Here is a 44,820-nt window from a genome sequence, read left to right on the forward strand (position 1 = left end):
TCAGCAAGCAGTTCCCCGCAACAACTATACTGACAGCGGTGGTTTACTTAGCCAGCAGAATTTCCATAGGTAAAGACGAATGGTTGTGGATATATCCACGTGAACACCACGCTGGAAAGGCGAGTTTTCCAGCCCCCGGATTGCCTTATGTAGCTTAGAGTGCCAAAAGATGGCGCGCCTGTTACATAAGGCAGAGAGCTAAGAGAGCGTCGGCGACATTGACGCGCTGGCGGCCGTTCTCGCAGCCGCGGAGACGCTTGACTGGTGAGAACGTTACGGTAATAGCCAACGCTCACGACCTCTCAGAGAGGCTGTGAGTAGCGTCGACGCCAGATCCACATTGAAAACCGACGTGCTCCCCGCTCTCGCAGCTGCACGCCGAGCTCTCGATGACGGCGGCAATCTCAGCGCAACTACCGTGCCCAACTGTCTCGGTGGCAATCTTTCGACGATGATTGAGAGCGCCGTCGAAGCATTCTGCGAGAGCTATGACAGCGCTTGCGGACTGCCCCCCGTGCGTGATAGCGCTCGCGAATGTTGTGCGTCCTCCAGGGCGTACGAATCTTCAGCTCGTTCAGACTAGTCCGCATACCAAGACTCACTCCGGGGACGCGAGCAGCACGAATCTCGACAGCGACGGATGGCTAAATCTGCTTCTATTAGTTGCAGTAGAGAGAAATAAGTATGTCCATTAAGCGATGAACGTATTGAGAGCATGGAGTGTATGGAGCGCATGGAACGCAAGGAAAGCAAAGAATTATTGAGAGCAGACATTCCTCAGCTATCGATTGTCATCGAGAAATGCGGCCTTTGCTTACGCTGGATGCTGTAGTGTGTTTTTGGCATTTGCCATTGTACTGTTCGAACTATCGCATTTTTGAATATTGTCTGACATAGGTTTTTGACGCATGGAACGCATGGAATGCATGTAACGCAATGACTTCCACGATCGGTATCACGAACCAGAAAGGTGGTGTAGCTAAATCAACAAACACGATCAACATTGCTGGAGCGTTAGCGGATAAGGGGTATAATGTTCTAGCTGTCGATACGGATCCGCAGGGATATCTGACAAACAAACTTGGATTAGAGAATAAGTACAAAGCCGATCCACCATCGCTCTTCGATGCGTTGAAAGAGCCTACCGAGTACCAGATCGCAGATCTCGTTGACAACCATCCAGAGTTTGATGTCTTGTCCTCAAATGTAGATATGTTTAGGATAGAGCAAGAACTCATCGCAAGCGGATGGCGGCCGCGAGAACGGCTTCAGATGTTGTTCAAGACGCTGGAGGGCTACGACTACGTACTTGTGGATGCCCCGCCCAGCCTCGGGCCGATCAACGACAATGTGCTGCTAGCCTGCCAAAATATCATTGTACCGGTTGAAGCTGACGAGACCTCGATTTTGGCATTAGAGCACTTATTGAATCAGATTGAGACGCTAGAAAAGCGCTACGAGGTAAACATCTCTGAACGCGCGGTCGTTATCTCGAACGTAAACTATCCTGTGGACAACGAACAGAGTGACATGATTGCATGGTTTAACGATACGTTTGAGGGACGCTGTCCTGTGTTTGAGGTTCGACATAGAGCGGCTATCAAACGTTCACTAGGTGCTGGTGGTTCGATCTTCGGAGAGAACGCAGAAGACAATGACATGGTGGATGTCTATAACCAAATTGCGAGCGAATTGGAGGTGACCGCCGATGGCCGATGAAGATACTACCAATGAGGTACAGAACCGCGTTGCACAGCGATTCGATTCCGATACATCATCGGAGCAGTCCTCATCAACTGAACGAGGTGAGGCAGTATCTGGAGACAGTGAATCAGCATCATCGAGAGACATACAGAAAGCACAGAAAGCAAAGAACGTAAAGAAAGCATGGAACGCAACGAGCATCTATCTGCCGGACGATCTTGATACCAAATTGTCAACTGCATATAAGCGAGCGGATCTCCAATTATCTGAGGACGCCGATATATCGTTTAAGAAGACTCGTCACTACTATCCAGTTGTTATCGCACTTGGGTTGGAGCGTATGGAGAACATGGAAAGCAAAGAAATCATGGAAGTGATGGAAGAACTGTCGGTATAGTCTCTCCAGCCAATTTGGAAAGCATGGAAAGAATGGGGAGCATGGAATGCATGGAACGTATTGAAGCAGAAACCAATAGCAGTCAGACGTCTCTGTACGACAAGTAAGTGACGAATCCAGTAGCGAGTTTGGCTGAGTGATAGATTTTACCCGATATCGATATATTTTACTGGTGGAATAACCACCTTTGGGATATGTACGATCTGACTGGCTTCCAGCGCGACCTGCTATACGTGACGGCCGGACACGACGAACCACACGGACTTGCGATCAAAGACGAACTCGACGATTATTACGAGACCGAAATTCATCATGGACGCCTCTACCCGAACCTCGACACACTCGTCGAAAAAGGACTGCTTGAGAAGGGCCAGATCGACAAGCGAACGAACTCCTACGAAGTCACCCAGCGAGGCCACCGCGAGATCGACGCGCGCCGTGAATGGGAAGACCAGTACGTGACGGTTGAAGCCGAGGCCTGAAAGTCCATGCATAGAGAATCTCTTTACGATGCTCACTCTTCGAGAGGTTGCTCAATGAGAGCGAGACTGAACACTGCCGGTACGGAGAGTCTCTAATGGTCGAGATCCCTGACCGGCTAGAGTGCCTGTTCACTGGTTCGGTCGAAGAAACTGAAGGCTCCTACAGTATCGAGATCCCACAAGAAGAACTCGATATGGGAGAGGTTTCGGCGGGTGAGACCTATCGTGTGGTGATTCTCGAGAAGACAGAGTCTACGGAAAGTGGCGAGCAGAATCGGGACAAGTCATCGAACACGCGGGCTTCGATGCCCGAACCACCAGTCTCACAGGGAGAAACCCGGGAGGTGACTGTTGATTCGCTGGGTGACCAAGGCGACGGGATAGCGAAAGTCGAGCGCGGCTACGTACTGATTGTGCCCGACGCACGCCCTGAGGACGAAGTAACTGTCGAGATTACCGATGTTCGCGAAAATTTCGCGTTCACGGACGTGCGGGACGCTGCGGACAGTTCTGTAGATGAATAATCAGTATTTGGCTGGGGAGAGTAGCTATTTATCGAGAGAAACCACCTGACGGGAGTACATTTATCACATAGCCATGCTATGTTCGCGTGAGAGAATCATGGCAAGCGACAAGCGAAACTTCACACTGCGCGAGGAAACCGGCGAGGAGACGAGCGTGTTCACCGGGAGCACGCCACGCCAAGCAGCGCTGAAGGCTGCTCGGCAGTTCGACCCGGCAGAGAGCGAAGATCAGGCACCACGCAGTCAGTTCCGTCTCCGAGAGAAAGGAACGCAGAAACTCCACATCTACGAAGGATGGGCGTGGCGCGGCGACGCACCCGAAGACAAACCCGACTGGATGCCCGAGAGGATCACCGAAGCGAACGTCTCGAAAGAGGGCATCGAGCATCTTGAGGAGTTGTAATCCCACTTGATGAACATAGATTGATATACAGGCGGTTCGAAGAGTAAGTATGAACGAAGGGCGGCGGATACCGCCGTTCGCCGAAGACACGCTCGCACTGATCACCGAAGCGGCCGGCGGGGTTGGTGAGGAGCTTTCGAAAGAGGAGGCCCTTGAGATAATTTCTGCCGACGAGCGCTTTGATGCAGCTGACGCCAACGCAGCGCTTGAGATACTCCAGAAGCGTGGCTATATCTATTACATTGAAGAGTCCGTCCGGATCACGCCAACTGACAAGTGAGAACTTCACCAAACCCGGCTGAAGATTCTTCTAAGTGCTTGATTGCAGAGAATTTAGAAAACCTCTATGATAATGTGGAAGGTACTCCGGAGATGAGGTCTGAACAGGTCCGGACCTCGGAGGAAGTGTCACACGTTCCTCCCTTTCAGTTATGATACAGACACTCAAACGGCTGGTCCTGCGTTCGGTACCCACGTTGATCAGTGAGTGTCGAAATTGCGGCACGAGTGTCGGGCCTGAGAGCGAGTTTTGCCCAGAGTGTGGGTCGAGCGAGATCGCCTCCTACGAAATCGAGAACTAATTCGAAAGCCGACTCCATCTCATGGTATCCCTTTCCATATCGAGGTGTAGTGCGAGGCAGAACAATTGCAAGAGCCGGGGATTTCACTCGAAATCCGGTGTGCCGCCCACGGCTATTTAGATGTCGGCTCTCTAAGTCAAGATATGGCGATTCCGTTCGCTGCGACGTGGGGGACGCTGATCGAACGCTGCGAGGACCTGCCCGACGAGGCGACGCTGATCACGCCGTTGGCTTCGACGCGATTCCGCATTACCGACGTCCAGGACCAGCGCATCATCATCGAGGACGTCGACTCGGGTGACTCACAACCCCTGCAACGCGAGCAGTTCGAAGCGCTCGCCGAGCACACACGCGAGTCCCTCGATAGCTTCGAGCTCTCCCGGCTGCCGCCGAAAGCCGAACCCTATGCAGCAGTGCTTGCACTCCACCCCCGCTACGTGCTCGACGAACGCGAGAGCACGCTAACGGAACTCGACGAAGCCGACGAAAGCGCCGTGCTGGATGATGCACCGCACCTCTCGATGACTGCGAGTGCCGAAGACGAACAGGATAGCCAGCGCGAGGAGCCCGAGATCGACGTCTACTCGGACATGCTACTGTTGATTGATGCGCTCGAACGCGAAGACATGACCGCTCTCGATGACGTCGAGACGCCCGTGTTGGTGAACCTCTATACGCTGCTGTCGGACGTCCAGCGCAATGCCAACGGCCTGCGAAAGGACGTGACTGATGTCCTCTTGGAGCGCGTCGGGCACGACCGACCGTTGCACGGTCAGTATGGCTCTGTCCAGCGAACGACGCGGCGGAACCGCTCGCTCAAGGACGACGAGGAAGTACTCGACGCGTTCGCGGAGACTGGTATCGACCGCGAGCAATTGCTCGGCGTCGACCACTCGAAAGTCGAAGAGGCGTTAGATGTTGTCCCAGTCTCCGAGGGAGACGTGTACGACGTGAGCGAGAGCGAGTACGTGCGCAAAGCCGAGGTGGACGAAGAGCGTAAGGAGACGCGCTTGCAGGGATTGAAAGACCGGCTGGCGGTCAGCGACGATCCCGAGGCAGATGTCCTGCGTCAGGAAGTCGAACGCTTGGAGCAGGAGATCGAAGAACTAACCGAATTCTCGCCGGCGAGTTCGTTCGAGACGTCGGCAGAAAGCGGCTGAGATGGATGATTGCGGAGACTAGGTGATTGTTGCATCCCAGTAGTGAATTCTCACTTGGGGATGACGACCAGACTTATGTATAGTTGGCGCCGTGAGCTGTCACAAGATTACATAAGGCGAAAGAATGAGACAGAGCCTCTGTCCTATCTGGGGGGGGGGGGGTTTGGAGAGATATGTTTGGTACTTCGAGACCGGTCGCGTGTGCGTCTCTGCCACATTCCTTCTCTTCAGAAGACACTAATATAATGCGGAAGGGGGATATGGTAACAGCACTTATTGGATACCATGACGATCAGTGAAGATCGGGTGGGGCCATCGGCTACCGAGAACCTTCGAACGATCCTTGCTGAGGTGAGTGGAGAGGTGATTGTAGTGGGTTTCAGCGAGGAGTTAACACGGGATCTCGTCGAGATACTTGCCAAGAGCGAAGAGCCGCCAAGCGTGCGCTTGCTCGTCGAAGAAGACGTGTTGAAGTGGCTACGCGATGATTTCGTGCTGGCGGGGACGGCGGCACAATTGCTCAAAGAAGGGAGGCTGGAACTGCGCGCTGCTGCTGAGGAGTTGGAGGGAACATTGGTAGTGACAGAGGAAGCGGTCGTCTCACTACTCACGCCGGATGAGTATAGCGCGGGGCTGGTGACCAATGACGAGAAGTTCGTCGAAGCAGTGCGCGAGCGCTGGACCACCGTATGGGATGAGAGCGAGGAGTTCGATCTGCGGACGCCGGCGTACTCGCGCATGCTGGAATCGCTTGACGAGGAGTTCGGCTCTGACGTAGAAACGGACTTTCGGACGGTACTGGAGTCGGCCGAGGAGACAGATGACGAACTGGACGAGGTCGACCTGAGCCTGCTCGTCGCAGCGAAACACGAACAGCTGCTGTACGATATTTCGACGTGGGCTGAGGATGCGGGTATCGCAAGCAGGGCAACGTTCTCCCGGAAGAAGACTCACCTCGAAGAGCAGGGACTGCTCGAGACGGAGAAAGTGCCAATCGACGTCGGACGACCACGTTTGCGCTTACTGCTGGGTGACGAACGCTTGCGTGAGGCGGATGCCGAGGAATTACCGAGTGTAGTTCGGGAGTTGCTCTCGGCGGCTCCGGCCTGATTGACGGGCACGATTGGGTGTCGAAGCTTTTCGGGGGTGAGAGCAACTGCGGTTCCATAGAGATGTGTCGCAATCATCGAGGAGAAGGGGACGGTGGAAGGGGGGGGGGGGAGGGGATGGTAGGCCATCGGGATGTTCGATAAAGCACTCTGACGCCTATGACTAAGGCTCGCAGCACGTCAAGCAGCGAACTCTCTGATCACGGTAATTGCCTTCGGTCTCATTGGAAGTACAGCGGCTCTCCCCATACCTTGAACTGCCTAACATGAGATAATTGAAATTATAGATAGTGTTATATACTATGGAGACCTATAGTACTCTGTGGGACGAACGACTGTCGAGCATGATGAGAAAGTCCGCAATGAGCTGCGCTCGTTCAAAGCAGATCGCGGGCTAACATATGATGAAGCGGTCATCTGGTTACTGAAAGCGTCAGGCCACGATTTTCGACACCTTCGACCCGAAGAGATCGAGGAAAAAACCAATGGCTAGCACTACAAAAGACATTAGTATAGAAGCAAAAGGGGCAGCAGTTGCAGAGAACAACTCAGGGTTGGACAGCAATGTCGCGGGAACGCTGTCGTATCTCTTCGGGTTCGTCTCGGGACTGATCTTCTATCTCATTGAGAAGGAAGACCGGTTCGTGCGGTGGCACGCCGCCCAGAGCATGGCGTTTACCGGTCTCCTTGCGGTGACCTATATCGCCTTGACGTTCCTTGGAACGGTGGTCTCGATGATGACGTTCAGCGGAAGCAGTGGTGGCTTCCTCGTAGGGAGCCTCTTCGGGTTGATCTTGGGACTGGTTTGGCTCATCGTCGCTGTCGGCGGATTCGTCGCCTGGGCGTACATGATGATCAAAGCCTACCAGGGTGAGACTGTTCGTCTGCCCGTCGCTGCGTCAATCGCCGACCGCCTCGCGTAACCGGATTTGACCGCTAATAGAGAGACGATTCGTATTTTTCAGACCAAGGACTCTTCCGATGAGTATCGTCGTCTTATCGAGCTGGCAGGAATGAAATCGATCGATACGCTGCCGACTACGATTCGATTCGCTTTGACTTGCTGGAGCTATGCTCGAAAGTCCGCGACCTCAGCCAAGATTGGCTGTCCTACGTCGCAATGATTGTTCTGAATGTGGTCATCGCTGCTGGCTTGTTGATTGACCTGCCGGCAATTGTCGTTGGGGCGCTGGTGATCACCCTAGTCATGAACTAGTTTTCGCCGCGACCCCAAGTCGCGGCAGGTGATTGGATGATGCCCGTCGACAGCATCCTCATTCAGACGCTCGGGCTCGTTGCTGCGCTGCTTGCAGGTTCAGCCTTGCTGCCTATTGAGGTGGCCCCCGAGGTGGATACTGGAGGAAAGAAAGATGACTACTGATGCAGCTGAGAAGCTTCTCGTAGAAGGTGTCCAAGAACTGTACTACGCCGAACAGCAGCTCGTGGACGCGACGGAGACGCTTGCTGAGCAAACAAGCGACGAAAGCGCAAGCCAAGCGTTCTCCGAGCACCATGAGGAGACCCAGACTCACGTCAACCGGCTCGAAGAGGTCTTCGAAGAGCTCGGCGAGGAGCCACAGACCAAAGAAGAGCAGGTCGTCGATGCACTGATCGACGAGCACGAGCAATTCGCCCAGGAAAACGACGGCGAGACGCTCGATCGATACAACATCGCAGCGGGCCAGAAAACCGAACACTACGAAATCGCCGCCTACGGCAATGTCACCTCGCTGGCCGACAAGCTCGGCCATCAGGAAGCTGCCGATCTCTTGGAAGAGAACCTCCGGGAGGAGCAAAGCGCGCGTGACGAACTCTCGCAGGTTGGCGAACAGTTTGACGAGCAGTACGTTGCCGGCGACTGAGGACTACGCCTTCATCGCGCTCGTCCAGAGGTCCATCAAACCGGTTTTCGGTGCAAGACAGGACTACGCCTTCATCGCGCTCGTCCAGAGGTCCATCAAACCGGTTTTCGGTGCAAGACAGGACTACGCCTTCATCGCGCTCGTCCAGAGGTCCATCAAACCGGTTTTCGGTGCAAGACAGGACTACGCCTTCATCGCGCTCGTCCAGAGGTCCATCAAACCGGTTTTCGGTGCAAGACAGGACTACGCCTCGAGAAGAATGCAATCCTGTTTTGCAGATCGAATAGCCGGAACACCCCGACTTCGATCTGAAAAACAGCATAGCACCCGCTGATTTCGTATGCCTGACCCAATAGCAGTCAGACGCTCGTACGCCACTCGCACGAAACTTGGGCAGCCAGCAACTCGAGCAGAACGCCTTGACGAACCGATGTACAACATTGAGGTGCTCGGTTGAGACTATCCCCTATGGCCGACCAACTCACGGATATCCAGCAGGCAATTGCAGCCTCTCCAACGCCTGCAACAACCTTTACAGAGCTTCCCCAGAACCGCAAGCGAGAGGTGTTCTTCCGCCTGTCGGAGGTGGTGCAGGAGTCACTGGTTGCGGACATGAATCGCGAGCAGTTGCGGGTATTCATTCGCGGTCTCGACCCTGACGAAGCCACCGACGTGCTCGGAATGGCTGATGAACAAATGCGCGAGGCTGTCCTCCAAAAACTCGGTGACACTCGTCGAGAGAAGCTTGGATTCTTGCTGAAGTTCGACCCGGAGACCGCCGCCGGGGTGATGGACCTCAACTACATCACTGTCACCTCGGACGCGAGCTTTGATCATGTGGCTGAGCGCGTCCGTCGCTTCGAGGATCAAGCGGGCCGGTTTCCGACCGTGTTCATCACTGATGGCACGGAGCTGCTAGGCGAACTGCCGGGACCGACATTAGCGATGACCGCCCGGGAGTCTGAGATGATTACCGAGTACGTCCAGGATGTTCCATACGTCCGCTATGATTGGCCTGAAGAAGAGGTCGTTGAGGTGTTTCAGGCGAATCGTGAGCGTACTGTTGCGGTTCTCGATGAGGAGAACACGATTTTCGGGGTCATTCGTGCTGACGACGTGCTCTCGCTTATCGAAGAGGAAGCAGGAGAAACCCTCTACGAGTTCACTGGCGTCGCCGAGGAGGAGAGCGTGCTCGATGGGCCAATCAGGAAAATCCGGAGTCGGTACAAATGGCTCATCATCAACCTTGGAACGGCGTTCATAGCCGCGGCGGTCGTCGGGTTGTTCGAGAACACTATCGCGGCGCTCGCAGTGTTGGCAGCGTATATGCCGGTCGTCGCGGGGATGGGAGGGAACGCAGGCACTCAGACAATGGCGGTGACCGTTCGCGGTATATCGCTCGACCAAGTATCACTCGCGACCGGTGCGCGGGTGATCATCAACGAGGTCATCGCAGGTGCGGCGAACGGTGTCATTACCGGTGCACTCGTTGCAGTCATCGCGGCGGTATTCAATCAGAGTCCGCTGTTAGGGCTGGTTATCGGCGTCTCGATGATACTGAACCTCGTTATCGCGGGATTCTTCGGTGCTCTCATTCCGCTGATTCTTGATCGTCTCGGACAAGATCCGGCAACGTCAGCGACTATCTTCATCACTACGGCGACAGATGTGCTGGGCTTTTTTGCCTTTCTCGGGCTGGCACAAGTCGTGTTGCTGTAAAGTGTCGTCCATGAACTGATTCTTCTTGACCCGGTAGCAGTGATCGACCTTCAGCGAGTCGCTGAAGCCCTCAACTCGCTCGGAGCGAAGGTCGGTAGTTCCCAATCGAGTTGAGCGGCGGAGCTAAAGCGTCGATCTGATTGGAGAAGATGTCTGGTTGAGTGAATGTGCTGAAACTACCCCAACCAGACGGCTTCCTTTCGGCGTGGGATGTCAAAGGTGTAGCGGCGGATGTGATCGGAGAGCTTCCCCTGCCAGGGATCGAGGGCTCGCCCCTCGATCCTGGCGACATCTGGTCCGCTGTTATCCTCGCCAGCGTCAATCAGACCTCTGTTCGGGAGGTCTGCGCCGAGAACCACGAGGCTCCCTGCGACGATACCGTCTTCGACTGGCTCCACACCCTCGACCGAGGCTGGCTTGAGTTCGCCGCTAACCTCCTGTTCATGCAGTTGGCCATGACGATCCTCGACCCCGAGCGGTCGAGGACCGTCTCCATCGATTTTGTCGATAACCCCTATCATGGCGTCCATCTCGACGAGGAAGGCGAGCTCTGCCGGATGAGCCCCAAAGACGGCACCACTACCTGTCACCGTTACTGCACCGCCTACCTCGTTTCGAACGGCAAACCGATCACGCTCTCGATGACCTATGTCCGCAGTGACGAGAAGCAAGCCGACGCGGTCGAGCGCGTCCTCGACCGCGTCGAGGCCTATCCCTTCGAGATCGAGCTGTTGTTGGCTGATTCCGGCTTCTACAACGAGCGCGTCATTCGCCGCTCGCAAGAGATCGCCGCGACTGTCGTGCCGGTCGCCGAGAAAGGCGACCGGCTCGAAGAGAAGCTTGAGACGCACAAATCGTACATGACCACCTACCGGATGTACAAGGACAGCGAGCGGGAACTTCGCTTCCCGCTCGCGGTTTCAGTCTCGTATCAGAACGGTGATCGTGGCAAGCACGGCGAAGTGGTCCGAGGGTACGCGGCGTGCGATCTGAGCGATCGCACGCCTGCACAGGTCGAACACTGCTACCGCAAGCGGTCAGCAATCGAATCCAGCTATCGGCTGTTTCGGAGCGCACGAGCGGTAACGTCGACGCAAGATCCGATCGTGAGGTTTGCGTTCGTGGTGGTGAGCTTCTTGTTAGAGAACCTCTGGTTGGTGCTCCGGTGGGCGGTCGTCGCCCGCCCGCGTCGGGGCGGGCGCGACCTGCCCGAAGAGTTCACGTTCTCGGTGTTTTGTGACTGGATCCGACACGCGCTGGAGCAGGAGTTGGAGCGTCGGTGGAGGATCGAGATGAACGGGGTTGGCGTGCCGGATGCGTACACGGCGGCCGCGGGCTGAGGCCAGCCCGCGGCCTTGGGGGTGCCCTTCGTGAGCACCAGCTGTCGGCTGGGTTCGTGAGAAGTCGATACTGGCGACCGTTGAGTACGCAGCAGCGTTTCTGAGCTCCAGTGAACCGGTCTACTGCGACGTTTACCTCGGTAGCCCACCGATTCAGATGAGATGGTGAGACTTCAGTTGGGAACTACCGAAGGTGGGTTTTCACTCCAATGCCCCTAGTCAGGTTCTTCGACGAGAGGTGCTGATTCTGTAAGAATCCCTGCTCAAGACTCTAAAGCGTGAAACACGAGAAGGAGTGCAAAGGTCGCAATTAGAGGATCAGTCTCGGTAGCCAGGGTTCTGGACAGGGAGGTCAGAAAGGAGTAGCTTTTGGACACTTTCGATTGAACCACCATCACACCGCCGTCTAGCGATTTAATGGACCCGGATTTGGGTTGGTTACTTGCACAACACCTATTGTGAGTATGCTCTATCTATCAGTAATGCCTCGTGGATATAGCAAGGAACGGACCTCGGTCCACAACTTGCATTACCACTTCATTTGGTGTCCGAAGTACCGGAAGGCAGTGCTCACCGATGATGTGGCCGAACGGATGGACGAACTCGTACGTACAAAAGCCGACGAACTTGGTCTAGAGGTTATAGAGTTGGCAGTTCAGCCCGACTACATACACCTGTTCATCACAGGCAATCCGAAGCTCGCTCCGAACAAAATAATCCAGCAACTCAAAGGCTACACGTCGCACGAACTCCGCAACGAGTTCGGAAATATGGGACTTCCGTCACTGTGGACACGCTCATACTTCGTTTCGTCAGTGAAAGAGATACCGAATCAGATTGTTGAAGAATATATTGAGGACCAAATAGGAGAATGAAAATAAATCCCTACCACCGTTCGGTCAAATCCTACTTCGCTGACGGGCATCAAACGTTGGTTGCTCCAGCGCAAATACGATACCTTCAGAACGCAGCGATTGGCGACGACCGCTACTCCATGACGAAACCGCCAACGACGAAGGTTCGCAAGCGTTGGTGATCACTTCTCTCGAGACCAAGTCATGAGACAACTACGTCGGAAACTTTGTATCTCCGGGCAGATATTGACGAGTTGATGAGTGTCACCGTCGATCAGATCCATGCCAATATCGACGTAGATGAAATCAAATCTCTCGCTGATGAATTCACCTCTTTATCTGGTCACGAGCGCGATCAAATGAATGAAGCTACTGTTCGACAACAATACATCAACCCACTGCTTCGGGCCCTCGGGTGGGATACGACATCGAATCAGGTACTTCCGGAACAGCGTACTTTCGCTGGAGACGCAGACTACGCGCTTTCATTGAACGGACGAGAGCAGTTTTTCATTGAAGCAAAACGCCCGGCGCGAGACTTAGACGACACACGTCGTGTGCGCGGAGAAGACCAGTCGTTCGCTGTGCAAGCAATCGACTACGCATGGCACCAAAGGTGCGATTGGGCTGTTCTCACGAATTTCGACACGACGCGGCTATACTTCAGTCACGTCCCGAAAGACCACGTCGAAGACGGGCTTGTGTTTGAACTCTCCGTTGACGAGTATGCGACCGATGATGGGTTAGAGATGCTCGCTCAGTTGTCGAAACTCGCAGTCAGGGATGGGTCTCTAGACGCACTTGAACAGAGTCGTGAGCGGGAAACTGTTACGGACGAGATACTGAATGTGTTGTCGGAAGCGCGCGTGAAATTCACACAGGACGTTTACTCGTCGCATCCGAATCTCGAAATGGACGAGCTCAGGGACGGCGTGCAGCGTATTCTTGACCGGCTTGTTGTGATGCGGGTCGCGGAAGACAGATCGATTATCCCACGTGATACTCTTCTCAAAATGTCCGAATCGTGGGATGAGACGACGATCAATCGTGATGTCAGGATGCTCTCCCGCGATCTGAAGAACGCGTTCAGGGATTTTGACTCGGTATACAACAGTGAGTTATTCGCTGAACACCCGTGTGAGGACTACGAAATTAGCAACGACGTTCTCATGAGCGCTATTGAGGATTTGTACGACTACAACTTCGCGTACCTGGACGCGGACGTTCTCGGATCGATTTACGAGGATTACCTCGGTCACGCAATCCAAGACAAGCAGGGCAAGGAAGACTTAGAATTAGTTGCGCAAGCCGATGAGCGGCGTGAAGGCGGGATTTACTACACGCCCGTCCCGGTCGTTGAGTACATCGTCGAAACCACGCTCGGCGATCGGTTGGACAGCATCATGAGCGACGTCGAAGCAGAGTTAGAGGGCGATGATCCTGACTTTGAAGCAGCTCGGGAGGAATTCGACCGGATTGAGACCATCAAATTCCTTGACGTCACCTGTGGGTCCGGGTCGTTCTTGATCAAGGCCTACGACCTCATTGTTGATTGTTACGACAAATTCAAAGGATTAGTTCAGGATGCGAACGGTAGCGGAGAATTAACGTCGTATTCGGCCGCACAGACGCTTCCGAGCGATTATCAACAACGTATCTTGGAGAATAACTTGTTCGGTGTGGACCTGGATTACCAGGCGACGGAAATTGCTACGGTGAACTTGTTGCTGAAGGCCCTACGGAAAGGCGAGAAACTCCCGACAATTCTTGAAGACAATGTGAAGCGAGGCAACAGTTTGTTGAATGGATCACCGAGCCAAGTCGCGGACGTTCTTGGCATTAGTGAGAGGGAAGCCCGCGATATTGGAGCGTTCAACTGGGACGAGAAGTTTGAACAGGTGTTCGATGTAAACAATGGATTCGACGTGATTGCGGGGAATCCGCCGTGGGGAGCGAACATTGATGATATTCGACAGTGGATTGAGCACGATGAGTACGGGTACAAATTAGCTGACGGGCAGTACGACTCGTACGAGTTACTTCTAGAGCTCGGAGAAGACATCTTAACGGACGGGGGGACGCTCGGATTTATCATCCCAGACTCAATTTTCCGTGAAGAACATGAGCCGCTTCGAAAGTGGTTAGCAACGGAGCACACTTTGGATCAGGCGCATAAGCTTGGTGAAGGCGTTTTCGAAGATGTATGGTCGGGGACATCGATTGTGCAGTACACGATGGAGGAATCAGACGGGTCGAATACGGTAGAGTGCTCGGTGCTTCGGAAGGAAGACCGTAACCGGATGCAAGGAACTGGCGGGGCTGCCTTGTCAACCTTAGTTGAGGAACGGCTGAACGTGAAACCGCAGCAGAGAATCCTTGATGATCCGGATTACAATTTCCGACCGTTCGCTAACGAGGAAGACTACGAGATCATGGAGATCATGCAGTCTGAGACGGTGAACACGTCAGAAGTCCTATTCGATTCTCGCGGTGATGAAATCGGAAAATCTGGTGATGTGATGCGGTGCCCGAACTGTATGGAGTGGGACACGTATCCGCGGTCACGAGCTGCCTCGAAAGGTGGCGGGTACTACGAGAAGACATGCACGCACTGCAAGCACGAGTACGAGTTCGAAGACGCGATTGAGACGCGAGAAATCATCAAGAACCACCAACCGAGTGATGAGTGGAAGAAGTTATATTTCGGTGAGCACGTTACGAGGTACCGGGAGACTGGGCGCGCGTTCATCGATGATTCAATCACCGGTATCGACTTTGAAGATGAATCGCTGTATGAGCCGGCAAAAATCTTGCTGCGCAAGACCGGGTTCGGATTCAACGCACTTATCGATTACACGGATGCACGGTGCTTGCAAGTTGTGTTCGTGTTCAGACTGCAGGACGATCGTGAACACCCGTTTGACCAGTACGACTTAGAATACTTTCTCGGGCTGCTTAACAGCCGTGTGATGCTGTACTACTACACGAAGGAACGCTCAGAGATTGAGTGGCAGTCGTACCCATACAAGACACAAGGACTGGTGATGGGACTGCCGTACCCGGAGATTGACTTCGACGACGAAGAAGAAGTCGAGAAATACGAGCGTTTCGTCGGATTAGTGCGTGATGCATGCGAAGGGACGGGGAAAATCGATCCACAGAATGATTGGGAGATTGAGCGCTTAGCGTACGACTTCTACGGGATTCCAGAGGAAAAGCGGAATCGGATCACGAATGAGCTGAAGGAACTGCAGCGGTTGCAGGTTGTTCGAGAGTTATTTCCGAGCGACGGCGATTAACGCTACCCTCATTGACAGCACTGCGATTTCATCCACCACAACAATTAATGTCGGATACGATGTCATTCGATGCATGTTCGTAACTGGGGGTCCAGGCAAACCCATCGAACTTGGAGAGAAGATTCACGAAGCGGTCGAAGATACTGCTTCACTGAGAAAAGTCCGCGCCGGGTTTGCTTACGCCACTGAGGGCGGAATCTCCAGTCTCTGTGAAAACGATTCTGGAATAGATTGGCGTGATGAAGTACGGTCAAAGTGGATTATTGGAATAGATCAGGGGATCACTGAGCCTGACGCGCTGCGTAATTTAGCTGATCGCGGCGACGCTGATGTACGTGTTCTTGTTCCAAGCGGTGAGCTGAACAGAAGAGCATTGTACCGACGTCCTCGATTCCATGCGAAAGTCGTGTTCCTGCAGTCTGAGGCGACTGGTGATGCGTTTCTTGTGGCGTCATCCGCTAATATGACCGCTTCCGCACTCGAAGATATCCCCACAAATTACGAGGTCGGAACCGTTCAGTCCACGGATACTGGTCTGACGGATTCTGATATTGATACGTTCGATGAGTGGTGGGAGTACGCCTGGAATCAGAGTCGGGAATTAACCGACGAGTTCCTGAGAGAATATACGAATCTGCGAGAGGAGTGGCTCAACGACAACCCAGAAATACACGAATTCGAATCATCCGAGTCGGTGAACCATGCGAGCGAGGCAGACTGTTTCTACATCGAGACACGTGCCATGACCGGCGGGTCAAGAAATCAGATAGAACTAAGCGAGGAAACGAGCCCGTTCATTGAGGGAGAGCGTGGGGAAATCACAATCATATTCGGAGGAACCACTCACACCGGTTGCTCGGTCTCACCTCGTGTCACTGACCCGCCTTTCGGCATGAACATTACGCCGGTGTATCTACCAACTGGCCATGACTATACTGACAGCTATATCCACTTAGAGAAATTGTCGTTTGATTCCGGCCAAGAACCGAAGTACGAACTCACTGTCGCTGATCCAGGCGATGAGATAGTGGCTGAGTGGAGCGAAAAGGCAGCTACAGACGGGGTTAGAGATCATACTGGCGGTGGTCGTGAGTACGGTTACTATTGATTCAACCAACTGACCAATCCGTCTCAGTTACAACCGTTATTCGCATCTCGTAGAGACACTTGGATAGCGGGATGGGATAGCCTGACATTTCGGCAGGTTGATGGGGCGGATGTTGAATCTTCGTTCGGTATCGATGTCGGCGGACGTTCCCGTCCGCAACATCATCTCACTGCAGCGGGAAGGTTTACAATTGCTCTACTGATAGGTCTCGTATGGCTGGACTCATACAGCGGACCGCGACAGCAATTGACGACATGTGGCAGTCGATCTGGGGCGATGCCAGTCGTGGTGAGAAGATTATCATCGCGACCATTCTCCTTGCCACTGGACTAGCAATCCCGGTGATTCCCATTGTCTGGGTCGCACGTCTGATTGCGAACTGATCGGTAGTAGTTGGCTGTGTCGACTGTCTCGACAGCACTCTTTTTGGACTGTCGAAAACTCTGTTTGGGAGCGGGAGCTAGGGATTTCGGAAAATCTACTCGGGGTTAGAGAGCTAAGGACGAGTAACAATCAGCGAGCTACAGGACCCCTAGTCGAGATCACCGGAGTGAACTCACCGGTTCGAAGCGCCGACGTGACCGACGACGATACGTATACTCGCGTGCTTGGGTCGGGATATCACGAACTACTGAGCATCGACGTTCACTTCCCACTCCCTCCTTTGTGGTTCATCAGAAGTTGTCTTCGGGTTTTAATCACCCTCTCTTTACTACTACGGCTACGGCTGACGATTGTCTCGACCGGATCGAAGATACCGATCGCAGCCGAATTCACCGAGAGCAAACAAGCGCCGGAAGAGACGGCGATGCGCGTCACGGAGTGGTCTGCGAAAGAGTTGATCAGATTTCCAATAGAGACGAAACGCTGTGTTATTCTGGGTCTGCAAACTCGTCAGGGTCTCGTCCCGGTTTCGTTTCGATACTGCTTCCAGAAATCGCGACACTAACGATTTGCTGGCGGGCCTTATCTTTGAGCCCCTTCTCGAAGTCATCGTTCCCGCTCATGAACGAGGATTAACTGCCCGTGTATTTATACTCTTCTGGTTATATCACCCTCCATTTGTACTGATGAACGCCCAGAGAATCCATGAGACTCCATGTAGCAGAATTGGAACCACACAGAGAATCCGATACCGCTCGGCCCACTCAGTTCGAAGCGCGTATATTACACCAATCGTGATTGAGACAATTCCCGCAGAGACAGAGCGGCCAATTGTCTGCGGGGTGAAACTCGCTACCGTCAACGTCCCAGACTCCACGAATCCAGGGTAGAGCGCTGCCTGGGATACGAATAGTCCTATAGCAGACACCATGGCAGCACCCCAGTACCCTGCTAATAATAGTAGGAGTCCTGTGTTATTTGGGATGAGATCGTAGGTCAGTTTCCAGGTATATTCATTATCCTGCGCCGGCGGAAGATGTGTAGACAAAACTCGTGTATCGTCGCCATATCCGTTTTCATAGAACTTGTCACGGTCTGTGTGATTGGTCGACTTCTCTGCGACAGTCACGTACTCAGATGGTCCCTTGACGACGAATAGCTCTGAATGTGGACGACCGGGATATCGAGTTGCTCTAGCGATGAACGACGGAATTCTGAAGAATTTTCGTTTCCACTCTGTTATCCAGCCTTTGACTTGGGGACGCTCCCAGAGACGGTGATACTGTGGCTGTTCGGACTGTCCAAATGTGATTTGGATACTCCGAAGTACGCCAGGACCTATCGGCCTTTCAGGTGGTAGTTGAATGAAGAGTGTGTATTTGATTTCACCAAATCGCTCTTCTATCCGTGAATATTCCTCTTCTTCATCTTCCCTTACATCTTCGAGAAGAGCTTCAACTTCGTCGTTTGGGTAGTAATTGAGCTTTGTGCCATCTTCATCAAAGACCTCAAGGTTGAGTCGAAAGTTTTCTAGCGGGAGAAAGATATAATTCTTCGGCTCGTTAGTATTGTTTCGAACAACAAATTCCTTTTCCCGATTGTAATCAGTTGGGGAGACGAAGTCAGTGCGATCAATGACACGAATAAGTTCTAAGGCTGCTTCTCCTGTTCTTCGCGCGTCCTGTTCTTCGTCACTCGTAGCCATCAATGTAGTATGGTATCCAACTAGGCTAATACTATCTTCGATACCTAGGTGTATCGTTTCAAATTTGTTCTTACGGCACCGTCTATGCATACTGAACGAGAGCGCCACGCTGACACCGGTATCTGGGTTCACAACTATCGACAAGCGTTGAACCGGTCCCGCCGATCTGTAGAGATCACTTGAATCACTACCAAGAGTCATGAACGTCTACAAAGACCCGCAATGACGGCGGTGGTACCTCAAAACCGAGGCTGATGACGAGAGCGTCGACGCAGCTCTCGAAGGAGTCCAGCGAAACCCTGAATAGCGGGTAGTGGATTTGCACCACCGGTCTGCGGGATATGAACCTGCCGGAATGTCTGGCTATCCCGTCCCGTTAGTCGATTTCCGCTTCGAAGATAACCGGCCCCATCACAAACATTAATACTTCTCTGTCGAGGGAGGAGACCAAGAACCGCTACGCGATACGTTTCGTCAGCTGACAACGCTTCATAATCGACTTCACTCGAGGGGACTTTAACAGTGTATGTCTCATCGTGCTCTTCGATTGAGGTGCTAAACAAGGAGCGAAGGAACTCATGATTTCAACCATTGAGTTTCTAGTGCTCAGAACGGACGAGACAAGTAGTTTAAACACTATAGGTTAGCACTAGCTCTCGAAGGGCCGCTTTATCGAGATAGTCGATATTATGACGGGTACCATCATCGGTGTAGAAAACCGACGCAGTGACTGACCGATCTGGATATTGGTCGGCGACGACGTGATAGTAAATACTGAGCTGTTTCTGGTATTCATCTTCTGCGTGAGTTGTGAGATCGGTTTTGTAGTCGATGATCTCGACACGGTCAGACGTCACGTGGAGCAAGTCGATGATGCCGCCGATCGTTACCTCCTCACCGTCGACGGTAAGTGGGAGGAACGCATCGATCTCGGCACTCGTCTCACCATCGAGTGAGTCGATTAACGCCTTTACGTGCTCCTTGTCAGGATTATTGGGCTCGACTGCCTCACCGAGAACATACCGTTCCGCAAACTCGTGGACGTCTGATCCGAACTCTATTCCTCGACCGCCAGTGTCCCCCTCAAAAACGGCGTCGTCGATGAATGTATGTGGCGAGTAGCTTGTTGGCCCATTAGGCTCTGGAATATCAACCGAATACGCTGAACCTCCTACGTCTGCCGAGTCGAATGTCGACAGATCGGGATCAACGTCTTCAACATCAACGGGGAGCCCGTCGAGGAACGAATTTGGATCAGCACCACCGGTCAAGACGAGGTGGCTCTCAGCCCGTGTGATAGCCACGTAGAGCAACCGACGTTCTTCGTCATAGTTTTGAGGGAGACAACGATTCAGAATGTCTGTCTTCCAGTTGTCGTAGACGTGCGGGACGCCGTGTGCCTCCGCCGAGTACACCTTCCGCTGCCGGAGACCGATCGGATCGGAATACGCGATATCGCTCCCGTTTCCACCGGAAGACGGGAACTTGTTGGCGTTCATGTTCGCGAGGATTACGATCGGGTATTCGAGTCCCTTCGTTGAGTGAATCGTCTGGACAGTCACTGCGTTCGTTCCTGCTCTGGCGTGAACATCGTGGGTACTACCATCAGCAATCGCTTCCTCGATGAATCGGATCAACTCTCCACGGGTGAACATCGTTGTCTCGTGGACCGACTGGATAGTATCGAGAACGACATCTGCGGTCGGGCCCGAACGGTCGTACTGGTCGAACACGCGCCGGGCGACGCCGCCGAACGTCTCCAGATCTCGGAGGTTCTCTCGGAAAGCGACCATCTCTTCGGGGTACGCCTGACGCTCGATGATTGCCTTCACCTCGTCAATCGTGTAGCCGGCTTCTTCGAGGATGAGCGCCCACCCGCGTTCAGCGTCGCGTTCGAGGATACGTAACCACGCTAACAGCAGTTTCGCGGCGTCAGTCCGGAAGACCTCAATCCCACCCTCGTAGGCCATTGGCAGACCAACTGTGCTCGCCGTATCGAGCAAATCACGACCAAAATCGCGGGTTCGCGTCAACACGGCGATGTCGCTGTATTTCGGGGCGCGATATATGCCGTCGTCCCCATCGACGGCATAAGCGTCATTGTTGACGATCGCGTCGATCTTCGCAAGGATCGCTTCGTGTTCGTTCTCACTCATGAGTGCCTCGATGTAGCTGTCGTCTCGATCCGTATCGGCGGTTAGTGGTGTAACCTTCTCGGAGATAGCCTCCACATCCAGCGATTCTTTCTTTGCCGCACGGGCAGTCAGCGCGTGTGTAGAGAAGTCCAAGATGGACTGCGTCGACCGGTAATTCCGGGTCAGTTGCTTGTTGTCGACCGGCGTTGTCGGGAAGGTAACTCGATCAGCGTCCCGATTCAGCTCCGCGGCAAATCGTTCGAGACGATCGTCGAACTTACGGATGTTGTCGACGTCCGCGTACTGGAAGCTGTAGATACTCTGTTTCCAGTCGCCGACCACACAGATGTTGTTCGTGCCGGCGAGAAGCAGCGTGAGTTTGAACTGAATCTCACTGGAGTCTTGAAACTCATCAACCATCACGTATTCGTATCCCAGACGCTCTCTGAGGGCGTGATCTTCACACAGGAGGACGAACGCGAACAGCTGGAGGAATCCGAAGTTCAGGTAGTTCCGCCGAAGCGCGAACTCGAGATAGGCGTGATACACGTCGTGGACGAACTGCTTGAGTGTCGTTCGGTCTTCCTCGAAGACGTGCTCAGCGAGGTCTACCGGGACTTGTTTGCCATCCCCGCGGATTTCCCACTTTGCGGGCGCTTCCGGGAGGTACGTCTTGTCTTCACCATACTGATAGAGCTTCTTTCGAAGCTTCGATTGCTTGCTCCCGCCGTTCCGTGGTTCGTTCCGGTCGGTGAACAGCGTCTCGAACGCCTCGAAGTCCCCGTCGAGGTGTGACTCGCCGTCCCGGTACCAGCCATCCGCGGTGGGGAACACACCCTTTGCGGACAGTTCCTTGATTAGATCAAGCAGCTCCGTCGTCTCCGACAATGCCGTGAAGAACTCGTCGTACCTCGGGTGATTGTCGATGAACTGGCCGATGAACTCACGGAACAGCGCCTGTTCGATGATTTCGTCTTCGATAACCTGTGTCGAGCCAGTGATCGTCTCATCGATTCCGAGATATGTCGGTGCGTCGTGTCCGTACTCGTCGAGCAGGTCGTGTGATAGCGAGTGGAACGTCTGGATCGGCGCGTTCGCGAGTTCCCGCATCCCGTACTCACTGTGACGCACAATCCGTTCTCGCATCTCCTCGGCCGCGTTGTTCGTAAAGGTCACCAACAGCACATCTTCGGGATCGACCCCATCCTGGTCGACGATGTTTGCGTACCGCCGGGTAACAGTGAACGTCTTCCCGGTGCCAGCACCCGCATCGACGAGGTATAGGCCGTCGATCGTCTCGATGAGGTCGCGTTGCTCCGGGTTCGGGTCGACGCTGCTCATTGTTCACCTTCCAAGAGGAGGTCCCGGTTGTCTACCCGTCGGTAGTTTGGCTCGCCGGCGAGTCCCTCGATGGGGAACTTCTCGTCGCCAGCGCGGCGTCGATTGAGTTCTGTCAGTCGCTCGTCGACGAATGATTCGAACACATCAAGGTCACTTTTGAAGAATGCACCCTTCTGCCGGTCGGCGATTTTTCGCATTAGCTGCTTGCTCCCCGTTGCTACGTACTTGTACTCGCCAATCTTCGCTTCGAGCCGGTCGATCATCGTGTGCCCGAATTCCGACTCAATGAGTTCGTCGCTGTCCGTCGTCTCGACGAGCGGCGCAGCATCGAAGAGCGCGGCGTACGTCTGATAGTCAATCTTCGAAAGGATCTTCTGGCACTTTTGCGCCCCTTCCTCACGGAGATACTCGAAGAACTCCTCACGTTGCACGTGCTCTGTGAGTGATTCCGGGTAGTATGTTACTGTCGTCAGCGCGTCGTCGACGTCGACGTCGCCGGCAATTACGTCGTCGACGAGTTCGGTGACGTAGAAGAGCGTGAATGAGAGTTGCTCACTCGGAAGTTGTGATCGCCAATAGGTGAGATAGAGCAATGTCTGAAAGTCAGGCTCGTCCGTCGGCTCTAAGATCGCGGCATGTTTGACGATCGAGGTTGCGCTGTTCTCGCTGCCGCTCTTGTAATCGAGCAGTTCTCGCTGTGACTGAACGAGGTCGATCATTCCGTTGATACCCAGTTCTTCGTCAGTAAACTGGTGTTCAGTCACGGGCGCACCGACGTCCCGATCGAAGTGAGCGGCGACGGCATTGTCACCACCGCTGGACGGCGCCAGAAACGCGCCGTCAGTCGGCGGGTTCGCGTCGAGATACGAGACGATCGCTTCGAGGCTTGCACGGTATTCGGTGCGACAGGTCCGTTCGTCGACGGAACGAATCAGGGGACGAACTTCTTCAAGCATGAGATCGACGACCTCCGATAGTGTTTCTTCGTCGACCGCGTCCGGATGGTTGACGTAGAACTCCGCGAAGTCATGGAGCAGGCTGCCCTCAGTGAGATACGCCTTCTCCGGGTCGTCGACGATCCGGCTGAAGTAGTAGTCCCGCGGTGAGTTCACGTAGGTGTTGAGACTCGACTTGCTAATCGTCTCGACCGGCTCAGAGGACACGTCAACAGGTTCTTTCTCGAATGCATCACCGGCTTGTGCTGCAGTTTGGATTTGATGGCTTGTTGAGGGCAGATCAGAGAAACGATTGTACTCCACCTCGAGTAGCTCTTCAAAGTACAGGCACGGCGTGACGGGCGATCCGCCGGTCGCGTCTTGGACGAGATAGTGTTGCTGGTTGCCACTCTGTAACAGCAGCTGGAAGCTCTTGAGGTTCCGCGTGAACTGGGCGTCCTGATCGACCCACGGGCGACGTGGTGCCGAGTGTGTCCACCGATCGTCGAGTCCTAGGTAGAAGACGACCTCACGACCCACATACGACGCCGACTTCGCGTCGGCAAGCAGGACGCCCTCGTTTTCCCGATCGATCGGCACCTCGTAGGTCTGGAGGTAAAACGACAACTCGTCGACTCGTGCTTCCGTCACATACTCATCGGCAATGGTGAGTGTCTCTAGCTCCTCGCGGAAGACATCAAGCGTGTTGTCGGCACGGCGTTCAAATTCCGAAAGGGCGTCTGAGAACGTATATTCTTGGATATCATGACAGAAGTCGACCAGCCACGCGAGATCTCCATCGTCTAGCTCATGCAGTCGCTTATCTGTGTCACAGTCATCGACGTCGCAATCGAAGACCGTCAACAGCGACCGGATCTCGCTTACACGGATATCACTCCCGCGGTGGGCGGTTCGGAGGAGATGGAGGAATAACCGGTGTTCGCTGCGGTCGGTGAAACCCGGCCCGCCGAAAAACGGAATGTCGGCCGCTTCAAGCGCGGATTCGATAAGCGGCGAGTACTCGCTTTTCTGGTCGAGAACAATCCCGACGTTATCGGCGTTCGCGTCGGTGATTGAATCGAGGATAGTCTCCACGATCGCCGTCGACGAATCATGAATGCGAAACGGTGGGAGCTCGAACTCTGTGTCAGTAAAGAGGTCGACCGTGTCGTACTTGGAGGGGAGATACGCTCGTTCGAGTTGAGTAAGCATTTCCGGTTCAACAACGATCACGTCGAGATCCGGATCGATGGTTTCGTTTGCGAGCTTCATCGAAGCTGTTTCGAGTTTTCCGATTCGCTCTACGGTGCGTTCAGTGGCATCGTCAACGTAGCCGTCGTACTCGAAGATAGCGTCGTGTGACCGCTGATGTTCCCAACACTGGAGGATGTTCCCAACCGCGTATGCACAGCGCTTCCACGAGATGTCCTCATGATCAAGCATTTCGAGGAAAGCGAGACGGTCTTCGGACTCCTGACGTCGACCGATTGCGAGGCGACGTGGTGGGATCGCGAACGGACCGAGATGTGAGCGGTCGAGGTGACGGTTGAGGGCACTCGCAAGCGGTCCATCCGGGGTGATCACCCGGTCGTACGATTTGACTTCGGCGTAGAGTTGGCGTGGCGATTTGATGCGGGGAAACGGCACGCACAGACAAGGTCGGCGATGTCGGTTAAAGCTTTGTCAGTGTCTTTCCACGCTAGGGTGGTGCAGAAGTATTTACAGATGTTCTATTGAAAATGCGGTACGGAAGCAGGATTCGCGGGTTTTGAATTGGCAATTCAGGATGTATGATGACTTCTGCACCGTCGCCTATTACAGTAGTGTCTGTGAGGGGTGAGATTTATTATCCTAGTACCCTGATAGAGGCAAGAAACTATCGGTAGTTCCCATCGAGTCAGACATCAGCCACAACTGATGAGGTTAGATTCTCAGGAAGCGTCTGGATGAGTGTATGCAATTCCTGTATCATCCAGACACGGTTCTTACGGCCGCGGACCTCGAAACCTTAGCGGTTAGTCTCCTCGCGTGGTTACCCCTTCCAGGGGTCGAAGGCGACACCTTCGACCCCGAGGTCATCTGGCGAACCGTTACGCGCGCCTCCGTTGGGCAGAAATCGACCAAGGCCGTCACCGACAGTTCCCTCAAGACCTACTCCGACGACTACACTCTCACACAGCTCCACACCATCCCTGCCACGATCCTCGAAGAGATCGTCAACGACCTCCTCGCACAGCAGGCCGCGATGATCCTCGGCCGTCGTGGGCCGAGGATCATCTGTCTCGACTTCGTCGACAACCGCTACCACGGCCATCCTTACAAGGAACTTGCCGAACTCTGCTCGACGACACCTCGCGATGGCACGACCAAGTGCCATCGCTACTGTGCAGCGTTCGTGTTGGCTCACTCCAAGCCGCTCATCGTCGCGCTTACCGCGGTTCGCGGCGATGAATCGCGAGCTGACGCGGCCGAGCGCGTCCTCGGCCGCGTCGTTGCTCTTCCCTTCGATATCGCCTGTATCCTCGCCGATCGCGGCTTCTACCTCGAAGCCGCGATCCGGCGTTTCCAAGAGACGGCTCCGACGATCGTTCCGGTCGTTCGACGCGGGAAGCGTCTCGCTAAGGCGCTGAAGACGAGTATTTCCTACTGGAGCGAGTACACGATGTACAAGGGCAGCGAGCGGGAACTCCGTTTCCCGCTCGCGGTCTGTGTCTCCTACCAGCAGGGCAAGCGCGGGAAGAACGGACTGCTCGTGCGCGCGTACGCGGCGTGCGATCAGGCCGATCGCACGCCTAAACAGGTCGAAGCGCTCTACCGTAAGCGCTCGGCGATCGAGACGAGCTTCCGGACCTTCCGCGAAGCACGAGCGAAAACCACAACGCGGGACCCGACGGTGCGGTTGTTGTTCGTGTTGGTCGGGTTCCTGCTGCGGAACCTCTGGCTGGTGGTGCGTTGGGGTGTTCTCGCCCAGCCGCGACGCGGCGGGCGAGAACTGCCCACGTGGTTCCGTTTCGAGGTCTTCCGCGAATGGATCGCGCATGACCTTGACGAGGATCTCGAACGTCGCTGGGAAGCTCCAACCAACGGCGTCGGCATTCCGGACGCCTACCGCCTGCTGGACGCGGGCTGAGCGTGCCCGCGTCCAGCGTTCACCACCGCGATGAGCGGCTGCTCCGGTCTGTGGACAGTCTCTCAGCGACTTCCGGAGCACTCACCGGCGTGAGTGCTCCTCAAACGGCCGTCTCCAGTCCAGTTATGACTACCACTCGGCATATCTCGCGTCCAAATCATCCTGCTATGCCGACGCGATGGGAACCACCGACTATGGCTACCGAAGAAGTTCCTCACGTTACGATTACAGATAATCAGGTTCGTATTAGCGATTTCGAAGTAACAGATTCAACGGTCGTAGAACATCTACGACAGTTTGACGATGATCAAGCGCGGGAGGATGCCGTTGAGCGAGCGCTTCGCGTCGGCATGACGACGATGGAACTTGCAGAAACCTCCCAACAAGAGGAATTCGTTGAGCGAAAATTCTCTGAGATGCAGAGAGATATGGAGGAGGAAATAGACCGAATCGAAGCGGAAATAGAGAGAAAATTCGGCGACGATGGTGATGTCCCACAGATATTCGACGACCATCTTGGGCAGGATGGTTACCTTGAACAGCACATCGAAGAAGCATTCAGTGAGGACGGTCCGTTCACAGAGCGTCTTGACGAAGAGCTGGGTGAGGATGGTAAACGCATCAAGCAAGCACTGGATCCTGACAAAGAAGGGACGCCAACATACCGGCTCAAGCAGACGCTGCAAGACCAGATTCGATCACTCCGAGACAAAATCGAGGAACAGGAGACTGCTGAGAAAACTGAGGACGAGCTGCGTCAAAAGACGAGCCTGAAAGGTGAAGATTTCGAGGATCGTATCGAAGATATCCTCTCAAATCTTGTATACAACACGAGTGATGAGGTGGAATATACCGGGGATACAATCGGTGAAATCACCGGGCGAAAAGTCGGTGATTTTGTCATCACACTCAACGACACTGGCCGGCGAATTGTCATTGAAGCCAAGAGCGACAAGGGATATTCTCAACGTGATATTAAAGAAGAAATTGCCGACGCTGTTGAGAATCGGAATGCCGATTACGGAATTATTGTTTTCGAATGTGAGTCATACATACCGGACAAGGTCGGCTACTTCCATGAATTTGACCCTGAACGACTTTCAATCGCGATCAGCGAAACTGAAGATACTAACGTTGAGCCCGGCTTCTTTCGGATTGGATACAACTGGGCCAAGACACGAACAGTCCAAGGATATATTGATACTGGAACCGCCTTCGATCCCGAAGCCGTCCAAAACGCTGTAGGCGAGGTAAGTGATTCAATAGATCGTTTCAGTATGATTCGAAAGAAAACTACATCCATCCGGAAGACAGCAAACGAGATTGACGAAGAATTGGAAGAGATTGAAGGAGAAGTAAAATCTGAATTGGCAGAAATACGAACAGAAATTCAGACAGCAGAGTGAAATTCAGTTTGAAGAGGGGGCGTCAGGAACAGTTCATGAGGCATTCAGTCTCGGGTTTAGTAAATCACTATACAGTGGCAGGATGTACTGTGAGTTGAGGGTGTCTGGAGCGGGAAACCGTGAGATGATATATCCGAAACGCTCATCTGTAGGAGATTGTTGATAGCGCTCAGCTGTCGCTGTGGAGCCGAAGAGGGCAAGGGCACCGCGCTAATGCTCCCGGAAACTTTTGAAAGTTGAGCGTGATGCACGGGTAATGGGGAATTCGCGTCGAACGGAGATCGAACGCCATCTACCAGAGGAAGAAATCGACGAACTGCTTCGAGAAGCCGAAGACGACCACCGTCTTCGGCGAATCGGCTTCGTCAAAAATCTCTACCGAGGCGATACTATTCCAGAGGCTGCTGACCGAGTAGGACGGTCACCAGCGACGGGAGGTCGGTGGGCAGAAGCTTGGAATGACGGCGGATTCGACGCACTCATGCCGAGTTTCGGGGGCGGCAGGCCCCCGAAACTCGACGAGGACGAGCAAGACGAACTCATTGAACTCCTGCGTGACGGTCAGCCCTGGAAATCACAGGAGATTCAGCACCTTCTCGCCAAAGAATTCGACGTCGAGTATCACCCGAACTATCTCGGCACGTTCCTGCGGAAGCTCGGGCTCTCGTATGCGAAACCGCGGCCAAAGCGTCCACATCGACCGGAGAATCCGGACGAAATGCTCGAAGAGCGCGTCGATGACGCGCTCGACGAGAGCGAGCAGCCACACAACAAACGTGCGGGCGAGAATGGAGAAGGATGGGTCGTCGACGAGGATGTCTGTACCGACGGCGGTACCGTCGTCGGATTCTTTGACGCTTCACAGCCCCAGCCGTACGATAATTCGCGGCGTGTCTGGTACGTCGACGATCCACATGTTGAACGACCATTAGTCAAGACGGAAGATTCTGCGGTGGGATTCTACGCGCTCAACGGTGAGAGTCTCGTGAAATTCACCGAGGACGAGACGAAAGAACGGATTTGCGAAGTATTGGAGACGATCCGCGAGCAGAATCCCGGCAAGCGGATTCTGCTCGTCTTGGATAAGCACGGTTCGCATATCTGTGAATACACGCGTAAGCGCGCTCATCAGCTCGGAATCGATTTCATCGGCCGTGTTTAATCGCTAGGAGGCGTCGGATCAGGTCGCCAGAATGACGGAGTTGAAGCGGAAGACTGCGAAGTGTGTCCACGCGAATCTTCCGCTTCACCGAACGTGTTGTCTTCGCCGTCAAAAGGGTTGCCGATGATTGGGACGAACCTGCCGCCCCGGAAGGGGGCGGCGGGTTCACCGATGCAGCGATGATATCGCTCCACTGTCTCCGGATTTACCTCGATACGACCTACCGGATGACGATTGATCTACTGACGGAAATGCCACGAATATCGCGGGAGATCGGCCTTGAACCGGCCGATCTCCCGCATCCATCGACATTCTGTCTCGCCTTCGATAGAATTGAGATGGGGGTTTGCCGGACCCTTCTCCAACAGTCTGCTCAGTTTCATAACACTGGGCCAATTGGAGCGATCGACGCCACGTTCTTCGAGCGCTCGCCTGCGAGCCGCTCGTACTGCAACAAGACCAAATACGAAGTACAGGACCTCAAAGCCACGAAACTCGTCGATACAGAGACGAACGTGATCCTTGATTTGCACTGTACGACCACGAGAGAGGGAAGTGACGCCGACATCTGCAAGCAACTCGCCCGCCGGCAGGCGGACGAGTTGCAGGTCCTCACCGCCGACAAAGGCTACGACTGCACCTGGCTGCGTGAGTACCTCCGTGAGGATCTTGACCTCCGACCGTTGATCAAGCACTGCATCAACAAACCCTACGATCACGCCCACAACGCCCGGATTGACGACGATCTCTACCACCAGCGGTCCATGTCAGAAACCGTCTTCTCCTCAGTCAAGCGCTCGCTGGGCGTCGCCCTGCGAGCGCGGTCATGGTATCGAGAATTTCGTGAGATCGCGTTGATGTGTGCGGTGTACAACATCAAGGAGGCTGCAAAACAGGAGATTCCGCTTCCCTCATGCGATTAAACACGGCCATTTCATCTTCCTCCCGTCTGGATCACCACATCTCAACCCGATCGAGAAAGTCTGGGACCAACTCAAGTGGACGATGTGCCCAATCATCGTCGAAAATGAGAGCGAATTCAAGGATCTCGTCCAGGATGTGTTCGAGCAAATAACGCATCGAGTCAGCTATGCAAAAAGCTGGTGTGAGAAGTTCCTTGACTTTCAAAAATTGTCTTAGTCATTACAGCGGTGCCCGACACAAATGATTCCGCTCGACGTGTTTGGGTCGGAATCGCTCGCAGCGGACCTGCTGGAACAGGTACGCTGGCGTGATGGTGTCGAGTGCCCTCGCTGCCGTTCTTGACCGTCAGGTCAGAACGGCAGCTATGGGCCGTTTCAACGGTATCTCTGTAAGAATTGCGACCGCACGTTCAACGACAAGACCGGGACGATCTTCGCTCACTCGAAGATCGCGCTTCGAAAATGGCTGTTCTCGATCTACGCGTTTTTGCGGTTCAACACGAGTCTGCAACAGCTTCAGCGTGAGATTGACGTCACCTACAAGACCATCCACCAGCGCGTCCAGCGCTTCATGCGAGCGCTGGACGCGCCCGCTCTCGATCTCATTGGACCGGTCGAGATCGATGAAGTGTACGTCTCTGCCGGCAAGAAAGGCTGCGAGCGCGACCGACCGTCGCGCTCGCGTGGCCTGTCTACGCGCGGGCGTGGAACCTATGATGACGACAAGCCGCCAGTGTTCGTTCTGGTTGATCGTGGTACCGGCCAGCGCCACGTGGTGCCTGCGAAAACGGCGGACGAATCAACGATCCGACTCCTGCTGGCTGCCCGCCAGCAGGAGTCGCTAACTGTCTATACCGACGGATTTCGGGCGTACGATCCGCTTGAGGAAGATGCTGCCTTCGACCGCGAATGCGTCATCCACGGAGATGGTGAGTACGTTGACGGAAAGGTCCACGTCAACACCTGCGAGAGCCACGGGTCGCTGCTGCGCCCGTGGCTCTCGCCCCATCGAGGGGTATCAAAAGACAAGCTCACGCAGTATCTTCGGGCGTTTCAGCTCCGCAGAGAACTATTCGACCAACCCGGTCGAAAAGCGCTCAAACACGCCGTTCGAGCCGCTCTCTGAGATCAACAATGTGCTACACATGAGCGTATCCGAAAATTCCCACTCGCAATTCGCAAAATGAGTTTGGTGAAGATACTGTTGATGATAGAGACGAATCCACCCGCCCTACAGAGGCGGTGGATACACCGACCACGCTCTCATTTTGCTCTACTGTCTGGTTTTCACGAAGCATATTCTGTGACCAGCAAATCAACTGCCCTATGGTGATTCGACTCACTTAGCAAGACGGGCGAATCATCAGCTCCACATTTCATGACCGTGATTAGAGGTTTCACACCATCAGAACCATCACAAACAGTTTTAAATCGGCGTGTAAAAACACCATCAACGAAATGGCTTTTGGGCAGAACTCCGCTTCATCCTTGATCCAAGAGAAGCCATCCGTTCAACCGTCGAAATTAGGCCGATTCGTCTCGCTCAACAGCTGTCCGCAGTGGTATCAGTACGAATTCGATGATGAATACAAGCGCGAGCGGAGCCGTGAGCACGACTACAAGGAGGCTTTTCGGCCACTCAATCTCTTGCTTGCCAAGGATGGCGACGAGTTCGAAGAGGAAGTATTCGATACACTCGACACCCACGCACACGGTTTTTGCGATCACTCTCATATCGAGTCGTGGACGGATGCCCAACCCGCGCTACTTGATGCGTTCGATGCTGCACTCGAACTTCCCAAGACGACTACACCGCTTCTCATCGCGCAAGCCCGTTTCGGAAATCGACTTGAAGCGTGGCCAGTTGAGGGTGACGCAGATATCCTCGCCTGCTGGCGACTCCCGCCTGACGATCCAGACAATGAGACGGACGAACCAGGTCTTCGTCTGCGTGTCCTCGACGTGAAAGCTGCACACGACGAAAAAACCTATCAGCAGATTCAAGTTGCCTGCTATACGCTTCTCTTGCGTCGCTTTCTCGAGAATGCCGATGTTGACTTCCCCTATGTAATTGAGGGTGGTATCATCGTCCGAGACCAAGAAATCACTGGCGCAACCCCGAATCAACTTCCATCATTCGATCTCCAGAATCGAGAAGTGGATGTTCGTCGGCTACTGCAGGAATCCGGTTCGCTTGACGAACTTCACGAAAGCGCACCCGAAGAAGTCCGGTACCAACTCGGGCCGAAGTGCCACGACTGTGGCTACCGTGAAGCCTGTTTCACCGATGCCGTCGAAGCAAGCTCATCCGCTCTCCTCGGACTCACTCGCGGCGACCAAGTAATCCTCGCCGAGCATGGGGTGGATACTATCGAAGATCTTGCGGAACTCGCCTATCCTCCGGACAATCCGCGACCATACGAGTTCGAGGGATTGACTGCAAGTGATCGAGACACCTATCAGGCGCTCTTAGATGAGCCTGGTATCGGAGAGAAGCTTGACGATTATATTCAAGAAGCCCAATCATATCTCGGACGCATTGCTCCGGATAATCCTTTTGCGACCGATGGCAACCACCCTACCTGGTTGCTAGGGAGCGGAGATGGACGGCTTCCTGACGACGATCCCCCGTTCGACCTCAGTCAACCTATCGAACGAGGGTCGATGATCCGCATCTACCTCAATGTGCAGCGTGACCACCGATATGATCGCCTCAACGCTATTGGAGGGTATATTTCGGCAACAAATGCCGTGGATCATGGTCCAGTAACGTTTGGTCACCTCGCGGATGATGTGTCCCAATCAATGGCCGATGCGGATGCGCTTGAAGAGAACGTCCTTGAGGATGCGCTTACCGATCTTTTCGAGGGTATCGAAACCCTTGGAGGGGTAATGGAGAGTGATTACGCGCCAATTCATTTCTACTTCTTCAGCAACAGGGAATACGATGCACTTACTGAAGCACTCGCTCGGCAGGAGGTCAGCGGTGTCGATCCAGTTCGTGACCTCCTCGGGTTGCGAGCGGCCATTCACGACGATGACGATCAGGCGATGGTCTCCATCGTACAGAATGATCTCCGTCAGCGCAAGGCTCTCGGCATCCCAACTGCTGGATTGCTTCCCGCTCTCGATATCTGTAACGCCGACGAAGACGTACTCTATCGCGGCGATTGGTCCTATACGCGTTCGGATGGTGAACAAATTGATCTCCGAGAAGCGTTCAATTTCAGAATTTTTGATTATATGGTGCCGTACGAACGGCAAGAGTCCGGACTCGGGATGTATGCCGATAACCGTGATGGATATTATCCGACCCGACCACGCTTGGGTGCTTCTCTCCCGCTCGAATATGTCTGGGCGGCACACGATGTGTTGACGCCCACATGGACCGAAGAAACACGAGAAGAATACGACAGTTACCAGTCTGTCGAGCCCTTTCGATGGATCGATCGTGATGAACAGCGCGTACGTATCACTCCGGAAGATATCGAACAGTTGGTGATTCGGTTCGCCCACGGTTGTGCCCACATCGAACGTTCGCTCCGTTACAAGAATACCAACCTGCCGAAGAAATCGATCAGGCTACATAAAATTCGCGATTTCACGCTTGATGAAAGCGATACCGCTCGTGCGGCAGCAGAGTTTCTCGATCTCGAATACAGTACTGGTCGACGTGAGCAACTTCAATCGTACGCCCTTCCACTCAAACAACGAATCAGGCGTGGGGATGCGATTCCCGTTATTGTCGAAAGTGCCTGGAAGAATGACGACACCGGCGAGCTTCACGTCGACGGTCGCTTACCATACGACCAAATGTTCGATGACGATAGTCGCGTTGCTCAATCCTGCCGCCAGAAGGGAGCGGAGGGATCCACCATGGGTTCGTGGATGGTTGCCAATCGAATGACCAGGGAGGCCAAACCGCGTGACTCATCGAACCCATGGAATATCGAACACGCTCCGCGGGTAACTGTCGAGAACCTTGACATCGAGAACTACGAAATTCACCTAACTGCGTTCCCATCATACACACAGGATCATGAATTCACGAAACGACATCGGTCGTGGACGGTTGATCCGAGTGAGGAAGGGGAAAATACGTATTTATTCGCTGAGCAGAAATTGTTCATTCTCGACCCACAGACGGACGATATTGTCGCCCAACGGTCGTACGATCTCCTCGAATACTCGGACAACAATCCACTCTGCCAGCTCATCGACGGTATTGCGGACGGCCGTATTCGAACGCCAACAACCGATTCGATTCCAAAGCCCGGTATAGAAGAGTATCTCGACTGGGCAACTGAACCAGGAAATCTTGACTATACACCGAACGACGAACAGCAGAAGTTCATCGCTGACTGTACCACACGTCTCTCGCTTCTTCAAGGCCCACCGGGAACCGGCAAAACATCAGGTGCGGTTGCACACGCCGCACTCGCTCGAGTACGAGGCTTCGTCTCGGCTGATCGCGGCTGCGTAGGTCTCGTTGGCGGTGAATCTAACAAAGCCGTTGATGAGGTACTTGAAGAGGTCCATGACGCACTCGTCAGCTACCGCAATCACGGCAACGAGCCGTCCGATACCGGCTGTGATTCCCTTCTTGACGGTCTCGAACTGGTACGGTTAGCAACCGACGAGCCTGATGAGCCGCTTGAACACGTCACGTATCTCGATTACCATGGCGATCATGAAACACTTCGCCGGATCGTCGAACGCATTCGCGAGACACAGAGTCAGCCCACACTGGTGTTTGCGACGCCAGCCCGAATGTACAAACTTATCGATAACCTTGACATCGCCCTTAACGAGTCACTCTCACCGGAACAATGGCTCGATGGAAACGCCGCGTTCTTCGATTTTCTCGCCATCGACGAAGCAAGCATGATGCGCCTTCCATCGTTCCTCACCACGGGAGCGTTCCTCAAAGACGATGCACAGGTGATGGTCGCTGGCGATCAGCGTCAGATGCCACCAGTCAAAAAACACGAGTGGGAGGACGAACGCCGACGAATCATTCAGGAGCGAGTGCCGTATCTGTCGGCACTCGATTACTGCCGGTTGCTCCGAGGAGACTCCATCGAGAGTGTTGAGGAGGACTACTGCGTTATTCAGGGAACCGCCGACCTGCCACTTTACCAACTCGAACAAAGTTATCGATGTCACACCGATGTTGCCGACTTTCTTCAAACACATGTCTACGCCCAAGATGGGATTCAATACAACTCAGAGGAGACTAAGACCGTCTGCCCGCCGGAGCCGGCAAGTAAGGGCGTCGGACGTATCCTCTGTGATTCTGATATCCTCGCGGAAACAGGGGATGATCCCCATGCATTGAGTCTCATCGTTCACGACGAAGACGGGTCACGTCAGTCGAACATCGTAGAGGCAGCTATCGGTGCGGCCATCTCACAATCCACGCACGAAAAAGATGAAATGGGTATCGTCACGCCCCACAACGCACACCGTGGTCTCGTTAATACCTATATTGAAGGGGTCGAGTGCGACACAGTGGAGCGATATCAGGGAGGCCAGCGATCAGTCATACTGGTGTCAGCGACCGCCTCGGATCCCGACTTCATAGAGGGCGAGTCAGAGTTCCTGCTCAATCCAAATCGACTGAACGTGGCCATGTCACGTATGCAGCGGGGGCTTATTGTTGTCGCCTCCAGTCAGGTGTTCGATGTCGTTCCGACAGATGTCGAAGAATACGAGCGCGCAGGTCTCTGGAAGGGATTGTTCAATGATCTCAATGTTCTGGGGCGAGAAGGTGATTGGAGTGGGACACTCGAACAGTTCGTCGGGAACGCCGATCTCGGTGGGATTGACGCACCGCTCAACACAGACCTTACTGTCTATGTATCGAAGTGAGTTACTCCCAGACGAGAACGTGAATCCCATCGCTAGGAGCTTATATCAATCGAAGCACTGGATTGGGATATGACGGTCATTATCCATACTTCGGATACCCATCTTGGTTATCATCAGTATCATCTCTCCCAACGTGCTGTGGACTTCCGGCTGGCATTCAAACAGATCGTCGACGCAGCAATCGAACGCGACGTTGATGCTGTCGTCCATGCAGGCGACTTCTTTCATGATTCAAACCCTGCTGTCAATCCGATACTGGATGGTATTGCCCAGCTTCGTCGGCTGAAACAAGCAGATATTCCGTTCCTGACTGTCGTTGGAAACCACGATACTACGCGCGGTAAGCAGTGGGTCAATTTCTTTGAAGCCGTTGCAGATGGAACCCACCTTGGACATAAGCCCGTTTGTTTCAATGACGTTGCTATCTACGGGTTGGACTACGTCCCGCCGTCAAAACGTGACCAGCTCGAATATGATTTCGATCCACATGACTGCACTCATGCTGTCCTCGTCGCCCATGGGTTATTCAAACCACTGACTGCTCACGGTGACTGGTCACTTCCAGACATTCTCTCTTCGTCCACCGTCAGCTTCGATGCTGCCCTTCTCGGTGACGATCACGCCCCAAAACACGACGACATCGGCGGAACGTTCGCTACCTATCCCGGTTCGACCGAACGTACTGCCGCTGATCAGCGCGGGGATCGACGCTTCACTATCCTTCGGTTCGGTAACGATGCCGGTAGCGGTGAGACCGAGGATTGTCCACCAGGCATCTCCCACGAGGAAGTGCCACTCGACGTACGGAAGCACGAGTACATCGACATCGAGGCCGACGAGGACATGGATGTCGTTGCAACGGTCCGAGATGAACTCCGCGACCGCGATGTACAGGATGCAGTCGCAGTAATCACAATTTCCGGAGAGGGCGATCCAGTCACCGTTGCACCTCTCGAAGAGTTCGGCGACGAACAAGGGGCACTCGTCACCCGTGTCTCTGATCGTCGCCGGCGTGGGGTCGGCCGTGTTGCCGTGGACGTCTCGTTCGCCGATCCCGACGAGGCTGTCGAACGCCGACTCCGGACTCTCGGTCTCAGTTCAGTGGTTGCCGATCTCGAACAGCAGGCCCGAGGCGACGATCCAAAAACCAGCAATCTCACGGATGTGATTGAAGAGACAATCAATGACTGCATCGAAGAAGATGCCGCCGACTTCGAGCCAACCGAACCGGAACTCACTCTCGAAGAGCTTCGCGCCCAAGCTGACGATGGTGAAGGTATGACATTAGATACCACGTCCACCTCTCAAACGCCGAGTATGAGCGACGGTACAGCGTCCGTTGAAGAGTCTAACAATGATGAGGAGGTCGAGATCCGGACTGATGAGGGATCGGCCAACGAAGAGGTTACTCTTCCCGGTGGAAACGGACAGAATCAATCTGCCGAGATTGACGAGCAATCTTCGCGATCAACGACGACAGACGAAGCGACCGAGTCTTCGAATGAGAGACAGACTAAGAGCGAAGAGAGTAACGATGAAGACGAGTCAGAAACAGCAGAGACGACCTCACAGGTGGACTTCAATGACTTCTGATGTCCCTCGTACTTGTCTCGGATTGGAAATAATTGACACACCCGCTTGCTCACGAATCCACTTCAAAAACCTCAATCACACCTAATCATGCAATTCGCACGTCTCACTCTGGATTCATTCAAGTGCTTCGAAGACGTCAGCGTCGAATTCGATACCGGCGTCACCGTCATTCATGGCCCGAACGGCGCCGGGAAATCTTCGCTTCTCGAAGCGTGCTTTTTTGCGCTCTACGGCTCTGAAGCACTGCCCGACAACAAGAATCTCAACCACCTCATCGAAAAGGGAGAAACCGAAGCGGCCGTTCAACTGTGGTTCGTCCACGGAGACCATCAGTATCGGCTTGAGCGCTCGCTCCGGTATTATCCCGACAGCGACCGCATCGCCCACGAAGCCGAACTCCAAACGCCCACTGGCACCGAGGAAGGGGTTGGACAGGTTGATGCTGCAATTGAAGCCATCCTCCGAATGGATGCTGACGCGTTCCTCAACTGTGCATACGTTCGGCAGGGCGATATCAACAAACTCATCACCGCTGATCCGGAGACGCGCCAGAACATGATTGATGAACTCCTCCAACTCGGTAAGCTGGAGGAGTACCGCGAACGAATGGACAACATCCGCATCGGAGTCGATCGCGTCAGGCGCGATCGAGCAGCGAAGCTCGAAAATGTTCACAGTAATGTCAAACAGCTCAAAGCGAAAAATCTCGATGACCAACACGAAGAGGTCGAAGATCAACTTAAACGAATTGATGAGGAAGTCGACGATCTCAACGAAAGAATCGACGATGCGGAGGAACACCAACAGGAGGCGATACAGGAACTCGAAGAACAAGAAAGCCTCAAGGAGGAACGAGACGAGCTAAAAAATAAACTCAGCGAAGAGCGGAAGACCCTCGAAGAGAACAAACAAAAACAGGATGCACTCCAGCAACAAAAAGACGACCACGATGAAGCTATCGATCGACTCAAACAAGAGGCTGAAGAGCATCTTGCGAACACCGATATAGACGAGCTGGATCTTGAGGCGATTCGCCAACGAAGTGTGATTGTTGAGGGTGAGCTTGACGAACTCGAAGAACAGCGCGATGCTATCGAAGATAAAGCTGAGGAGTTCGAACAGCAAGCCAAGGAAGCACGAGAGACAGCCGTCGAACTAGAAGAAGAAGCCGAGAATCTCGACCAACAGGCCGAAGGAAAACAGAGTACGGCCGACGAAAAGGCCGACCAACTCGACGAACGGCGAGAGAAGCTCAGCGATCTCGACGAGCGAATGGATACCATCGAGGAGCGGTTTGCAGAAAGTCCGGCGACAATTGACGAAATTGAAGCGTACAAACAGGATATCAACTCCGACCTAAGTGAAGCACGTGAGAAACACCAAGAGGTCAAGGGAGACCTCTCCGCGGCGCAGGATCGCGTTCAGCACGCCGAAGAGCTCTTAGAAGAAGGTCGCTGCCCCGAATGTGGCCAATCCGTCGAGGATGCGCCAGACGTTTCGAACCTCGATGACCTTCGCGACCGTGCGACGAAGCTCCAAAGTAATCTCCAAGAAATCGACGAAACCATCGAACAACTCGAGAGCGATCTCAAGACAGCCCGCAATCTCGAACAGATGGCCGGCGAGTACGAACAGCTCACCGACCGCAAGCAGGACGTTAGCGGTCTCCTCGAAGATTTAGAGAATACAATCGAATCGCTTCGCGAGGAGGCCAGAGAATACGAAGAGGAAGCCGAGGAAAAACGCGAGGAGGCCAACACGCAACAGGAAGAAGCCGAAGAATTTGACGAGCAAGCTGAGCAGAAGCGAGACGAATACGACAACTACGCCGACCGAGTCAGCGAAGCCACGGCCGAACAAGAAGCGCTCGAGCGTGCTGAAACAGCTCTCGACAAGGCCGACCGCCGCGCCGACCAACGCGAACAAGTTGTAGACCGGCTTGGCGACTTCGAGACGTTCAGCGAAACCAATACCGAGGAGATCGAACGACTCGAGAGCGAGATTGCGGCTGTTGAAGAGAAGCTTGACCCTGAGCGCATCCAACACCTTGAAGACCAGCGTGACGAAGCCGAACAAGAACGGAGCCGTCTCAACGACGATAAACAGGACCTCGTTGACGAGCGCAACGATTTACAAGGACGCAAGGGCGCTATCAAACGGGAACTTGAGGAACTCAATGAGAAGCGCGAGCGCGAAGCTGAACTTCAGACACAGGTAAAACAGCTCGAGACTGCGGTCGAACAGTGCGAGACAACCGAAGAAATGTACCGAAACCTCCGGCACGATCTCCGCGTCCAGAACGTCCGACAGCTCGAAGAGATGCTCAACGAGATGTTCGGGCTTGTTTATCAAAACGACACGTACGCCCGTCTTGAACTTTCCGACGAATACGAACTAACCATCTATGAAAAATCAGGTGAAACACTCGAACCGACCGACCTTTCGGGTGGGGAACGGGCATTGTTCAATCTCTCACTTAGGTGTGCGATCTATCAGTTGCTTTCGGTCGGCATCAGTGGACAGGCACCGTTGCCACCACTCATTCTCGACGAACCCACTGTACATCTCGATGAACAGCACGTCAACGAGATCTCGACGCTCGTCACCCGGATGCGTGACCTAGGCGTCGAACAGACCATCGTCGTCTCCCATGAGGAGGAGATCGTGGACTCGGCCGATGAGCGCTTAGAAGTGATGCAGAATGCGACCACGAATCGTTCACGAGTACGAGCAGACTCACTCGATCTCCTTGCGTAGATATTAGTGAAACAACCAAAAATGCTATAAATAACTTGACTAAGAACTCAACTACATTTGAGGATGATGAAATAGGAGATCAATCCGATTTTCTCGTCTCCAGTAAACAGAACTCGAAATCGAAATTCTGAGTTATATTCGATTACGAACCCGAAACGCCTGACATACGTGTCGTTTGACGGTGTTTTCCTCGTGTGCATCGAGGTTTGGCTGTTATACCGTCTGCCGGAAGTTTTGATACGCCAGCGAGCTAGTCGCCGATATGGCCAAGGAAGGGAACAAGATTCCCGACCTCACGAAACGTCGAGTCCGCGAGCAACTCGCGGACGAGACAGATCCGAAGGCGATCAAACGTCTCACCGCTGCTCGCGAGTATCTCGAAGGACTCTCACCGCTGCGGCGGTGAAGGACTTCGCCGCCGATGAACCGATTGAACTGGTGTATTTCCCGACCGGATCGCCAGATCTGAACCCAACCGAAGAATACTGGCGACGACTCAAACCCGCCTTAGCAAACCGCTACTTCGGCAGCTGTGCTGAAATTCGATCAGCAGTCTGGACAGCACTCGAATCGATCAGTCCACCGGGAATCTATCAATACCTCTGTCTCTGAGTATAGTGGCACAGTGAGTCGGTTAGCGATGTCTTCAAACAGTGGTCCAGAAATACTCTTAATCGCTCATGGTTTGCTCGCAGTATCTCCAAATTCAGGAAAGGATAGTGGCGGTGAAGGCTGGCATTGATACAGTCACAGCGTGTCATAGAACTCTTCACATTCCTCACCAAGAGCCCGAGAAACGATATCCGAGAAGCTGCCAGTATCGTCGCAATCTAGAGCCAGCGGTAGCGGGCCTCTCGACTGACACATGAAAACCATGCCAATCGTTCTATGACACTCTGACAGTTAGGGTATGGACTTTCCAGTATGTACCACTAAGCACGAGAACAGTTAATGATCTCAATTGCGTCGCTTTGCAGAGAGTTCAGTTACTTGCTGTTGAGTACCGGAAGTCCCGCAGCATCAAGCGCATCAGACCACGATCCGAATCTCCTCTTGTAGGTTGATGGACTCGCCATATCTTCACAGTCGCCTACGGCTGTGTGTGTCGGGTACTCGCCATCACTAGCGAATTCACGGAGTTCAGTAAGGAGTTCTTCATTGGAACGTCGACGAAGGCGCGGTTCGAAACCGGCAGCGTCAAGAGCATCATTCCATGTCCCAAAGTGGCGGATAAATGTGTCAACAGTAGGAAGATCATCTGCATTATTTATTTCAGGGGCAGTAGGTGGATTTCCATGCTTGTCAGCAAACTCGTGGAGGACACCAAGAAGTTCAGTATCGGTATACGTCATTTGATTCTGTTGACCGTCTAGATCTCTCGCTTGCCGCTTTTAAGAAACTACGCTCATCCCGACCAGTCGTAACTTCTACTGAGACGGAGAACAAACGCGGCTGGTAATGGACAGCGAGACGGTTTCGGTCTTCCTGCCGAACCGCGAAGACTGTTACGAGCGGCTCCGTCGCGCCCGGTTTGGCGCGACGGTAGCCTGCGTTCACTGCGGAAGCAACGAGGTCATCAGGAAGGGGACGACCGGCAAGGACGCCCAGCAATACTACTGCAACTCCTGCGAGACGTACTTCAACGACCTCACTGGGACGCTGTTCGAACACCACAAGTTCCCCATCGAAGAACTGTTCTACATGCTCAAGGAGACGCGATCTGTGCCGACCGCACAGATCGCTCGGGATCTCGACCGTGACTACGAAGCCGTCCTCAACTTCGTCCACGAGATCCAAGACCGGTGCAACGACATCGCTGACCTCACGCTCAGCGATGTCTGTGAAGCTGACGAAATCTACGTCACAGCCGGCGAGAAGGGCATAAAGCAGGAAAGCCCGCGCGAGCGCGGGCTGTCAAAAAGGGACGCGGAACGTTTCAAGGAGACAAACCGCCAGTCGTGACACTCGTCCGTCGGAGCGACGGACGAGTTCGGTTTCTGGTTCGGGAGAATCTCCAGAGTGTCGACGAAGAGATCGCCGAATGCGGCGACGAGAGCGTGATTCTCTGTACCGACGATTACGGAATCTACAACGACATCGACGACTACGACGGGATTGACGGCCATTTAGCCGTCAATCACTCCGAGACGTACGTGATCGGTGACGCACACGTGAACACGTGCGAAAACCGCCACGGCTTCGTGCGGCAGTGGCTCGAGAAGTTTCGAGGCGTTTCAAAGCACCATCTTCAGGGCTATCTCGACTTTCTTGGTCTTCAGCTGAACGCTACTGAAGATTGGTTCAGGAGGTTACTAGGTGACGACTCATCGAGATGAGCGAGAAACTATTCACTATCTGCCTCTTCGAAGGCACTGGTCATCTGATCGGCGAGTTCGCCGGCTTCGATATGCGAGTAGTGTTCGCGCACGACCTCCTCGGAGTTGTCGAGTGCTCGGGCGGCAGCTGCGTGCCCTGACGTCCGCACGAGAACTTCACCAGCACCGCGCCGGGCACCATGAGGCATCAGGTATTCCTCGCCGTCATCGAGTTCGATTCCCGCCTCCTCACAGAGACGTTTGAGGACGTGCCGACCGGCGTCGGTCGTTATCGACGGTGGTTCGATGTCGTACTCGACGCAGAGTTCGATCAACGAATGGTCGGTACGCATCTCCTCGATTTCCGTGTTGGTATATCCACGATGGTCCAGCCCATCTGTCACCTGCTGAGAGAGCGTCGGGCGATGAAACGAGGGAAACACCGGCCAGCTCTCGCTCGGTGCGTCGAGGACCTTCTGGTACATCTGCAGGGGATGAATCACTGGGTTGGGAAGGCCTCGATCGTCGAGGCGCTGCTTTTTCGCGAAGACCGTCGCATAGCGATCTTCGAGGTGAACATCTTCCCACCGAAGCCCTTGGCGTCGCTCATCACTCCGATCACGAAGTATCTCCGCACCTCGTACACCGGAGTACGACAGTAGGTAGACGAGCGCCCGATCGCGGCAGGCTTTGATCGCTGCTTCTCGATCCTCACCGACGTTGTCGATGGCAGCGCTGGCCTGCTCGTCGACGAAGGAGGTGAGTTGCTGGCGATCTTCGGCGGACCATGCCTGCTGGTCGCCACTCTTGTGACCGCCGTTATCTGGAATCGGTTCGGTCGCATTACGGCGCTGAGCGACGTTCTTAGCGAGGTGGCCTTCGCGAACAGCCCAGCCGCAGAACGCCGAGATATACGCGTAGTAGGTGCGCACTGTACCCGCAGTCCAGCCTTGACGAGTAAGGTGACGTGCGTATTCGCGGAGGTGACCGGAGTCCAACTCGTCGAACGTCGTCGGACTGTCTTCGTGCTTGACGAGGAATTTGACAAACCGATCGAGCTCTCGGCCCGCGTCTTGGCGGTAGTTACCGCTCTCGCCACCCTGACCTTTGCCCTTGTCCGTCAGGAAGTCCTCGGTAACCGCATCGATCCGTACCACGCTACGCGCCTCCGTTGCGTTCGCTGGCTCGAGCACTGTTCTCGGGGCGAGTAACCGTGGTTCTAGGCCGTGGCATTGTGCTCGCTGTGACAGAGGGCGGGGGAGTGGATAAATCTACGTGTGCTTATCCAACTAAGCACGAGTAAACAGCAAATCCTCCAATTCCGCCGATTTCAGCCACTTCAGGGCTACAGGGACGCATATTCGGAGATATAAACTGCATTCTACTATAATATTTGCGCGGCAGCCAGTCAAATATCTGCTCGTTCCAAATATATATTGCGGAGGGGGCGCGTATTCCTCTCTATGACTGATTTCGACCCAACACCATCCGAAGACGATATCAACACAGTGCGCCAGCGCTGGTCCGAGAACACCGATACATTCGGGCGCGTCTACAACACTCTCCTTGGAATCACCGAGCCGACATCCTATCCCGACATTGCAGAGATCGCCGACTGCTCGCCCAACGCCGCGAAAAAGCATCTCGAACGTCTCGCGGAGATGGGTATCGGCCGGGCCGACCGCCAGAGCCGCCCCGCTCGCTACGAACGCAATGAGGGCTACCTCGAATGGCAAGACGCGAGTCGTCTCGCCGACGAACTCACGGTCGACGAGATCATCGACCGCGTCCACCAGCTCGAAGACCGCCGAGAGGAGTTCGAACAGCGCTTCGAGACGACCGATCCCTCCGCAGTTTCGGTGTTCGAGCGCGACGATCACGACGCGATTCATGAGCGCATGAACGCCATTAGCGACTGGCAGGCGCTTGACCGCGATATTCGTCGCTACGAACTCGCACGACAGCTCGCCCAGAACGACGGTCATCTCCTCCCGGCATAGATGACTCCATCTCCAAGGGATAAACTACCATCAACCGGACCGCCGGATCGCCAGACGCTCCGGCTCGTTGAGAGTCTTCTGACGGACGAGCCAATCGTCGCCACAACCGAGTTCGAGCCCGATAGCTACGAGCCTCGCACCCTTCACGCACTATGTGAAAAGAGCCGGTATCCAGCAACAGTCGAGACCGCTCGGTTGGATATCCGCTGGTTCACCAGCGGTGACTTCTCGCTGCATTACGTCGAGACGATGACCGCCGGTCAATGGAAATGCCGCTGGGACCGCCACTCCAACCCGCACAACGCACGCCTCCATTTCCATCAACCACCGAACGGAAACGATATCGTCGATCTCACGTGGTCGTCGCTCCATCCGATCGATGTACTCTCGACGGTAATCGCTGCAATTGAACAACGGATCGACCAGCACTGGTCAGCCAAAGAATTCTAAGACCCCACTCACCGCAAATCTTCGGGCAGACGTCCTGACTGACGCTAAGAGCGGGACCAATCATTATCATATGCAAGTTTCGTCATTCGTCTTTAGCTAACTCCAGCGGTTGGTTGAGCGACAGTAGCGAACTGCTCCTGTAGGACTGGACGCTGTTGATGGATCTTCTGG

35 protein-coding genes and 5 pseudogenes are annotated in these 44,820 nt (G+C 54.2%); 34 read left to right on the plus strand and 6 right to left on the minus strand.

Annotated elements, in window-relative coordinates; all coding sequences use genetic code 11:
* Nucleotides 1–936: 936 nt before the first annotated feature.
* The 20 genes and pseudogenes from ACQUQO_RS14360 to ACQUQO_RS14455 all read left to right on the plus strand — a co-directional run.
* Entirely contained in the window at nucleotides 937–1,719 is a 783-nt protein-coding gene (locus ACQUQO_RS14360) for a ParA family protein (RefSeq protein WP_435078793.1), read from the plus strand.
* Nucleotides 1,709–2,101: a hypothetical protein gene (locus ACQUQO_RS14365; protein ID WP_435078794.1), complete on the plus strand. Its 393-nt coding sequence runs from the start codon at nucleotides 1,709–1,711 to the stop codon at nucleotides 2,099–2,101. The genes ACQUQO_RS14360 and ACQUQO_RS14365 overlap by 11 nt, the downstream gene beginning before the upstream one ends.
* Nucleotides 2,102–2,295: 194 nt before the next feature.
* Entirely contained in the window at nucleotides 2,296–2,583 is a 288-nt protein-coding gene (locus tag ACQUQO_RS14370; RefSeq protein ID WP_435078795.1) for a helix-turn-helix transcriptional regulator, read from the plus strand.
* Nucleotides 2,584–2,678: 95 nt separating this feature from the next.
* The gene (locus ACQUQO_RS14375; protein WP_435078797.1) at nucleotides 2,679–3,107 is read left to right on the plus strand and encodes a TRAM domain-containing protein; all 429 of its coding nucleotides are present in this window, start codon (nucleotides 2,679–2,681) and stop codon (nucleotides 3,105–3,107) included.
* A 97-nt stretch (nucleotides 3,108–3,204) separates the two neighbouring features.
* Nucleotides 3,205–3,510 (plus strand): non-histone chromosomal MC1 family protein, encoded by a 306-nt coding sequence (locus tag ACQUQO_RS14380; RefSeq protein ID WP_435078799.1) that lies wholly within the window; start codon nucleotides 3,205–3,207, stop codon nucleotides 3,508–3,510.
* Nucleotides 3,511–3,559: 49 nt separating this feature from the next.
* The gene (locus tag ACQUQO_RS14385; protein ID WP_435078801.1) at nucleotides 3,560–3,790 is read left to right on the plus strand and encodes a hypothetical protein; all 231 of its coding nucleotides are present in this window, start codon (nucleotides 3,560–3,562) and stop codon (nucleotides 3,788–3,790) included.
* Between the two features lie 151 nt (nucleotides 3,791–3,941).
* Complete coding sequence (locus tag ACQUQO_RS14390; protein WP_435078803.1) at nucleotides 3,942–4,091, plus strand: zinc ribbon domain-containing protein; 150 nt, start codon at nucleotides 3,942–3,944, stop codon at nucleotides 4,089–4,091.
* Nucleotides 4,092–4,234: 143 nt separating this feature from the next.
* Entirely contained in the window at nucleotides 4,235–5,251 is a 1,017-nt protein-coding gene (locus tag ACQUQO_RS14395; RefSeq protein WP_435078804.1) for a hypothetical protein, read from the plus strand.
* Between the two features lie 285 nt (nucleotides 5,252–5,536).
* Nucleotides 5,537–6,361: a transcriptional regulator TbsP gene (gene tbsP / locus ACQUQO_RS14400; protein ID WP_435078806.1), complete on the plus strand. Its 825-nt coding sequence runs from the start codon at nucleotides 5,537–5,539 to the stop codon at nucleotides 6,359–6,361.
* A 484-nt stretch (nucleotides 6,362–6,845) separates the two neighbouring features.
* Nucleotides 6,846–7,283, plus strand: a complete 438-nt coding sequence (locus ACQUQO_RS14405) for a DUF4870 domain-containing protein (protein WP_435078807.1) — start codon at nucleotides 6,846–6,848, stop codon at nucleotides 7,281–7,283.
* 332 nt (nucleotides 7,284–7,615) lie between these two features.
* Nucleotides 7,616–7,741 carry a hypothetical protein gene (locus ACQUQO_RS14410; RefSeq protein ID WP_435078809.1) on the plus strand — a complete coding sequence of 42 codons (126 nt, stop codon included), beginning with the start codon at nucleotides 7,616–7,618 and terminating at the stop codon, nucleotides 7,739–7,741.
* The gene (locus ACQUQO_RS14415) at nucleotides 7,731–8,222 is read left to right on the plus strand and encodes a ferritin-like domain-containing protein (protein ID WP_435078810.1); all 492 of its coding nucleotides are present in this window, start codon (nucleotides 7,731–7,733) and stop codon (nucleotides 8,220–8,222) included. Before ACQUQO_RS14410 ends, ACQUQO_RS14415 begins: the two co-directional genes overlap by 11 nt.
* Entirely contained in the window at nucleotides 8,209–8,556 is a 348-nt protein-coding gene (locus tag ACQUQO_RS14420; protein WP_435078812.1) for a hypothetical protein, read from the plus strand. Before ACQUQO_RS14415 ends, ACQUQO_RS14420 begins: the two co-directional genes overlap by 14 nt.
* Nucleotides 8,557–8,690: 134 nt before the next feature.
* Nucleotides 8,691–9,941 (plus strand): magnesium transporter, encoded by a 1,251-nt coding sequence (locus tag ACQUQO_RS14425; RefSeq protein ID WP_435078814.1) that lies wholly within the window; start codon nucleotides 8,691–8,693, stop codon nucleotides 9,939–9,941.
* Nucleotides 9,942–10,108: 167 nt separating this feature from the next.
* A complete protein-coding gene (locus tag ACQUQO_RS14430; RefSeq protein ID WP_435078848.1) occupies nucleotides 10,109–11,281 on the plus strand; it encodes an ISH3 family transposase in 1,173 nt (390 codons plus the stop codon).
* A gap of 482 nt (nucleotides 11,282–11,763) precedes the next feature.
* The gene (gene tnpA / locus ACQUQO_RS14435) at nucleotides 11,764–12,156 is read left to right on the plus strand and encodes an IS200/IS605 family transposase (protein WP_435078816.1); all 393 of its coding nucleotides are present in this window, start codon (nucleotides 11,764–11,766) and stop codon (nucleotides 12,154–12,156) included.
* A 236-nt stretch (nucleotides 12,157–12,392) separates the two neighbouring features.
* The gene (locus ACQUQO_RS14440; RefSeq protein WP_435078818.1) at nucleotides 12,393–15,434 is read left to right on the plus strand and encodes an Eco57I restriction-modification methylase domain-containing protein; all 3,042 of its coding nucleotides are present in this window, start codon (nucleotides 12,393–12,395) and stop codon (nucleotides 15,432–15,434) included.
* Between the two features lie 73 nt (nucleotides 15,435–15,507).
* The gene (locus ACQUQO_RS14445; RefSeq protein ID WP_435078820.1) at nucleotides 15,508–16,542 is read left to right on the plus strand and encodes a hypothetical protein; all 1,035 of its coding nucleotides are present in this window, start codon (nucleotides 15,508–15,510) and stop codon (nucleotides 16,540–16,542) included.
* A 212-nt stretch (nucleotides 16,543–16,754) separates the two neighbouring features.
* Nucleotides 16,755–16,925, plus strand: a complete 171-nt coding sequence (locus ACQUQO_RS14450) for a hypothetical protein (protein ID WP_435078822.1) — start codon at nucleotides 16,755–16,757, stop codon at nucleotides 16,923–16,925.
* A 327-nt stretch (nucleotides 16,926–17,252) separates the two neighbouring features.
* Nucleotides 17,253–17,362, plus strand: a pseudogene (locus ACQUQO_RS14455) (IS5/IS1182 family transposase); the annotation flags it as partial.
* 52 nt (nucleotides 17,363–17,414) lie between these two features.
* Here ACQUQO_RS14455 and ACQUQO_RS14460 read toward each other — a convergent pair.
* The 4 genes from ACQUQO_RS14460 to ACQUQO_RS14475 all read right to left on the minus strand — a co-directional run bounded on the left by ACQUQO_RS14460 (nucleotide 17,415) and on the right by ACQUQO_RS14475 (nucleotide 24,689).
* Nucleotides 17,415–17,549, minus strand: coding sequence for a hypothetical protein (locus ACQUQO_RS14460; protein ID WP_435078824.1), 135 nt, complete (start codon nucleotides 17,547–17,549; stop codon nucleotides 17,415–17,417).
* 44 nt (nucleotides 17,550–17,593) lie between these two features.
* On the minus strand, nucleotides 17,594–18,631 hold the full coding sequence (locus ACQUQO_RS14465; protein ID WP_435078826.1) for a hypothetical protein: 1,038 nt from the start codon (nucleotides 18,629–18,631) through the stop codon (nucleotides 17,594–17,596).
* 629 nt (nucleotides 18,632–19,260) lie between these two features.
* Nucleotides 19,261–22,107, minus strand: coding sequence for a UvrD-helicase domain-containing protein (locus tag ACQUQO_RS14470; RefSeq protein ID WP_435078827.1), 2,847 nt, complete (start codon nucleotides 22,105–22,107; stop codon nucleotides 19,261–19,263).
* Entirely contained in the window at nucleotides 22,104–24,689 is a 2,586-nt protein-coding gene (locus tag ACQUQO_RS14475) for a PD-(D/E)XK nuclease family protein (RefSeq protein ID WP_435078828.1), read from the minus strand. Before ACQUQO_RS14475 ends, ACQUQO_RS14470 begins: the two co-directional genes overlap by 4 nt.
* Nucleotides 24,690–24,996: 307 nt before the next feature.
* Between ACQUQO_RS14475 and ACQUQO_RS14480 the strand changes: the two genes are divergently transcribed.
* From ACQUQO_RS14480 to ACQUQO_RS14530, 11 genes and pseudogenes are all read left to right on the plus strand, one after another.
* Nucleotides 24,997–26,172 carry an ISH3 family transposase gene (locus ACQUQO_RS14480; RefSeq protein WP_435078830.1) on the plus strand — a complete coding sequence of 392 codons (1,176 nt, stop codon included), beginning with the start codon at nucleotides 24,997–24,999 and terminating at the stop codon, nucleotides 26,170–26,172.
* Between the two features lie 194 nt (nucleotides 26,173–26,366).
* On the plus strand, nucleotides 26,367–27,578 hold the full coding sequence (locus ACQUQO_RS14485; protein WP_435078832.1) for a hypothetical protein: 1,212 nt from the start codon (nucleotides 26,367–26,369) through the stop codon (nucleotides 27,576–27,578).
* A gap of 256 nt (nucleotides 27,579–27,834) precedes the next feature.
* Nucleotides 27,835–28,728: pseudogene (locus tag ACQUQO_RS14490) on the plus strand (IS630 family transposase); the annotation flags it as partial.
* A 74-nt stretch (nucleotides 28,729–28,802) separates the two neighbouring features.
* Entirely contained in the window at nucleotides 28,803–29,663 is an 861-nt protein-coding gene (locus ACQUQO_RS14495) for an IS5 family transposase (RefSeq protein WP_435078833.1), read from the plus strand.
* A gap of 13 nt (nucleotides 29,664–29,676) precedes the next feature.
* Nucleotides 29,677–29,880 (plus strand): annotated as a pseudogene (locus tag ACQUQO_RS14500) (IS630 family transposase); the annotation flags it as partial.
* A 24-nt stretch (nucleotides 29,881–29,904) separates the two neighbouring features.
* Nucleotides 29,905–30,789: pseudogene (locus ACQUQO_RS14505) on the plus strand (IS1595 family transposase).
* Nucleotides 30,790–31,121: 332 nt separating this feature from the next.
* Nucleotides 31,122–35,534, plus strand: coding sequence for an AAA domain-containing protein (locus tag ACQUQO_RS14510; RefSeq protein ID WP_435078835.1), 4,413 nt, complete (start codon nucleotides 31,122–31,124; stop codon nucleotides 35,532–35,534).
* Nucleotides 35,535–35,603: 69 nt separating this feature from the next.
* Nucleotides 35,604–37,127, plus strand: a complete 1,524-nt coding sequence (locus ACQUQO_RS14515; RefSeq protein ID WP_435078837.1) for a metallophosphoesterase — start codon at nucleotides 35,604–35,606, stop codon at nucleotides 37,125–37,127.
* An 87-nt stretch (nucleotides 37,128–37,214) separates the two neighbouring features.
* On the plus strand, nucleotides 37,215–39,884 hold the full coding sequence (locus ACQUQO_RS14520; RefSeq protein ID WP_435078838.1) for an AAA family ATPase: 2,670 nt from the start codon (nucleotides 37,215–37,217) through the stop codon (nucleotides 39,882–39,884).
* Between the two features lie 262 nt (nucleotides 39,885–40,146).
* Nucleotides 40,147–40,278, plus strand: a pseudogene (locus tag ACQUQO_RS14525) (IS630-like element ISHwa16 family transposase); the annotation flags it as partial.
* Nucleotides 40,279–40,322: 44 nt separating this feature from the next.
* Nucleotides 40,323–40,496, plus strand: a complete 174-nt coding sequence (locus ACQUQO_RS14530; RefSeq protein WP_435078850.1) for a hypothetical protein — start codon at nucleotides 40,323–40,325, stop codon at nucleotides 40,494–40,496.
* A 374-nt stretch (nucleotides 40,497–40,870) separates the two neighbouring features.
* On the opposite strand, the gene ACQUQO_RS14535 is transcribed toward ACQUQO_RS14530, so the two are convergent.
* Nucleotides 40,871–41,236 (minus strand): homing endonuclease associated repeat-containing protein, encoded by a 366-nt coding sequence (locus tag ACQUQO_RS14535; RefSeq protein ID WP_435078840.1) that lies wholly within the window; start codon nucleotides 41,234–41,236, stop codon nucleotides 40,871–40,873.
* Nucleotides 41,237–41,342: 106 nt separating this feature from the next.
* Here ACQUQO_RS14535 and ACQUQO_RS14540 point away from each other — a divergent pair.
* A protein-coding gene (locus ACQUQO_RS14540) for an IS1595 family transposase (RefSeq protein ID WP_435078842.1) occupies nucleotides 41,343–42,220 on the plus strand; the annotation gives its coding sequence in 2 pieces (ribosomal slippage) (nucleotides 41,343–41,799 and nucleotides 41,799–42,220; 879 coding nt in all).
* 8 nt (nucleotides 42,221–42,228) lie between these two features.
* On the opposite strand, the gene ACQUQO_RS14545 is transcribed toward ACQUQO_RS14540, so the two are convergent.
* Entirely contained in the window at nucleotides 42,229–43,356 is a 1,128-nt protein-coding gene (locus tag ACQUQO_RS14545) for a tyrosine-type recombinase/integrase (RefSeq protein WP_435078844.1), read from the minus strand.
* A gap of 306 nt (nucleotides 43,357–43,662) precedes the next feature.
* Between ACQUQO_RS14545 and ACQUQO_RS14550 the strand changes: the two genes are divergently transcribed.
* Nucleotides 43,663–44,199, plus strand: a complete 537-nt coding sequence (locus ACQUQO_RS14550) for a DUF7342 family protein (RefSeq protein ID WP_435078846.1) — start codon at nucleotides 43,663–43,665, stop codon at nucleotides 44,197–44,199.
* A complete protein-coding gene (locus ACQUQO_RS14555; protein WP_435078847.1) occupies nucleotides 44,200–44,649 on the plus strand; it encodes a hypothetical protein in 450 nt (149 codons plus the stop codon). It abuts the gene before it with no gap.
* Nucleotides 44,650–44,820: the final 171 nt, after the last annotated feature.

The organism is Halococcus sp. AFM35, assembly GCF_051195015.1.
Lineage (GTDB): Archaea > Halobacteriota > Halobacteria > Halobacteriales > Halococcaceae > Halococcus.

Excerpts from the sequence above, each read along its gene's own strand:
- ACQUQO_RS14425 (WP_435078814.1), top strand. The coding sequence starts at position 8,691 with ATGGCCGACCAACTCACGGATATCCAGCAGGCAATTGCAGCCTCTCCA.
- ACQUQO_RS14360 (WP_435078793.1), top strand. The coding sequence starts at position 937 with ATGACTTCCACGATCGGTATCACGAACCAGAAAGGTGGTGTAGCTAAA.
- ACQUQO_RS14520 (WP_435078838.1), top strand. The coding sequence starts at position 37,215 with ATGCAATTCGCACGTCTCACTCTGGATTCATTCAAGTGCTTCGAAGAC.
- ACQUQO_RS14555 (WP_435078847.1), top strand. The coding sequence starts at position 44,200 with ATGACTCCATCTCCAAGGGATAAACTACCATCAACCGGACCGCCGGAT.
- ACQUQO_RS14390 (WP_435078803.1), top strand. The coding sequence starts at position 3,942 with ATGATACAGACACTCAAACGGCTGGTCCTGCGTTCGGTACCCACGTTG.
- ACQUQO_RS14410 (WP_435078809.1), top strand. The coding sequence starts at position 7,616 with ATGCCCGTCGACAGCATCCTCATTCAGACGCTCGGGCTCGTTGCTGCG.
- ACQUQO_RS14365 (WP_435078794.1), top strand. The coding sequence starts at position 1,709 with ATGGCCGATGAAGATACTACCAATGAGGTACAGAACCGCGTTGCACAG.
- ACQUQO_RS14485 (WP_435078832.1), top strand. The coding sequence starts at position 26,367 with ATGGCTACCGAAGAAGTTCCTCACGTTACGATTACAGATAATCAGGTT.
- ACQUQO_RS14550 (WP_435078846.1), top strand. The coding sequence starts at position 43,663 with ATGACTGATTTCGACCCAACACCATCCGAAGACGATATCAACACAGTG.
- ACQUQO_RS14440 (WP_435078818.1), top strand. The coding sequence starts at position 12,393 with ATGAGTGTCACCGTCGATCAGATCCATGCCAATATCGACGTAGATGAA.
- ACQUQO_RS14460 (WP_435078824.1), bottom strand. The coding sequence starts at position 17,549 with ATGAGCGGGAACGATGACTTCGAGAAGGGGCTCAAAGATAAGGCCCGC.
- tbsP (WP_435078806.1), top strand. The coding sequence starts at position 5,537 with ATGACGATCAGTGAAGATCGGGTGGGGCCATCGGCTACCGAGAACCTT.
- ACQUQO_RS14445 (WP_435078820.1), top strand. The coding sequence starts at position 15,508 with ATGTTCGTAACTGGGGGTCCAGGCAAACCCATCGAACTTGGAGAGAAG.
- ACQUQO_RS14380 (WP_435078799.1), top strand. The coding sequence starts at position 3,205 with ATGGCAAGCGACAAGCGAAACTTCACACTGCGCGAGGAAACCGGCGAG.
- ACQUQO_RS14480 (WP_435078830.1), top strand. The coding sequence starts at position 24,997 with ATGCAATTCCTGTATCATCCAGACACGGTTCTTACGGCCGCGGACCTC.
- ACQUQO_RS14395 (WP_435078804.1), top strand. The coding sequence starts at position 4,235 with ATGGCGATTCCGTTCGCTGCGACGTGGGGGACGCTGATCGAACGCTGC.
- ACQUQO_RS14415 (WP_435078810.1), top strand. The coding sequence starts at position 7,731 with ATGACTACTGATGCAGCTGAGAAGCTTCTCGTAGAAGGTGTCCAAGAA.
- ACQUQO_RS14515 (WP_435078837.1), top strand. The coding sequence starts at position 35,604 with ATGACGGTCATTATCCATACTTCGGATACCCATCTTGGTTATCATCAG.
- ACQUQO_RS14385 (WP_435078801.1), top strand. The coding sequence starts at position 3,560 with ATGAACGAAGGGCGGCGGATACCGCCGTTCGCCGAAGACACGCTCGCA.
- ACQUQO_RS14465 (WP_435078826.1), bottom strand. The coding sequence starts at position 18,631 with ATGGCTACGAGTGACGAAGAACAGGACGCGCGAAGAACAGGAGAAGCA.
- tnpA (WP_435078816.1), top strand. The coding sequence starts at position 11,764 with ATGCCTCGTGGATATAGCAAGGAACGGACCTCGGTCCACAACTTGCAT.
- ACQUQO_RS14405 (WP_435078807.1), top strand. The coding sequence starts at position 6,846 with ATGGCTAGCACTACAAAAGACATTAGTATAGAAGCAAAAGGGGCAGCA.
- ACQUQO_RS14375 (WP_435078797.1), top strand. The coding sequence starts at position 2,679 with ATGGTCGAGATCCCTGACCGGCTAGAGTGCCTGTTCACTGGTTCGGTC.
- ACQUQO_RS14510 (WP_435078835.1), top strand. The coding sequence starts at position 31,122 with ATGGCTTTTGGGCAGAACTCCGCTTCATCCTTGATCCAAGAGAAGCCA.
- ACQUQO_RS14370 (WP_435078795.1), top strand. The coding sequence starts at position 2,296 with ATGTACGATCTGACTGGCTTCCAGCGCGACCTGCTATACGTGACGGCC.
- ACQUQO_RS14450 (WP_435078822.1), top strand. The coding sequence starts at position 16,755 with ATGGCTGGACTCATACAGCGGACCGCGACAGCAATTGACGACATGTGG.
- ACQUQO_RS14535 (WP_435078840.1), bottom strand. The coding sequence starts at position 41,236 with ATGACGTATACCGATACTGAACTTCTTGGTGTCCTCCACGAGTTTGCT.
- ACQUQO_RS14470 (WP_435078827.1), bottom strand. The coding sequence starts at position 22,107 with ATGAGCAGCGTCGACCCGAACCCGGAGCAACGCGACCTCATCGAGACG.